Here is a 57,671-nt window from a genome sequence, read left to right as displayed (position 1 = left end):
GTGATCCTTATCGTGCCGATGACCATGCTCTCTGCGCTGTTTGGCGTCTGGCTGACCGGGGGTGATAACAACGTCTTCGTGCAGGTGGGGCTGGTGGTGCTGATGGGGCTGGCCTGTAAAAATGCCATTCTTATCGTGGAGTTTGCCCGCGAGCTGGAAATTCAGGGTAAAGGCATTATGGAAGCCGCGCTGGAGGCGTGCCGCCTGCGTTTACGCCCGATTGTGATGACCTCCATCGCCTTTATTGCCGGGACCATTCCGCTGATCCTCGGCCACGGCGCGGGTGCGGAAGTACGCGGCGTCACCGGGATCACGGTGTTCTCCGGTATGTTGGGGGTGACGCTGTTTGGTCTGTTCCTGACGCCGGTGTTCTACGTGACGCTGCGTAAGTTCGTCACGCGCGGCAAAAAAGAGGAAAGGGACGTGCTGCCCGCGTAGGGATGTTGCTGATAATAAAAAACCGCCTTCACAGTGAAGGCGGTTTTTTTCGCATCAGGAAAACGTTATGACGTTTTTTGATACTGGGCAATGAGATCGGGGAGCGGATCCCATCCGCTGCTGTCGGCGTTTTTCACCGCTTCCAGGGCGCTAGCCACGGTATGGCGCTCCAGTACCGCTAACGACGCCTGCTCGGCCTCTTCAGAAATCGATTTAAAGTACCAGCAGGCGTTAGCGCTGACCACGCAGCGGGCCGGTACGTCAGGGCGCGATGCCCACAGTTTTTTATCTTCGATGACCGAAAGGTAGATGTCGCGCAGGGTGATCTCTTCCGGCGGACGACCAAGATGAATGGAGCCGTTACGGCCAAGCGTTGAGACGATAATGCCGTCTCGCGTCAGCGGAACCATCAATTTGCGGATGAAGCTCGGGTTTGCTTCCAGACCGTAGGCCAGAATCGCGCTCGTCGAACGTTCACCCAATTGCTCCGCCATCGCTACGCTGAGAACCATCTGCAAAGCTGTCGGGAAGCGGTAATCTAACATTTCTCTGTCCTGGGTTGCGGTGAATCTTGTTCTTTTTGGCACCGCAGAGGTGAATAAGCAATAAACAACAATATAACAAATACGGTAATTATTTTGAAGCAATCTGCGGCATTTGCGATCAAACCCCCTGTTCTGCTTTAGCTAAACGTGCGGTTCGGGAAGTCAACCGTGACCAGGAGGCCACCTTCTGCAGATGAACCCAGATTTACGCTGCTGTTGTGTTGCTGCGCCACCGCTTTGACGATGGCAAGGCCCAGCCCGCTGCCGCTCTGCACCTGATTGGGATCGCGGAAAAAGCGGTCGAACACGCGCTCCCGCAGTTCAGGCGGAATACCCGGGCCCGCATCGGAGACGCGCAGCTGAACGACGCGATCGCAGGCGCTCACGTCGACCTGAATCCGCCCGCCCTCGGGGCTGTATTTCACGGCGTTCTCAATGAGATTATCAATCAGCGACACCAGGCGTTCCCTGACGCCGTGGATCCAGACGTCATCCTCGGCAAAGAATTCCAGCTCAATTTTGCGCGCAGACGCTAGCGGTTCCAGCTCGGCCATTCGTTCCTGAATAAGCGTTGTCAGCGGCACGGGTTCCATCGCCGTATCAATGCGCGATTCACTGTGCATCATCAGCAGCAGCTGATTGACGAGGCGCGCGGCGCGGCTGTTGCTGCGAATCACGCCCGCAAGCAGCTCCTTCTGGCTCTCGCTGATGACCCAGGACTGCAGCGCCTCCACGTTGATGCGCATCGCCGCGAGGGGGGTACGCAGCTCGTGCGCGGCATCCGCGATGAAAACTCGCTCCCTTTCCGCGCTTTCACGCACCCTGGCAAGGAAGTCGTTGATCGCGTCCACCATCTGTCGAAGCTCCCGGTGCTTCGGTACGGCTCTTAAAGGAGAGAGGTCGTCCGGCGTGCGTAACGTAATTTCATTGACCACCTTATTCCATGGACGCATCGCAATGCGGATTGAGAGCCACGCGGGAAACAGCAGAAACGGGAAGCAGACCAGCAGCGGCAGGATGTAGTACCCGCGAGAGTTCAGATAGATAAAGAAGTTCCAGCCGCTGGCTGGCGTGAAGAGGGTGACCTCCACGTCAGAGTGAGGGGATTTAAGGGTGCGGCTGGTCCAGGTACGATCTTCACTCTGGACGTGCTCCAGTTCTCCGAATCGGGTGTTTGTTATCCCCGCAGGTGCACCGTCGGAGGCAAAAATAACGGCATTATTCTTGCGAACGATGAGGTTAATCGACAGCACGGGATCTTCCCCTCCGCCGTAACCTTCCCGCAGGGCCTGGCTAAAGGCTTCCAGCACGGCGGTACGATCCTGCGGACGACCGTCCATACGCTCAACCAGGGTAAAAACGGTTTCGTATGTTTTACTGCCCGTGAGGATGGGAGGGCTGCGCAGGTCCTCCCACAGAATGAAGGTTAGAAAAAGACACCACAGCAGGGTCAGCAGCAGCATCTGGGCGATGATAATTCGGCGCACCAGCGTCGGGCGCCTCAGGTGATACCAGACGTTTTGCATTAACCGCTCACCTTTTGAATGGAGACGGTATCAATGACGTACCCGACGCCCCGGACCGTTCGCACATAGCCGTCGCCGATTTTCCGCCGCAAATTTCCCATATGCACGTCGAGCGCGTTGCTGAGGTTCTCTTTGTTGCCGAATATCCTTTCCTCCAGAAACCGCCGGGTCAGCACGCGGTCCGCGCGCAGCATCAACGTTTCCAGCAGCGCGTATTCACTGGCCGTTAAATCGATATGGCGCGCACTCACCGTCACGCGGCGCGTCGGGACATGAAGGGATAGCCCGCGAATTTCTATCACCTCATTCTCAAAACCGTAGCTGCGCCGCGCAAGGGCTCGCACTCGCGCCAGCAGCTCGGCGAGAATAAAGGGTTTGACGAGATAGTCGTCTGCACCGGCATCCAGGCCGCACAGGCGATCCTGCAATGTCCCTCGCGCCGTCAGGATGATGACGGGGATCCCCTTGAGCTGCTGGCGCAAACGCGTCATCAGGCTCATGCCATCGCCGTCGGGCAGCCCCAGGTCGAGCAAAATAAGTTCCGGCACGCAGACGTCAAGCTGATGCAACGCATCCTCTTTACGGCGAACCCATATGACGTCAAATCCTTGATCTGAGAGGGCGATACGTACGCCATTGCCGAGATCCAGGTCGTCTTCGATAAGTAGAATTTTCACATTGGTAACGGTATCAACCGTGAATGAAGAATAACTTAAGAAAAAAACGGTAGCAGGAAATCTGTCCGGATGACAGCACCTGCCCGCGCTTCAGTGTTTCTTCATTTTCGGCTCATAAGAACCTTAGGGTCACTCTTCTAAATGGGCGTTCCGGCGTTTAACCGCCTGCATCGTCATCATTTGAATCCATAAGGACTTCCTTAATGAGAAATATCGAACTGCGTCATACGTTCCCTCATTTACTTTCGGACCGCTGCCTGAAAAACCTCGTGCCGGGCGTCGTTCTGGCGTTACTGGCTACGCCTGTACTGGCGGAAGAACAGCGCCAGGGTAACGTCTTAACCCTGGGGGGCGGCGTGGATGTGGGGCCGCGCTACTCGGGTTCAGATAAAACCCGCGTCTCAGCGGCTCAGGTAGTGGATTATTCCATGGCAAATGGCTTCTTTATCGGCACCACGCGAGGGCTCGGTTACGGTAACAACATTGGCAACCTGGATTACAGCGCAGCGCTGAGCTATCGAACGGGCCGTAAAGATAAAGACGTGAGCAGCGATTCCATCAGCTCCGGCAGCGACGAGCTTCGGGGGATGGGTGAGATTAAAGGCTCGGCTATCGTGGTGCCCGGGCTGGGGTACAAGGTGACCGACTGGCTGAATCTGCAGCTGCAGGCTGAGGTTCCGGTGTCTGAGAGAGACAACGGAGAGGCAGTGCATTTCGGCTTGAGCAGCCCGCTCTATACCTCACCAACAAATGCGGTGACGCTGGCGCTGACCGGCAGTTGGGGATCCGATAAGTATATGCAGACGTACTATGGGGTCAGCGCCGCCCAGTCGGCCGCATCGGGCTTTGCACGACATGACGCCGGGGCCGGGATTTATGCCTGGTCGATGAACCTTGACTGGACCCACAAGCTCACCTCGCGCTGGAGCGTGCTTGCCTCAGCGGGCGTGACGCAGCTGACGGGGGATGCGGGCGATAGCCCGATTGTGCATCGAAAAACGTCGCCGACGGGGAGTTTGAAGGTGACATACAGTTTTTGAGCATGTGATAACGACGTATATAAGCCGCTCCGGTTAAGATGGCGGGGCGGTACTGCTGGGTGACGGGAAGAGTGATGGACTGTCTCAATCTCAGGGTGTGTAACAACCTGCTATCTATGCCAAAATGATTCAACATTAGCGATTAACGAGACTTACTGATAATGACCATTGTATTTATTCCATCACTTGCTTTCATCACGGTATCCGGCACGGCCAACCCCGGTTAAGCCTCAGTATCTGAACTACGTTTAACATCAGTCAGAATAATAAAAAAGTTAACGTTTTATTAGATTCGCAACAGTGTCGGCCTCCGTCCGGAGCATTTGAAAACCAGAACCTCACTAAGAAATGTGCCAACATGACGCGAGTAATATCTCTGTCCGGAGAATAACGTGTTCGGAAAACTGTTGTTAAACTACATGCCCGGTTTACAAAATTTGTTGGCCTACGATAAAAGCTGGCTAAAACATGATGTTAAAGCGGGGTTATCCGTTGCGGCCGTAGCGCTACCTGTTGCGATTGCTTACGCTGAGCTGGCGGGGGTGGGGGCAATTGTAGGGCTCTATTCCTGCGTTTTACCGATGATAGCTTACGCACTGTTTGGCTCTTCACGCCAGCTTATTGTGGGCCCAGATGCCACAACCTGCGCGGTGATTGCGGCCGTCGTATTTCCGCTTTCTGCAGGAAACCCCGAACTGCACTGGCAGCTGACGATCATCATGACATTGATGATGGGCGGGTGGTGTTTGCTTGCCAGTAAATTTCGGCTGGGCGCGCTCGCCGATCTGCTTTCTCATCCCATTCTTACCGGTTTACTTAATGGCGTAGCCGTGACGATTATTGTCGGGCAATTAGGCAAGGTGTTGGGGATTAAGCTTGATGAAGCGCAGGTTATTGAAAAAATAATCGCCTTGCCAGGTCGACTTTCAGATAGCCATTTATTAACCGTAGGAATATCCCTTTTTACGTTAATTATTTTAATGGTGATCAAAACGTATCGCAGCCAGTGGCCAGCACCTTTAATCGCCATTGTAATAACAACGGCACTGGTATGGGTGACCTCTGCACAACAGTATGGGATTGCCACGATTGGGGGAGAAGGCTTCCAGCCTGGTTTACCCATCGTTCACTGGGGGGCGTTCCAGCCGGGGCCGATGCGTGATTTGGTGATCCCGGCGCTGAACCTGGCGTTGGTCAGTTTTGTCAGTCTGATGCTGACCGCCCGCAGTTTCGCCGCAAAAAATGGCTACGAAATTAATGCTGATGCAGAGTTCCGGGCTCTGGGTATTGCGAACATTATGTCGGGGTTATCTCAGGGGTTTGCTATCAGTGGCGCCGATTCCCGGACCGCGGTGAATGATTCGGTTGGGGGAAAAAGCCAACTGGTTTCCGTGGTCGCCGCCTTGATCATCGGTATCGTCGTGGTGTTTTTCACTCAGCCATTACAATACATCCCGGTATCTGCGTTAGGGATTGTTCTAATGTACGCATCGTGGTCATTGATTGATTTACGTGGGCTATGGAACCTGAGGCGCAGAAATAAACAGGCCTTTCGCCTGGCCTTCTTCACGTTTGGCTGTGTTTTAATTATCGGCGTTATCCAGGGGATCGGCCTTGCGGTGTTGCTTGGCCTGTTGCAGTTCCTTCGTACGGTGTTTCGTCCCTCTGAGCACCTGCTGGGCACTGATGAAGAGGGAATGATTCACTCGTTAGGGAATACAACCGATATTAAAATGGTCCCGGGCGTGCTGATGTATCGATTTAACTCACCGTTGACCTATTTTAATGTGGCTTATTTTAAACGTCGGGTATTGAACCTGGTTGATGGGGCAGCCATACAACCTAAATGGGTGGTCATTGATGCCGTTGCCTGCTTCACGTATTCAGACATCAGCGTCCTGGCAACCATTAATGAGTTAAAGCGTGACCTGAAAGGCCGACAGATTAAATTAATCCTTGCGGGCAGGAAAACGGAGTTAACACGTTGGTTTAAAGACAGTCGGCCAACAATGAATGATGATGACATGATTCTGGCGCCAGACCTCTACCTGGCACTTCGGTTCATTCAAAGCAAAGAGAGTGCGAGTGAGGGGGAATCAGTCGGTGATACATAACCAAATAGTGGTGAAAGGCTTGTAACGCATGCTACTGGCAGGCAGGGAACACTCACAATTTCTACCACCGAGGCTCAGCTACTGTTGGCCTGGACAGTGAGATGTTCCTTGCCTGCCTTACTTTCTTCTGCCATCTATCTCAGTAAAACCTGAATCAGCTGAACAAAGATATACACTGCCGCCGCCACTCGTATTGCCTGCCAGCCCCATCTGAGATAGCGCCATTCATAGCGTTCTCTGGCATTAGCCTCTGCTATAGCGGAGTCATAACGCTTTTTTTTCTTTCTCCTGACTCCGTCTATTACCCACAGGATGAGAATAAAGATAATGATGGTTTTCTGAAATATGGGATTATCCACTAAAAATGACTCCGGCTTGCTCGCTGAAAAAGCAGAATAGAGGAACAGTCGTCACGTATCCACCACTAAATGTGGGGGTATGAATGAAATTTACCCTGATTCGATTTTGAGATGACCCTGCCCGTAGCCGGTTTCTCCGCTGTGAATGCGCAATCTCTGGTGCGACGTATCAGGCTGACGGCTATAAGCAAGGAGCGGGCCTTGAGCGCCATTCATTTTCACCGGAACGAAAATAGATAGGGTCGTGCCTACAAATAAATAAACTCATAATTCACAATGTAACTTCCAATATTATTCACACGGGCCGTTACCCACACCCCAGTCATTCCCTGCTTACGGTGGCTGTGCAGATATTCTTTGTTTGTACAAAGCTGAATCCATCTGTTGGTGTTCTGATCTTTTAACCAGAGACCCGCTTCACAATGGCCATGCTTACCTCTCGAAGGCCCCGGAAAGACGACTTCATATTCAGATTCATAGCCAATTATTTTGTCCGGGAAGAGATAGACATAAATATCATAACCATTTACGCTCAATACAAACCCAAGGCAAAAACCGCAAAAGAAAGTATTGGCAAAGTATTTTAAAGTTTGGTTAAAGGCGTGCACAAAAAAAGCACGTATAACCAAAAGCGCGCCAATCACGACTCCAACAGAAATATACGTGGTCAATTCAGGAATCGATTTTTGCAAAATGGTATAATTGGAGATGCTTGTTGTCCATGACATATACCAGATCCATGCACCTAAAATGGTAAATGTTATGGCTGTTGTAAGTAGTCTTTTAAACTTATTTTCGGAAGGGTGTTTTCCAGTCATTTTTTTATTTTGTATGTATCAACAGATAGCATCATTTTTTTAGGAAAGGCCATTATATATCATCAATCTTAACATGACTCATGTTTCGATATGAATTTTTAAACGCTATCTTCTGAGTGCTGCTTGCCCGCTACCCGCGAGCAAGCCACACCCCTTAGCGATACAGCGTCTTTTCCGCAACCGGAATAAGGAGCCCGGATCGCCATTCCGCGAGCGTCAGCTGCGCAAGGTTACCCAGCGCGGTATAAAACGGATGTCCGGCGTTGTCGACAAACACGGACAGGAAGCGGGTGCTCCACGGCAGCAGGTGCCACGCCAGAAGTTGAGCGCACTCCGCCTCGCGGCCGTTCTCGGCCAGCCATGCCGCCAGCAGCAGCAAAGTCCCGAAGTGATCTTCCGGTTCATTCTGCTGCATTTCAAATGCGATAGCGTTCTCCCGCATCCACTGGCGCAGCGCGAGGGTCGAGTCGCCAAACAGCACGGATTCGCGGTCCAGCCAGACGGAACCCCACGGTGGCGCGGGCAGGGCGTAAGGGCCAATAAACAGCCGTTGCCAGGCGTCCCTCAGCGGCTCATCGGCAGACGCGGCAAAGGTGTCAGCTACAGGCTGCAGCGTTTCCGGGGGCAGGGGCCAGTCCTGAACCCAATCCCCTGCGGTGAGGGCCTGCACCAGCGGCGCGGCCTGCTCACTGTCTGGCGAGAAATAAAACAGCGCGCCCAGCACCCGGGCGCTGAACGCGAACGATTCACGATGTGAGACATCTTTCATTACATCTTCCTTGTTCGCGCGGAGAGTGTCCGCGCGACTGTGTTAACCGATAATACAAATCATAGAATAAACCACGGCCACGCCATTCACTTGCTACACCTTCTCGATCTGCACCAGATTGGTGTGTTGCGGGTTGCCTTTTGCCAGTGGTGAAGGGCGGTGCGTGGTCAGGGTGTTGATGCGATCGCCACTCATATTGGCGTCGTGCCAGGCACCCTGGCCCATAGCGCTCACGCCGGGCATGATGCGCGGCGTCACTTTTGCTTCAATTCGCACCTCGCCGCGTTCGTTAAAGACGCGCACCGTATCGCCGTTCTTAATGCCGCGTTTTTCGGCATCGACAGGATTAAGCCAGACCTCCTGGCGACAGGCGGCTTTCAGCACGTCAACGTTACCGTAGCTCGAGTGGGTACGGGCCTTAAAGTGGAAACCAAACAGCTGCAGCGGGAACTGCGCGCGCTCGGGCGCATCCCAGCCGTCGAAGGTTGATGCGTAGACGGGCAGCGGACTGATGGTCTCATCTTTTTCCAGCTCCCAGGTGGCCGCAATCTCCGCCAGCTTGCTGGAGTATATTTCAATCTTACCCGATGGCGTTTTCAGCGGGTTGGCTTCCGGGTTTTCGCGGAATTTTTTATAGGCCACAAAATGGCCGTTCGGATCTTTACGCTTGTAAATACCCATTTTTTTCAGCTCGTCATAGGACGGCAGTTGAGGGTCTTTTTCGAGCATTTTGGCATACAGATACTGCAGCCACTGTTCCTGCGTCCGTCCTTCGGTGAATTTCTGATGGATATCCGGCCCGAGGCGTTTCGCCACTTCGCTCATGATCCAGTAGATGGGCTTGCGTTCAAATTTCGGCGCGGTCACGGGTTGAAGGAATATCAGGTAGCCCATGTTACCCGCATAATCGTTAGGAATGATGTCTTCCTGTTCGACGGTCATCAGGTCTGGCAACACGATATCGGCATACTTCGCTGACGACGTCATGAAGTTATCGATGACCACAATCATCTCGCACTTGCTTTCATCCTGCAGGATATCGTGGGTTTTATTGATATCGGAGTGCTGGTTGATGAGGGTATTGCCCGCGTAGTTCCAGATGAACTTAATCGGCACGTCCAGCTTATCCTTGCCGCGCACGCCGTCGCGCAGGGCGGTCATCTCCGGACCGCGGGTGATAGCGTCCGTCCAGCTGAAGCAGGAAATTTGCGTTTTGATCGGGTTATCCGGCAGCGGCATACGTTCGATGGTGATGGTGTAGGTGGACTCACGCGCGCCGCTGTTCCCGCCGTTGATCCCCACGTTTCCGGTGAGGATCGGCAGCATCGCGATGGCGCGGGACGTCAGCTCGCCGTTTGCCTGGCGCTGTGGTCCCCAGCCCTGACAGATGTAGGCCGGCTTCGCGGAGCCGATTTCGCGGGCAAGCTTAACGATGCGATCCGCCGGAATGCCGGTGATGCGTGAGGCCCACTCCGGCGTTTTCGCCGTGTGGTCATCACCCTGGCCGAGAATATACGCTTTGTAGTGACCGTTAGCGGGCGCGCCTTCCGGCAGCGTTTTTTCGTCATAGCCGACGCAGTATTTGTCGAGGAACGGCTGGTCGACCAGGTTTTCGTCGATTAATACCCAGGCAATACCCGCTACCAGCGCGGCATCGGTACCCGGACGGATTGGGATCCACTCATCTTCACGTCCGGCTGCCGTGTCGGTGTAGCGCGGATCGATAACAATCATGCGCGCGTTGGACCGCTCGCGAGCCTTTTCCAGATAGTACGTAATCCCGCCGCCGCTCATGCGCGTTTCTGCCGGGTTATTGCCGAACATGATTACCAGTTTGGTGTTTTCGATGTCCGAGGTGCTGTTGCCGTCGTTGCTGCCGTAGGTGTAGGGCATCGCGCAGGCAATTTGCGCCGTGCTGTAAGTGCCGTAGTGGCTCAGGAAACCGCCGTAGCAGTTCATCAGACGCGCCACCAGCGAAGCGTAAGGGGAGGAGCGGGTGATATTGCCCCCGACAATTCCGGAGGAGTAGTTGATATACACCGCTTCGTTGCCGTAGTCGGCCACCACGTCTTTCAGGCTGGCGGCGATCGTGTCGAGCGCTTCATCCCAGGTGATGCGTTCGAACTTACCTTCGCCGCGTTTGCCCACGCGCTTCATCGGGTAGTTCAGACGGTCAGGGTGATTGATTCGGCGGCGAATTGAACGTCCGCGCAGGCAGGCGCGCACCTGGTGATCGCCATACACATCCTCACCAGTGTTGTCCGTTTCGACCCAGTACACTTCGTTGTCACGCACGTGCAGACGCAGCGCACAGCGGCTGCCGCAGTTGACCGAGCAGGCGCCCCACACCACGGTATCTTCAGGCGGCTGGACGGCGTGCTTCACCGCCGCGGCGGCGTTTTTTAAACCAAAAGGCAGCGAGATCCCACCAGCGGCAAGCGCCAGAGAACCTATCGCCGTAGATTTCACGAGAGTTCGACGGCTAATTCCGCCGTGATGTTCAATATCGGACATGGCTCACCCCATCATTATAATTGCGTATTATTTTTCCCGAAATGATATCCGGGCTAATGATGGGGTGAGTGTTACTTATTTGGGGGTATTAAATCTTAATCCTCATCAAATCAAAGGGGATTGAGGGGTAATTACTGAGCTTCAGCTGCCGCACCACTGCCTGTGCGGGTGTATAAAATTTTGAAGGTGTCGTTGGCGCAGTGGCCCACCACCTGCGTGCCCGCCTGGTCGGCCTGGTCGTTCGGCACAATGCTCAGCGTAAACCCTGATTCAGGCACGCCGTTGTTGATAATCTTCTGCTGAATGTCGCTTTTCACGCGCTCGCAGGAATCCGGTGCCGCCAGCGCGGCTGTTGAGGCACTCATTAACACTAGGGCGGTAATCCAGGGTAACCGTTTCATCTGTAGCTCCTTTTCTCTGTGTAGAGATTAATTTTAGCAGGCTTCGTGTAAACAACTGTATTTGCTAATATGATTGAGAATAATCTCCCTGTACGGAAATGAATGTGAAGAAATATGCAGCGATAACGCTCCTGGCAGCAACACTGATGGGGTGCGACAACAGCTCCGCGCCGCTGTCGTTTACGCCCGAGATGGCGAGTTTTTCAAACGAGTTTGATTTTGATCCGCTGCGCGGACCGGTCAAAGACTTTACCCAGACGCTGTTCAACGAGAAGGGCGAAGTGTCAAAACGGGTCACTGGCACCGTCTCGACGGAAGGGTGTTTCGATACGCTTGAGTTGCACGACCTGGAGGCCAACACCGGCGTGGCGCTGGTGCTGGATGCCAATTACTATCTCGACGCAGAAACCCAGCAGCGCAAAGTGAAGCTGCAGGGGAAATGCCAGCTGGCCGAACTGCCGTCAGCCGGGGTGACGTGGGATACCGACGACAACGGTTTTGTGGTGGCGGCTCACGGCAAAGAGATGGAAGTGAAGTATCGCTACGACGCGGATGGCTACCCGCTGGGCAAAACCACCGTCTCCGGGGATCAGCATCTGTCCGTCCAGTCGACGCCGTCTAAAGATCTTCGCAAAAGAATGGATTACTCGGCAGTGAGCATGTTGAATGATAAGCCGCTGGGCAACGTGAAGCAGAGCTGCGATTACGACCGCCACAATAACCCGGTGAGCTGCGATCTGACGATCACGGACGACAGCGTCAAACCTGCCGTTGAGCGCAAGTACACCATCAAGAACACGATTGAATATTACTGAGAGTAACGTGCATTTTGTACGTTTCGCCCGGCGGCGCTACGCTTGCACGGGCCTACAATGAAGCACCCTGTAGGCCGGGTAAGCACAGCGCCACCCGGCAAGAAAGACAGCGCAATGGTTCATGACAAGGTTTGTCATCAATCTCACTGCGCGGTAGGTTTCAGCAGGCTGGCGCCTGACGGTTTGTGTCCGGCCAGGTGCTGATGCTGGAAAATGCACATGCGGATGGTGTTGCGGTATTCACCGTTAATAAAGAACTCGTGAATCAGCTCGCCTTCCACCATGAAGCCCAGCTTGCGGTAGATATGGATCGCTTTCTCGTTCTCTTTGTCCACAATCAGGTAAAGCTTGTAGAGATTCAGAACGTTGAATCCGTAATCCATTGCCAGCTTAGCCGCCCGTGACGCAAGGCCTTTTCCCTGATGCTCAGGGGAGATGATGATCTGAAACTCCGCCCGGCGGTGAACGTGGTTGATCTCAACCAGCTCAACAAGACCCGCTTTTTCACCTTCACACTCCACCACAAACCGACGTTCACTCTGATCGTGAATGTGCTTATCGTAGAGATCGGACAGCTCGACAAATGCCTCGTAAGGCTCTTCGAACCAGTAGCGCATCACACTGGCATTGTTGTCGAGCTGGTGGACAAAGCGCAGGTCCTCACGCTCCAGCGGACGGAGTTTAACGTCGCAGGACACCGACATTATGGGGCTACCGTGCGGCCAGTACGGCGATCCAGGCAGCGCAGGGTGTTTGGCTCCCAGTAGGCATTGACGTTTGCACTTTGCTGACACTTATCGCGCGCGTCAAAAGCGACATCTTCTTTGTCCCACTCTTTTTCAGCACGTTTGTTGACCTTCTGACGAAGGTTACGGGTGTCATTCCATTGTTCTTTGTCCATGGCGGCGTTCTGACGGCTTTGCGCGCTGTCACCAGACTCAATAATGAGCTTGCTGGTTTCCGCTGTCGCAGAGGCGGCAAAGGCGAACGATGACAGCGCCAGCAGGGCTGTCAGACAAAGGCGTTTGCTTAATGTGGTCATAGCGTTTCCTTTTAAATGGGTGCAGATAATCAAGTTACCCCGTACAGATTCTACACTAAAGCGAAATGACGGCATACCCGCGGAGCAAGTATGGAAAAGTAAAGGGCATCATCAGGTATGATGGTTAAATAAACCCTCACCTGACGTGAAAAATGCTTAAAACAACGCTGCTTTTTTTTGCCACCGCGCTATGTGAAATCATCGGTTGCTTCCTCCCCTGGCTCTGGCTGAAGAAGGGAGGATCCGCACTGTTGCTCATTCCTGCAAGCGTCGCGCTGGCCCTGTTTGTCTGGCTGTTAACGCTGCATCCGGCGGCCAGTGGGCGCGTTTACGCGGCCTACGGTGGCGTCTATGTCTGCACGGCGCTGCTGTGGTTACGCGTAGTGGACGGCGTCAAACTCAGCGCATACGACTGGGCCGGGGCGCTGATTGCCCTGTGCGGTATGCTGATTATTGTGGCGGGATGGGGGCGCGCGTGAGCCCCGGGTTTTGTGATCGTTAGCTTATTTTACGATCATTATACTTGTATGGTAGTAGGGTTGGCGGGTAAATTTCCAGCATCACAACGAACGATGTAAGGAAAGGAATTATGAAGATTGTCGCGGCTGACGTGTTTGTTACCTGCCCGGGGCGGAACTTTGTCACCCTTAAAATCACCACCGATGAGGGGATTGTCGGTCTCGGTGACGCTACGCTAAACGGACGCGAGCTCTCCGTGGCCTCTTACCTGAAGGATCACCTTTGCCCCCAGCTGATTGGCCGCGATGCGCACCGCATCGAAGACATCTGGCAGTTCTTTTATAAAGGCGCCTACTGGCGTCGCGGCCCGGTTACCATGTCGGCCATCTCCGCCGTGGATATGGCGCTGTGGGATATCAAAGCCAAAGCGGCCAACATGCCGCTCTACCAGCTGTTGGGCGGCGCCTCCCGGGAAGGGGTGATGGTCTACTGCCATACTACCGGCCACACCATTGACGACGTGCTGGAAGATTACGCCCGTCATAAAGAGATGGGCTTCAAGGCGATCCGCGTGCAGTGCGGCGTGCCGGGCATGAAAACCACCTACGGTATGGCCAAAGGGAAGGGGCTGGCCTATGAGCCTGCGACCAAAGGCGACTGGCCGGAAGAGCAGCTCTGGTCCACCGAAAAATACCTCGATTTCACGCCGAAGCTGTTCGACGCGGTGCGCAGTAAATTCGGCTTCAATGAGCACCTCCTGCACGACATGCACCACCGCCTGACGCCAATTGAAGCGGCGCGCTTCGGCAAGAGCATCGAAGCATTCCGCATGTTCTGGATGGAGGATCCAACGCCTGCGGAAAACCAGGCCTGCTTCCGCCTGATCCGCCAGCACACCGTCACCCCCATTGCGGTAGGCGAAGTGTTTAACAGCATCTGGGACTGCAAGCAGCTTATCGAAGAGCAGCTTATCGACTATATCCGCACCACCATTACCCACGCGGGCGGCATTACCGGGATGCGTCGCATCGCCGATTTTGCCTCGCTCTATCAGGTGCGTACCGGTTCACACGGTCCGTCGGATCTATCGCCCGTTTGCCATGCCGCCGCGCTGCATTTCGACCTGTGGGTACCGAACTTTGGTGTGCAGGAATACATGGGCTACTCCGAACAGATGCTGGAGGTTTTCCCGCACAGCTGGCGCTTTGATAACGGCTATATGCATCCGGGCGACAAGCCGGGGCTGGGCATCGAGTTTGATGAAAAACTGGCGGCGAAATACCCCTACGATCCGGCCTATCTGCCGGTGGCCCGTCTTGAAGACGGCACGCTGTGGAACTGGTAAGCGAGGAGCGAACGATGAAAAGCGTAGTGATTCAGCAGCCAAACCAACTGGTGATTGAAGAGCGGCCACGCCCGGAACCAGGCGCAGGCGAAGTCCGCGTGAAAATCACGCTGGCGGGTATCTGCGGGTCGGACAGCCACATCTATCGCGGCCATAATCCTTTTGCGAAATACCCACGCACGATCGGCCACGAGTTCTTTGGCGTGATTGACGCCACAGGCGAAGGGGTTGACGCTGCCCGCCTGGGCCAGCGCGTCGCGGTTGACCCGGTGATCAGCTGCGGACACTGCTACCCGTGCTCCGTGGGAAAACCGAACGTCTGCACCTCGCTGGTCGTGCTGGGGGTGCACCGTGACGGCGGCTTCAGTGAATATGCGGCAGTGCCCGTTCAAAATGCCTGGGCCATTCCGGATGACATTCCCGATCGACACGCCGTCATGGTTGAGCCCTTTACCATCGCCGCCAACGTAACGGGACAGGCGAAACCGACGGAACAGGACGTCGCGCTGATTTACGGCGCTGGCCCGATGGGGCTGGTCACCGTGCAGGCGCTGAAAAGCGTCTATCAGGTGAAGCAGGTTATCGTGGTTGACCGCATAGACGAGCGCCTGGCGATGGCCCGGCGCAGCGGCGCGGATTGGGTCTTTAATAACGGCGAGCAGTCGCTGCAGGCCGCGCTGGAGGAAAAAGGCATCAAACCGACGTTAATCATTGATGCCGCCTGCCATCCATCTATTTTGCAGGAAGCGATAACCCTGGCCTCGCCAGCGGCGCGCATCGTGCTGATGGGCTTTTCCAGCGAGCAGAGCCAGATTGTTCAGCAGGGCATTACCGGCAAAGAGCTGGCGATCTTCTCCTCGCGCCTGAATGCCAACAAATTCCCGCTCGTCATCGACTGGCTGAAGAGGGGGCTGATCGACCCGGAAAAACTGATCACCCATACTTTTGACTATCACCACGTAACAGACGCCATCGAACTGTTTGAGAAAGATCAGCGGCAGTGCTGCAAAGTCTTACTCACGTTCGGCCAATAATCATTTACGCGATTAAGAGCCTGCGCAGACAGGCTCTATGTGGTTCGCATCTTACCTTTCAGAGATAGCCATCATGACACAAGTACAACCGCAACGATCCACCGCCGATCTGGTGAAAGCCGCCGTTTCCGGCTGGCTTGGCACCGCTCTGGAGTTCATGGACTTTCAGCTTTATTCGCTGGGGGCCGCTCTGGTCTTCCATGAGATCTTCTTTCCCGAACAGTCTGCCGCGATGGCGCTGATCCTGGCGATGGGGACCTACGGCGCAGGCTATATTGCGCGCATTGTTGGGGCCTTTATCTTCGGCAGAATGGGCGACAGCATTGGCCGTAAGAAGGTGCTGTTTATCACCATCACCATGATGGGGATCTGCACCACGCTGATTGGCGTCCTGCCGACCTACGCGCAGATCGGGATTTTTGCCCCGGTTCTGCTGGTGACGCTGCGCATCATTCAGGGCCTGGGCGCCGGGGCTGAGATCTCCGGGGCCGGAACCATGCTGGCGGAGTACGCGCCGAAAGGAAAACGCGGCATCATCTCCTCGCTGGTGGCGATGGGCACGAACTGCGGGACGCTGAGCGCAACGGCGATCTGGGCCATCATGTTCTTTGCCCTCGATCGTGAACAGCTGCTCGCCTGGGGCTGGCGCGTGCCTTTCCTCGCCAGCGTCGTGGTGATGATCTTCGCCATCTGGCTGCGTATGAACCTCAAGGAGAGCCCGGTCTTTGAGAAAGTGAACGATGTGCAAGCTGCGCAGCCGGACACCTCACTGGGTTCCATGGTGAAAAGCAAATCCTTCTGGCTGGCTACCGGCCTGCGTTTCGGCCAGGCGGGCAACTCGGGGCTGATCCAGACCTTCCTTGCGGGCTATCTGGTCCAGACGCTGCTGTTCGATAAAGCCATCCCTACCGATGCGCTGATGATAAGCTCCATTCTCGGGTTTATCTCCATCCCGCTGCTGGGCTGGCTTTCCGATAAAGTGGGGCGCCGTCTGCCGTACATTATTCTCAATATCTCCGCCATTCTGCTCGCCTACCCGATGCTGTCGATCATCGTCGATAAGAGCTATGCGCCGGGGACGATCATGCTCTCTATCATCGTTATCCATAACTTCGCCGTTCTGGGGCTCTTCGCGCTGGAAAATATCACCATGGCGGAGATGTTTGGCTCGCGAAATCGCTTTACACGTATGGCCATCTCCAAAGAGGCGGGCGGTCTGGTGGCGGTGGGTTTTGGTCCGGTGCTGGCAGGGATTTTCTGCAATATGACCGGTTCCTGGTGGCCGATTGTTGCCATGCTGGTGGCCTATTCCGTGATTGGACTGGTCTCGGCGATCCTGATGCCGGAAGTGCGCGATCGTGATTTGAGCGCGGCGCATGACGCAGCTGAGTCTGCGCCAAAAGAGACGGTCGGTTACGGCGCTGTCTCCTCGCGACGCTAGTGGTTTATAGCTTGCGTGACTTATCACACAACTTTGTTTTTATGTCACACCACATGACCAAAAGTTAATATAAATCAAAATCTCAAACGGCAGTATCAGTATGGTTGATGGCAGTAATTTTTTACCCCAACTGCCATTCTAGTTGGTGTAGTCAGCAGGCGCTGCCGCTTCAGAAAGAGCGGCAGCGATCCACTGCTTTCTAATTAACGAGTCTTAATCATGGAAAATACCTTATTACAGGCCAATGCGACGCTGCCTCAGTACGATCGCGACAGCCTTAAAGCTCGCATCGTTCATTTAGGCTTTGGCGCATTTCACCGGGCGCATCAGGCAGTGTATGCCGATATCCTCGCCGCTGAGCACGGCAGCGACTGGGGCTACTGTGAGGTTAACCTGATTGGCGGTGAGCAGCAGATTGCCGATCTGAACGCGCAGGATAACCTCTATACCGTGGCGGAAATGTCTGCCGATGCGTGGACCTCCCGCGTAGTTGGCGTGGTCAAAAAGGCCCTTCATGCGCAGGTTGACGGGCTGGAGACGGTGCTGGCGGCGATGTGTGACCCGCAGGTGGCGATTGTCTCTCTGACCATCACCGAGAAAGGGTACTGCCACTCGCCGGCGACCGGGCAACTGATGCTCGATCATCCGTTTATCGTCGCCGACCTGCAAAACCCGCACCAGCCAAAATCTGCGCCGGGTGTGGTCGTGGAAGCGCTGGCGCGGCGTAAGGCGGCAGGTCTGCCTGCGTTTAGCGTGATGTCCTGCGATAACATGCCGGAGAACGGTCACGTGATGCGCAATGTCACCTGCGCGTACGCCCGTGCGGTAGACGGTGAGCTGGCGGACTGGATCGAATCCCACGTTACCTTCCCGTCAACGATGGTGGATCGCATCGTGCCTGCGGTCACCCCCGACACGCTGGATAAAATTGAACAGCTTACCGGCGTGCGCGATCCGGCGGCGGTGGCCTGTGAACCGTTCCGTCAGTGGGTGATCGAAGATAACTTTGTGGCCGGCCGTCCAGCGTGGGACAAAGCCGGAGCCGAGCTGGTGTCAGACGTGATCCCGTTTGAAGAGATGAAGCTGCGCATGCTTAACGGCAGCCACTCATTCCTGGCGTACCTGGGCTATCTGGCGGGCTATCAGCATATTAACGACTGTATGGAAGATGAAAACTACCGCGTCGCCGCGCACGCGCTGATGCTTAACGAGCAGGCGCCTACGCTGAAGGTCAAAGGCGTCGATTTAGGACGCTATGCCGATCTCCTGATTGCCCGCTACAGCAACCCGGCCCTGCGCCATCGGACCTGGCAAATTGCGATGGACGGCAGCCAGAAGCTTCCGCAGCGCATGCTGGATTCCGTGCGCTGGCACCTGGTGCATCAGAAGCCTTTCCCGCTGCTGGCGCTGGGCGTGGCAGGGTGGATGCGCTATGTCGGCGGCGTGGACGAGCAGGGTAACGCGATTGACGTGAGCGATCCGCAGCTGGCGGTGATTCAGGCGGCGGTGAAGGGCAGTGCGGAAGGGGAAAACCGGGTCAGGGCGCTGCTCGGCATCGAGGCCATCTTTGGCAAGGAGCTACCGCGTGAAGCCGTCTTTGTTGATGCGGTGATGAAGGCATACCAGACGCTGCTGCAAAAGGGCGCGAAAGCGACCGTGGCGCAGTACGTGTCTCAACGGTAATTCAGCACATGCCGCCGTTCGCGGCGGCATGTCTGCGCACCGTTTAGTGCATGCCCAGGCGAATCAGCTCAATCGGTTCGAATTTACCTTCGCATCCTTCCACTTCAACCGTTTTGCTGCGGCGCACCTGCGCGGCATCCAGCCCGTCGCTGTGGATCGCTTTAATCACGCCAGTTTTGCCTGTGCCGCTAATCATGACGCGGCTGCCGGTGGTGATCGCATTGCGGTTACGGTCGTATGTCATCATGGTATTTTCTCCTCTCTAACCTGTTCGTTACGGCGTTATTTCAGGGTTGCCGTTCACGGGGCATATAAATACGCCTGTCTGCATCAGATGTTTTTGTTTTTGATCAAACTCACACTTTTTTCTTTATTGCCTCGGTCGCTGACCGTTCACGACAGCAATTGACAAAGCAGACCGTTATTTTCATTACCTGATAGTTTCAGCAGGGAAGCGTTGAGGGTTGGTTTATATTCCCGATGCCATTCTGGGTACTGGAAATAACCCTTTCATCGGAATAAGGAGCCAGGCTTATGTATAAGAAGATTTTGATGCCTGTTGATGTATTTGAAATGGATTTGAGTGACAAAGCGGTTCGCCACGCGGCTAACCTGGCGAAGGCCGAGGGCGCGTCGATTACCCTGGTCAATATTCTGCCGACCAGCAGCCGATCCCTGCTGCGCGGTTTTAACGCCGATATTAAAAAGTTCGAAGAATATATGACTGAGGAATCCGGGAAGAAAATGAACGCCTTAAAACGACTGTTCGATATCTCGCCGGAGAAAATTGACTGTCTGGTTCGCTTTGGCAACGTCCGCGATGAAATTATCAGGCTGAGCAAAGAGGGGGAATATGACGCGATCGTCATCGGGTCGAAAAACCCGGGCATCACCACCCATCTGCTGGGATCAAATGCGGAATCTATCCTGCGCTACGCAACCATTCCGGTGTTAGTCGTTCGCTAACCCTTTCGCCGCACCCGAAAGGGCGCGGCGAAATATTATTCTTCGCTAAACCACTCGCTATTTTCCTGACGAATCAGCTGCACGGATTCGCTAATTTCCTGCAGATGCAGCGTCATCGCTTTTTCCACGCCGTCCGGGTCGCGTTTTTCCAGCGCGCTGAAAATATCATGGTGCTGTCGGAGCAGCATTTCCGGCGGAGAGACGTGATCGAGACTCATATAACGCACGCGGTCGATGGTGGCCTTGATGTTTTCGATGGTGTCCCAGGCCAGCTGGCAATCCGCAATCTGCGCCAGCTTCTGGTGGAATTCATCATCAAGCTGGAAGAAATCATTCAGCTGCTTACGGTCAATCGCAATCCGCTGCTGATGAAGGTTTTGCTCCAGCAGGTAACACTGCTTGTCGTTGATGAGCGTTGCGGCACGGCGCGCCACCGCGCATTCAATGGCCTGGCGAACAAAACAGCCGTTGCGCACCTGAGAGAGTGAAATTTTGTTCACGTAGCTGCCGCGCTGCGGGCGGATCTGAATCAGACCGTTTTCCGCAAGCTTAATAAACGCTTCACGCACCGGCTGACGGGAAACGTCAAAACGCACGGACACCTCTTTTTCAGAAAGCGGCGTTCCCGGTGGGATCAGGCAATGGACAATATCACGTCGCAAAATGCGATAGATTTGCTGGTTTACGGGCTGGGTGGGATTGAGTTGCGATTCAGCGGCCATGAGTTGTCATTTCTCAGAGAGTTAGCCTGAACATACTACCATTCTTTTATAACCCGAAACAGACCCGGCCCGCAGGCCGGGAAGGGCAGCGTTAGCCACGATGCACGCTAAGCCCGGCAAAACTCTGGCTGACCGGCATCATTTCTACGGTATTGATGTTGACGTGTTTTGGCAGCGTCGCCACCCACCAGACCGTTTCGGTGACATCTTCCGGCGTCAGGGCGTTCGCGTTTTCGTAGGTCTTGTCTGCTTTCGCGTCGTCGCCCTTGAAACGCACGTTGGAAAACTCGGTGCCGCCCACCAGGCCCGGCTCGATGTCGGTGACGCGAATGGCGGTGCCGTGCAGATCGGTACGCAGGTTAAGGCTGAACTGGCGCACAAACGCTTTTGTTGCGCCGTAGACGTTGCCGCCTGCATAAGGCCAGCTTCCGGCGGTGGAGCCGACATTGATAATGTGGCCACGATTGCGCTCAACCATGCCCGGCAGCACCGCGCGGGTCATATAGACCAGCCCTTTGTTGTTGGTGTCGATCATGTTTTCCCAGTCTTCCACGCTGGCTTTGTGTGCCGGCTCCATGCCCAGCGCAAGACCGGCATTGTTGACCAGCACGTCGATGGCGCGCCACTCGGCGGGCAGGTTGGCAATCATCTCTTCAATCGCCGCGCGGTTACGCACGTCCAGCTGCGCGGTCAGGATGCTGTCGCCTAATTCGTCCTTCAGCTCCTGCAGACGTTCCTGACGGCGGCCCGTTGCAATAACCTTGTGCCCGTTGGCGACGAAGCGACGCGTGATGCTTTCACCAAAACCTGCCGTTGCCCCGGTAACTAAAATAATCATCTCACTGTTCCTCAACGCTTTTTGTGTTTAACTAACATAGCACGGCCGCAGAGGGTGCGTTAAGGCAACATTTGTATGACAGCGTTGCAGGGGATGGCGGCCTGGCCTACTCTGGGAGGATACCCGTACTCAGGAGTGAAAGATGACGGCCACGAATCCCTTTTTTGACATCAGCCTGCTGCCTTACCAGGCCCCCCATTTTGATCAGATCAACGACAGCCACTATCGTCCGGCCTTCGATGAAGCCCTTCGCCAGAAGCGTGCGGACATTGACGCGATTGTCTCTCAGGCCGCTGCGCCTGACTTCACGAACACCGTGCTGGCGCTGGAGAAGAGCGGCGCCATGCTCTCGCGTGTCAGCAGCGTGTTCTTCGCCATGACTTCCGCGCACACCAATCCGTTTTTACAGGAGCTGGAAGAACAGTTCTCCACCGAGCTTGCCGCGCTGGCAAACGATATCTGGCTGAATGACGCGCTGTTCGCCCGCGTGGAGAGCGTCTGGCAGGACCGTGCCGCGCTGGACGCCGAATGCCGTCGTCTGGTCGAGGAGTTGTATCAGCGGTTTATTCTGGCCGGTGCGCGACTGAATGAGACAGAAAAGGCCGAGCTGAAGGCGCTGAATACCGAGGCGGCCTCCCTGACCAGCCAGTTTAACCAGCGTCTGCTGGCTGCCGATAAGACCGGTGGGCTGGTGGTGGATTATGCGCACCAGCTTGACGGGCTCAGCGCAACGGAGATCGCTGACGCGGCGCAGGCTGCCGCGGAGCGAGGGCTAAACGATCGCTGGCTGATCCCGCTTTTGAACACCACCCAGCAGCCCGCGCTTTCCGCGCTGCGCAATCGTCAGACCCGCGAAAACCTCTTCAACGCAGGCTGGACGCGTACCCAGAAAGGGGACGAAAACGACACCCGCGCGCTGATTCTTCGTCTGACGGCGCTGCGCGCGCGGCAGGCCCGTCTGCTGGGCTTTGAGGATTACGCTAGCTGGAGCATCGCTGACCAGATGGCGAAAACCCCGGCCGCCGCGCTGGAATTTATGCGCGGCATTGTGCCTGCCGCCCGCGCCCGCGCGGAACGCGAGCAGGCCGATATTCAGAAAGTCATCGACGACGAGCAGGGCGGTTTCACCGTGGAGGCCTGGGACTGGGCCTTTTATGCGGAGCGCGTGCGCCAGGCAAAATATGCCCTCGATGAGTCGCAGAACAGGCCCTACTTTGCGCTCAATACCGTGCTGCAGGATGGCGTATTCTGGGCTGCCAGCCAGCTGTTTGGCATTCGCTTCGTCGAACGCTTCGATATCCCGGTGTATCACCCGGACGTCCGCGTATGGGAAATTTTCGACCACACCGGCGAGGGCATGGCGCTGTTTTACGGCGACTTCTTTGCCCGCGATTCCAAACAGGGCGGGGCATGGATGGGGAATTTCGTCGAGCAATCCTTCGAGTTTGCTGCCCGTCCGGTGATCTACAACGTCTGTAACTACCAGAAACCGGCGAATGGCGGTATCGCGCTTCTCTCCTGGGATGACGTAATAACCCTGTTCCACGAGTTTGGCCATACGCTGCACGGTCTCTTTGCCAGCCAGCGGTTCGCCACGCTTTCCGGCACCAATACGCCGCGTGATTTTGTTGAGTTCCCGTCGCAAATCAACGAGCACTGGGCCAGCCATCCACAGGTGTTTACCCATTATGCGCGCCATTACGAAACCGGCGAACCGATGCCGGACGCGCTGCGGGAAAGCATGCTCAACGCGACCCATTTCAACAAGGGTTATGACATGACCGAACTGCTGGGTGCCGCGCTGCTGGACATGAACTGGCACGGCATCAGCGAGGCCGTTTCGGGCGTGGAGGATTTTGAAGCGGCAGCGTTGAAAAAAGAGGGGCTGGATCTGCCCGCCGTTCCGCCGCGCTACCGCAGCAGCTATTTTGCCCATATCTTCGGCGGCGGCTACGCGGTGGGGTATTACGCCTACCTGTGGACGCAGATGCTGGCAGACGATGGCTATCAGTGGTTTGTCGAGCAGGGCGGGTTGACGCGCGAAAATGGACAGACATTCCGCGAGGCGATTTTGTCCCGCGGGAACAGTACTGATTTAGCTGAACTTTACCGGAACTGGCGCGGGCACGATCCGAAGATTGGGCCGATGCTGGAGAATCGCGGATTGAGCGAATAGAGTCAATGCCGTATGAAAAAAGAACCGGGCTTTACGCCCGGTTTTTTATACGCCTGTAACCGTTTCAGCATAAAAACTAAGATTATGTTCTTTATAAATAAAACCGGCGAGGTTAAAGGTCACTCCAACCGGGAGATGTATTTAAGCGAATTCAGGCTGTAAGAGAGATAATAATTTGATCTGGATTGTAAAAATCAAATGTTCTTTAAGCTTAAGGGTTTTAACTATAAATTTTTATTATTCTTTGCCGATAAATAAAGGTGGCATAAAAATTGACGTATTAGCAGTATAAGAAGGCGAATGATGACCCTACCTCTGAACAATCCCGGTTTTACGGATGCCGAGCCTTCTAAGGGGCTGATAAATAAAACCTTTACCTATATAGTGACATTGTTGATAAGTATTTTCATTGCGGCAATAATTTCCCTGCTATTAATAAAAAATAATGTTAATAAAATCAGCGATAAGCACGATGAGTTTTTGTTAAGGAAAGCCCTGGATTCCCGCCAGGAAAGCATGCGAAGTCACTTGAAAGATAATGCTGAATGGGGAGATGCCTACAAACATCTTCATTTGAACACTGACGTTCACTGGGCATGGGATAAGCAGAACCTGGGTAAGTCCCTGTATGACAACTTTGGCTACGAAGGGGTGTTTATTCTCTCCCCGGAAGGAACCACGCGATACAGCGTGCTTGACGGGAAACTGAAGCTTCAGGATCTCGGGCGCTGGTTAGATAAATCAACCAAGGAGCGATTACTCCGTGAGGTGAGCGTTAACAATGGATTGCCGGTTTCTATACTCATGCTTATCGATTCCGTTCCAGCCATTGTTTCTGCTGAATGGATAACAACGGGCGATGACGCGAGCGTACAACCCTTGCCGGGGAAACCGTCGGTAATGGTGTTTGTAGACAAGTTAACGGCTAAAAAACTCCTCGCGATTGGGCAGGATGCCGGTATTAAAAATGTTCGTACGTCACCTGATGCAGTCACTTCTCAAATAAACAATCAAACAGAATTTACCTTAAACACCCAGAATGGTGATGTGCAAATTATCTGGGACGGTGAAAACCCCGGCCAGGCGTTGATTATTTATTTTTTACCATTACTCATTCTTTCAGTTATTCTGACGGTATCGATGACGGTTATTCTCATGCGCCATATTATGCAGAAGGCGAGAATGCTTGACGAAAATACCTTTCTCCTCGAGCAGGCGCGGTTGAATCTTATCACCAGTGAAAAACGATTCCGGGACGTCAGTGAAACAACCAGCGACTGGTTCTGGGAAACAGATTTATCGTTAAAGATAACCTGGCTTTCAGGTCGTTTTTCTACAGTAACGGGATATGAAAATAGCAAATGGATAGGCCGCAGGCTGGATGAACTCTTTCCTGCGTCACGCGGATTATTACAAAACTGTGTGAGGCTCAGGGAATTAACTGAACGCTTTGAATTTAAGAACTGTCCTTATATTCATGCGCAACAATCTACGGCCTATTGCACGCTTCTGGCAAAGCTTTCTGCTCAGCCTGATGGAACGGTGGTTTTGCGAGGTGCGGCAACCGACGTTTCTCTGGAAGTTGAAGCAACTAAACGGGTGGAGTTCCTGTCACGTCATGATGAATTAACCGGTCTGCCGAACCGCTATCATATTAAGGAATTTCTGGCAGGCCAGTTGGCTAAAGAAGACCTTAACCATTATCCCTTTGCCATGATTTGCCTCGATTTAGACAAGTTTAAACCCGTCAATGATATTTTTGGGCACTCCACGGGGGATGCGCTGCTTGGCGAGGTCGCTCTACGTCTTAAAAATTGCGTTCGTCGAGGTGATTTTGTCGCACGGCAGGGAGGGGATGAATTTATGCTTCTTCTCGGCAATACCAGCCAAAAAGACCAGATTGATGAGGTGTGTCACCGCATCGTACAGGAACTCAACCGTCCTTTCTCCATTGAGGGTAATGATGTCGCAATAGGCGTAAGCATGGGGATTGCGCTGGCTCCCCTGGATAGCAGCAGCGCAAACGATCTTTTACGCTATGCCGATATTTCGCTTTACCAGGCTAAGCAATCCGGCAGAAACCGATGGGTCTATTATCGCCCGGATATGTCGGAAAAGTTAACTGAACGGAGAAAACTGGAACTCGAACTGAAAACCGCGATTCGCGAAGAACAACTCTATCTGGTGTACCAGCCCCGTTATAACCTCCGATATTCTAAGATAGAGGCCGTCGAAGCGCTGGTACGTTGGCAGCACCCGCACCGAGGGACGATGATGCCCGATCAGTTCATCCCGCTGGCTGAAGAAACAGGTCTGATTATTAACCTCAGCAACTGGGTCATACGCAAAGCGTGTGCGGAGACAAAAGATAAATTGCCGGGGCTATCGGTATCCGTAAATATTTCCGCTATCGAATTCCAGGCAAGCGATCTTGCTGAAAGGATAAAAGAGATCCTGCACGAAACAGGGCTAGAACCTGACCGACTGGAAATAGAAGTGACGGAAAATGTCACGCTTTCCGATCCTGAAAAGACCTTGCTGACCATGAAGGCTCTCAAAAAAATGGGCGTCCGTATTTTGATTGACGATTTCGGTACCGGCTATGCCTCTCTGAGCTATCTCCGGAAGTTTCAGTTTGATGGACTCAAGCTCGACAAGAGTTTTATTTTTACCCTGGCCGATTCGCCGCAGAACCAATCAGTCGTAGAAAAAATTATCGATCTGGGTAAGGCCTATTCAATGGCGGTCACCGCAGAAGGGGTGGAGACCACCGAACAGCTCTCTTTTCTTAAAAAAAATAGATGTGATGAAGTTCAGGGCTACTTGCTTGGAAAACCGGCCGCCATTACGGAATTAAATTTAAACGCAAACAGAATAGATCTTTAAAGTGTGCTTCCATCAGCTTCGCACGCTTTACGCCGGGAAGCGAAAATGAAAAACCGGGCTTCTCGCCCGGTTTTTTGTCATCTGCTATCTGACCGTATACAGAGGCGCAAGCGCGTTCTATCTAACGACCAGCACAGGACATTTCGCATGCCGCACCACTGCCGCAGCGTTCGAACCCAACAGATAGGTCGAGATGTCCGGCTTATGAGAGGCAATGATGATCAGGTCGGCGTCGATTGTGTCAGCGAGCTTAAGGATTTGATCCTTAGGCGATCCCGTCACGGCGTGAGTCTGTATCTTATCTGCAGGAATTTTGAATTGCTTAACAATCTCATCCAGTTTCGCTAAAGCAGCGTGCTGGAATTCTTTTATCTTCGGCATTTCCACGGAGTAGGCCAAACCTAACGATGAATAATAGGGAAGCGATGGAATAACAGTAAGAAAGTGAACCTTGGCCGTGTTAAGTGCGGTGTGTGCCTGAACGAACGGGATAACCATGTGCGTCAGGCTATCCTCGGAAATGTCAATAGGAACCAAAATTGAGTTGTACATGTGTCCCTCCTGAGTGTTTTTCACACAACTCAAGGTAGATCGTTAATTTCAGCAAAACAGAGAGAAGGGTGTCATAACGGGTACAAATTTCTGTTCTGTGGTATTCGTACAATCGACCTTGCCTGTCATTGCGTCGTGACTATGTCCATTCTCGCGTCCTGGGCGAGCTGGCGTACAGCCTTAATCGGCGCATGTCCCATTTTATGGGCAGCGAGCAGATTAGCTTTACGACGGAATGATGAAACGTCTGGCTAAAACCAGCACCTCTTTATGAAATGCGCCGCATTAGCGGAGCAGCTATTCGCCCATATTTGGGGCGGGAGCTGCGCGGCAGGGAGTGACTCCTGTCTGTGGACGAAGATGCCAGGGATGATGGTTGGCTGGGGTTTGTCGAACGGGGCGGCTTTGTATTACACCTGGCGCGGGCACGTTCCAAAGTTTGAACCGATGCTGGAGAATTGCGGATTCAGTACATAAAGTCACCGTAGCAAATAACACAACCGGGCCCAGAGCCCGGTTTTTGCAAAGGCTATTCGAATTCAGAATGAATAAATTGCCTGACCTGAAGTATCGAATTCAGGTTAAGTTTTTGCCCAATATTATTGGTGTAGGTATAGACAGTTTTGGGGGACAGGTAAATTTTTCTTGCAGCAGCCACCGTGTCATCAGTATCCAGAAGGGCGAAAAGTGTCTTTTTCTCCTGTTCTGAAAGCATGCTCAGACTTCTGCAGCGCGCGATGTGGTTCAACGCATATTCTGATGAATACGTCCGACCGCCCGTAAGCTGCTTTCGAAACTCCATAAAGCATGATTTCCTGTAGATTGTCACAAGCGGTTCGAGAACTCTTGAACTGACATCCTTGCCACCGATGAAGATCATTTCATGCTTTTCAGTGAGTTTCTTTCTTTTCAGTAGGTTGAAAATGGCGCCCAGGCTTCTGAATGATTCAATATCTACGACGCAAACCTTTCTGCCGGGGGACGCTTGCTGAAGGATGACAGACAGCGCTTTATTCAAAAAAACATCTTTCGTCAAAATCATGTGAGGCATAAACATAACCAGAACATTTCAGAACACAGTGAAAAGGGGCCCTAAGGCCCCTGTGGAACATCAGAATCCGATACGGATACCTGCCACACCCTGGATCGGTGTTTCGATTTGGCTGCCCTGACGATAATTAGCCTCACCGTACAAGGTTACGTCTTTACCAACGTTGACCGATGCACCCAGACCGTATTTACCTGATGTGCCTTTGACGTTGTTATCAAAGCGATTGCGCTCATTGATCGTGACTTCGTTTGAGTTAGCAAATTCCTGCACCACCGCAGCTGACAGATAAGGTTTCAATTCAGTCGAACCCAGACTGAACTTACCGGAAAGCTTCGCACCGGATTCACCCGTAACAGAACGTGGAGTGCCCGTGTTGCCTTTCATGCCGTTGCTGAGTTTCACCTCCTCACTGGTCATCTGAACAAAGGCCAGGCGCGCATAAGGCGTGATGCTTACATCGTTTTTGAGATCGAACTGATAACCACCTTCAACGGCTGTGCTGAGCGCATACTGCTTCCAGTCACCGCCGGTTCTCCCCCCGTTGGTCATAACCGCTCTCAGTTTGTTGTTGAGACGGTTACCTTTCACCACGCCGTCAGCGTAGAATCCACTTGCGTCGTACCAGGTGGCATACAGGCCGAGGCCGTAGCTGTCGATTTTGCTTGTGCCGCCGCGGGCATGCTTCACTTTGTTATCGCTAAAGGACATGAATGCGCCAGTGACGAGGCTGCCGCGCGCAAAGTCATTCCGGGTGTCAGCTCCGATCTCAAGTCCGTTCTGGCTCAGCTTATAGGCTGCGCCATTGCTTGTATCAATGTCACTTTTACTGCCGAGGTAGTGTCCCCATACGTTGCTTTCTGGTCCGGTTTTATCCAGACTCGCGCGATACGTGCGCAGGCCATCCAGCTCAGAATGGATAACGTTCAGACCGGCATTAGACATGGCCAGAATGGCATCAGTTGCAGGTGTGGTCATTGGCTTCTTACCGCCATTTCCGTTACCTCCTGCGTTGCCGTTGTCACCACCGCCCGGATTCTCGCCGCCCGGATTCTCACCGCCAGGGTTCTCACCGCCCGGGTTCTCACCGCCCGGGTTCTCGCCGCCACTCCCCATGGCCCCCAGATACCAGACGTTACCGCCGGTGAGGCCGTCCTTATCCTGCTGGCTGTACAGGGTGTACATGTACGTACCGCCGTCCACGAATCTGGTATTTCGGCCGGACGCCGTGACCATTTCAAAGTCTATGTCACCGCCTTTCTCATGGATGAGGTTCAGCGTCAGATCAGTGTGGTCTGATATCTCCTTACCGGAGTCAGCCACGGCAATACCAAAATGACCCGTGCCCTGTTCGATAGTGACGAAGTTGGCTTTACGATCGGCGAGAGATGTGTTCAGGAAGAAGTTCCCGGTGCCGGTCAGCTCCGTAATCGTTAGCTTCGCAAATTCGCCGTCGCTGTTGCGCAGGAAGTTGACGTTACCGCTGTTCATGGTGAGATTACCGACCTGAGCCGTGTTCAGGCCGGACGCTGTATCGGAAAGGTCATTGACAGAGAGGGTGCCTCCCTGAATGTTTACGTCCGTTGCGAGAGAGCCTGCGTTCATCAGCAGTTCGCCTCCCGCGCTCACTATGGTTTTGCCGTCGGCCAGAGCCCCAGTCATCAGCCAGGACTGGCCACCGTTGATGGTAGTACCGGTGGTTGTGCTGCCACTTCGGACTTTCTGAAGACCGCCATTGATGGTTGTAGAGATAGCCGAGCCGCTCCAGAGGTCCTGAGTACCACCGTTAATGGTTGTAGATGAGGCCGCGCCGCCTTCGTAGACGCGCAATATACCACCTTCGATGGTGCTGTGATTGGCGGTACCACCTTCGACGTTCTGTTGACCACCACTGCTTATGGTAGTCGAGATGGCCGTGCCGAAGACCTTCTGTTGCCCATCACTGTTGATTGTAGTAGAGGTGGCAATGCCTCCAGCGGAGACATACTGAGCACCGCCGCTGTTGATTGTGGTAAAGGTAGCCGAGCCACCACTGGAAACGTACTGCCAGCCGAGGCTGTTGAGAGTGGTATTGGTTGCCGTACCGCCACTCTCAACGTTTTGTCTTCCATACATATAGATGGTAGTGCTGTTAGCAGTACCGCCACTGGATATGAGTTGATTACCGCCGCTGCTGATGATAGCTAAGTTGGCCGAGCCACCACTCAAGATGTGCTGTTTACCGCCACTGCTTATAGTGGTACTCGAGGCAGCACCACCACTGGAAACGTGTTGAGCACCACCATTGTTGATGATAGTAGAAGTGGCTCTGCCGCCATCTGATACGTCCTGTCTGCCAGCGCTGTTGATTGTGGTGGAGGTAGCAGCGCCACCACTGGAGACGTACTGCCGGGCACCACTGTTGAGAATGGTAGAGGTAGCCACACCGCCAGCGAAGACGGTCTGATAGCCCCAGTCATCAATGGTGGTGTCAGTGGCCGAACCGCCACTGGAAACATGTTGATAACCACCATCGAGAGTGGTACTGGTAACTAAGCCACCTTCGACGTGCTGATAACCTCCACGGCCGATGGTGGTGTGCGTTGCTGAACCACCATTTGAGACGTGCTGCCTGCCTCCACTATTAATGTCAGTAGAGGTGACCAGCCCACCACTGGAGACATACTGATACCCACCACTGTTTATAGTCGTAAAGCTAGCCTGGCCGCCAGCATAAACGCGCTGTCTGCCACCATTGTTGATGGTAGTGGAGTTGGCCATACCTCCACTGGAAACACGCTGTTCGCCGCCGCTGTTGATGGTAGTGGCATCGGCTGAACCGCTGACATAAATGTGCTGAGAGCCGCCATGATTGATAGTAGTCGAAGTGACCGAACCACCGAAAATGCCCTGTAAACCGCCACTGTTAATTTTAGTGTCGGTGACTAAACCATCAAAGACGACCTGCGCACCGTCACTGTATATGGTGGTATCACTAGCAATGCCGCCACTGGAGACGCGCTGTTCGCCCCCGCTGGTGATGGTGGTAGCGGTGGCCGTACCGCCACTAGATACATCCTGAAAACCACCATTGATGGTGGTAGTGGTGGCTGTGCCACCACTAGATACATACTGAGCACCACCACTAATGATTGTTTCGGAAGCTGAGCCACCACCGGAAACGTACTGATACCCGCCGCTGTTGATGGTAGTGGATTTGACCTCCCCGAAGACGTTCTGAGAGCCACCATTGTTGATAGTAGTGGCGGTGGCTGAACCGCCACTGGAAACGTTCTGATAACCACTATTTATAGTGGTAGAAGTGGCTGAGGCACCACTATAGACGAGCTGAGAGCCACCTTCGATGGTAGTAAAGATTGTCGAACCGCCCATGGAGACAAGTTGCCTGCCACCGATAGTAGTAAATACGGCTGAACCACCGCTAAAGATGTTCTGGAATCCGGCATTGTGGATGGTAGTGGAGGTGGCTTCGCTGCCAGCATAGACGGACTGCCTGCCACCACTGTGGATAGTAGTATTGTTTGCAATGCCACCGGAGAGGTGCTGGCTACTGAAGGAACCACTGATAATTGTGGAGGTAGCTGTAGCTCCATTGTAGACGTACTGATTACCTCCATTGTTGATAGTCGTAGAGGTGACCGAACCGCCACTTGAGACGTTCTGAGCACCGCCACTGTTGATAGTAGTACTTGTGGCCGAGCCTCCATGAAGAACGTTTTGAACACCACTGATGTTGAGGATAGTGGAAGCCGCTGTGGCGCCGCTTGAGACTCGCTGGGAGCCGCCGTTGATGGTGGTGTAAGTGGCCGATCCGCCACTGTAGACGTATTGCGCACCACCATTTCTAATGGTTGTAGAGTTGGCCAGGCCACCATTGGAGATGTGCTGAACACCACCATTTCTGATGTCTGTGGATTTGGCCAAGCCACCATTGGAGATGTGTTGAACACCACTGCTGTTGATGGTAGTGGAAGTCGCTGTGCCGCTGCTTGAGACTCGTTGGGAGCCGCCGCTGTTGATGGTAGTAATGGTGGCCGTTCCACCACTGGTGACTTCCTGATATGCACCACTGTTGATGGTAGTTGAGGTAGCCGATCCTCCACTTATGCGCTGGGAGCCGCCGTTGATGGTAGTAATGGTGGCCTTGCCGCCACTACTGATACGCTGATAACTACCTGTAGTGATTGTCGTGTCGGTGGCTGTATCGCCTGAATAAAGAATCTGTGGACCCGTAGTATTCACATCTACCGTCACGCCGACATAATCTACCGACATGGCTGGGCCTGAAGGCAGCAGCACGGCACCCAGCAGTAACGCCAGTGCGCTTTTCTTCGGCGTCAGCTTCGGACGACCGGACCCGGTCGCGAGTTCAGAGGTTACCATCCATTGCTGGCGCGACTCGCACCAGACTGTGGTGTATATCTTGTTCATATTTACGTCCCTTACTTATCAACTAATCCTGAATGCAGACGGTCCACCATGCCGATAACCTGCCGACCGGTTATCAGACTCGTGCACTCGTATTGTCGGGGGGTGTTCTTGTGATGCGGACACCACAAATAATCCACATGGTCAAAATCAACGGACGTATCATCCCAGCAGCCGTTACAGCCATGGCTGCTGAACACCCGCCAGGGGGTGTAAAATTCGCTGTTGGGGAGACTGAATCCGCTGATTAACACCACAGGGATACCGGACGCCCAGGCTAGCCATGACAGCCCACTGCCAAGTCCGATAAAGAAGCTCGCATGCTTTAACAGGTCCACACGCTCCTGGAGCGGAATATTCCCTGTAAAGTCTTCAGCGCCCTGGGGGATGTGGTTCCAGACGAAGCCCTGGCCGTAATGCGCATGGCGGTCAATGCACAGCACCCGGTATCCCAGAGATTTAAGGTGGGCAACCACTTCTGCCCAGCCATGGCCGTTGTTCCAGTACTTCGCCTGGTTGGTGGACTGCGCGGCGATGCAGACATATGGCTCAGCAATTTTCCGTTCTGCATCCAGCTTCAGGCGGGGAGGGCATTCACGCGGGTCAACTCCCAGGATGTAGCCAGCATTACGGTGGAAGCCGACCTTCCTGAAATCTATAGGCTGATGTGTGGTATCACCCTTAAAGAAAAGGCCTACATACCAGGACGCGTAGGGATTTACCGTCTGAAGATTGTCCTTAGTGGAGAATGTGATCTCGGGATACTGCGCGCTGAGCAGTTCAATGATTTCCTGCCCCATGACGCACTCAAGCTGACAGCGGTGCAGCTGGCGAAAACGCTCTGCATAATGGAACCACCCAAGCATGTCGCCCAGCGTCCCCGTCGGGAAAAAGATGACGACGGGCTTGTCCTTCATATCCAGCGTTTCATCCAGGATCGGGCTCGCCGATCCCTGGTGGAATACCTGAATGCGGAAGCGGACGTAATATTTTTTAATACTGGTGACCCAGCCGCCTTCTGAATCACAGCTGAAAAGAATATTACCGCTGTCGTCGTCCATTAAAATGACGTGCCATTTTCCTTCCGGAAGCAAAACGCGCGCGCCATAGTTAAAGTCATAAAGAATTCCTTCCGGTCCTGTGCAGGACGGAAACTCTGGCGGATTTGGGAAGTTAGCTGACATATATAATTTGTCCTCGGTGGTAATTTAAATCTGTAACAAATAGGTCGAGTGCACTACTGTTATTTAAGTAATGCTTTCCATGATAGGTTGCGAATTGTTGTGTTTATGCTTTTGAAAAACGTTATATGTGCGTGCAAAACTCGTGCATGCTTACAGGTTTTGAAAATAGATAACCCTGAAAAATATCCACCCCTCTATCTTTCAAAAGCGATAGTTGTTCTTTATTTTCTATACCTTCAGCAATGACATGAATTTGCAGCCGCTCTGCGAGAGTGATAATTGAATCAATCACCGCGGAATAGATTAATGATCCATTGCTGGCAATTGTGAGGCATTTATCAATCTTGATAGTTGAGAAACCTGCATGTTCAATATATTTAAGGCATGAACTCCCGCTGCCGAAATCATCAATCGCAAATCGCACACCTGACTCAGTAAGTTGCTGCATAGCCTCGAGTGCAAAGTCGTCCAGGTTCATTGTTCCGCGTTCGACAATTTCCAGCGTGACAGAAATGCGTCCGTCGAATGTTTTCTTAAAGTCCGTCACTGCTTCAATAACTCTTGAAGAGTTCAACTGTCTCGCACAGATGTTGAAGGAGAGATAAAAGTCATCAGGTAGAGTACCTTCATAGCCTTCGAAAAATGTTTTAACATCAGACATCAGACTGCAAGTGACATCATTAATCACCTCACATGATTCTATTGCCGAAAGGTATTTTTCGGGAGATTGGTAAATCCCATCTTTGAGAACTCTGAGTAATACCTCTCCGCCTACGATCTTATCTCCCTTACATACGGGCTGGATAAACGGTACAAATTCAGCATTGGTCAGTTCCGCTGATAAGATTGTTTCTCTAATCACTGTACGGGCTTTGATGAAGAAACGTTCTGCCTTCATGAGCATTTTGGTGCTTATCATAATGTCGCTCCTTATCTACTGGATTCGCTACCCGAGGTGTCTCTTCGTACCCGAGGCTGTGAATGGCGGTAGGTCGGATTGCTGCTCCTGAAGAATAAGAACCTGCTCATTCACTTCTGCGAACAATCCTATCAACCCAAAACGGCGTGTAGATACATGTATTGCGAATTTATTAAAATACAAACTTATATTCTGCTTGGTATTTCATTTACAAGTGATAAGTCTGCAGAAGAGGTTGTTGCGTCTTGCTGTGCTAAGATGCGAGAAAGAAGTTAATGGGCTTTCGCAGGCTGGATAAATGTGAAGATCCATTCAATTACCATCATGGATAAGGAGTCAGAGATGGTTTTTGTGATTGATAATAGGGTTTTTTATCGCTCTGAAGATGGTGCCATATGGCCATCCGGAGACGAGGGCTCTACTGTCATTCTGACCCTGACAATGAACAGGCTACTCACATGCCTTCTCGAAAGGCATGGTCAAGTCCTGACACGGAATGAACTCCTGGATAACGTCTGGGATGCTCATGGGTTGCGCTCATCGAGTCACACATTAAATAAATACATCTCAGAACTGAGAAAACACTTCGTCCAGTTTGGTATTACGGATGAATGTATTACCACAGTGCCTCGGGTCGGCTTTATGTTTAACAGTGATATTGATGTCAGGGATATAACTGAATCTACGATTGCTGATGGACGACTCAAAGAAGATGAAGAGTCGGAGATAATAAAGGTAGTACACCGTACGGCGGTAGCGGGTAAGAACAAGGTTCTTCATTATACGCTGGCACTGATTGTACTTTTAATCAGCGCTACCTTAGTTGTGTCAGGTCTCGTAATTCCGTCGAAAGACGTAAAGGAAATAAAACAGATTAAGCCTCATTTTTTGTTTAACTACGACACCTGTCCTGTCTATACAGTCCAGAGCAACTCTGCATCCCTGTCAGAGCAAAAAAAAGAACTGTTTTTAGAACTGGCTAACTCAAATCATATTCAGTGTCTGGAAGGCACTTCTTTTCTCTATCAGGTTTCAGAGTCCTATCTGTACGGCAATAAGGGGAGGGCGTTTATCAGTCGATGCACGCAAAAGAATAATAATTACATCTCCTGTCTGAATAACTACTGGAGTGGTTATGAACGCAATCAATAAAAAAACAGGAATATCGGCCGTAATTTTACTCCTCATCCTGGCGTTATCGGTGTGGTTCTACGTTCACATGCGTCATAAACAGAGTGCGTTGAGTGTTAACTGTTCCACAATTGTACGTTACAACCATCACGAACCTGATTTCGTCGCTACGCTGGAGTTTATTTTCCGTTTAGATAAAAACCACGATGGCCAGGCTGTCCTGTCTGGGAATATCCAGTCAGCGCGAGGTGTTAATGTCATCTCACGCACAATTCTCTTTAGCTATGAGATGAACAGGCCGGGTGAGATTGCCCTAACCGATACGCGCTACGTTAAAAATCCGCGTGATACAGCTGATGATGACAGTTTTAAAAGCAGCTTCTTTTATGTTCCCGAGGGAACCGTTCGCCAGCTGAAGATTGAACCTACAGGTAATGGCTGGCTGATTGGAAATCTGCAGTCGCCATTTGCGCTTTGCGTGAACAGGTAAGGCTGGCCAGGGATTGTAAACCTGCTCATATTCCTGTGTAGCTGTCTGTTGGGAGCGGTTCATGGTGTTGGCTTAAAAAACCGGGCGTTACGCCCGGTTTTTTTATCTTACAACCAGCACAGGGCATTTCGCATGCCGCACCACTGCCGCAGCGTTCGAACCCAACAGATAGGTCGAGATGTCAGGTTTGTGGGAGGCAATGATGATCAGGTCGGCGCCGATCGTGTCAGCGAGCTTAAGGATCTGATCCTTCGGAGACCCCGTCACGGCGTGGGTCTGTATCTTGTCTGCAGGGATTTTGAATTGCTTAACAATCTCATCCAGTTTCGCTAAAGCAGCGTGCTGGAATTCTTTTATCTTCGGCACTTCCACGGAGTAGGCCAAACCTAACGATGAATAATAGGGAAGCGATGGAATAACAGTAAGAAAGTGGACCTTGGCCGTGTTAAGTGCGGTGTGTGCCTGAACGAACGGGATAACCATGTGCGTCAGGCTATCCTCGGAAATGTCAATGGGAACCAAAATGGTGTTGTACATGTGCCCCTCCTGAGTGTTTTTTGCACAACTCAGAGTAGGCCGTTAATTCCTGTAAAACAGAGAGCAGGCTGTCATAACGAGGACAAATTTTGGTTATGTGATATTCGCCCGGTCGAACATGCCTCTGAATTCGTCAAGTAGTGTGACAAAGAACGTTTGTTGAACGGGGCATCCTGGGATTCATCGGCCCATGTCACTGCCCATTTCTGCAAAACGGGAAGCCTCAACCGGGCGCAATGCCCGGTATCGTGTTCATATTGCGTGGCAGCTTACGGAAGCCATAATTTTATTCCCGCCGATATTACCCATAATTAGCTCGAGTAATTTCCGGTATTCCTCACGGGTCATTACCTCGGCCCGTATTTCAGTTTTTCCTTCTGCTTGCGCCGTATCGCAATAAATGGCTTTCAGACTCAACGTCAACTCTTTCGCCATGTTGACCACACTCTGCCGCACCGCATCTTCATGCTCGTCATCACAGGTGATTTTCAGGACATAGCATTTTTCGCCTTCATGGAGCGCGGGCAGTTGATTAATCCGCTGCGCAGCTTCGCGAAGCAGGATGTTGGCGCACAGAATAATCACGCTGGCCATACCAGCATTCCAGAATTGACCTAATCCACATAGCACGCCAATTCCGGCCGAACACCACAGTGTCGCGGCGGTATTAAGACCGCGAATATTCATTCCCTCACGCATAATAACGCCAGCGCCAAGAAAACCTATTCCGGAGACAATCTGCGCTGCAATACGCCCCGGGCTATCGGGTGACGTCGAGAGGGAACTTAAAATAAACACGGCCGCACCCGTTGCAACCAGAGCATTGGTACGAAGCCCGGCCATACGCTGGCGCCACTGTCTTTCCGCGCCAATAATTGCGCCCAGCAGCATCGCTGCGAGCAGATGAGAGATATAAGGGAACATCAGCCTGTCGCCTGTTAACATGGTTACACGATAAGCGTCAGCGCTTCACAAAGCACAATATGACGCCGTTAAAACGCAAAGCATGTCAGCGCGAGGGCGGTGGAAAGAGTGAATGATGAAACATGAACATCGCGATGCCCCAAAAATTTGGTCGTTCTTAATGTATTGGGATGCAATCACGTCAAGAGGATTGCTGCCCACCGTTAAGGCAAGCAGCGAGAAAATCGCGTCAGCTTACCTTCGTATCGACAATAAAATAACTTTCCAACGAAGGACTCCTGTGAAAATTTATTGCCAGTATAGTCAGGGCCGATTATGAGTAAAGTGAAAAAACAACGTCCGTTATGAATTGTTTAAGTTCGCAAGGCATGTTTTTTAAGACGTCATCTGATTTTCAAAAATACCCGGTATACTACATTTTCTTTTTCTCAGGCGATAACAGGCAAGGCAGGAAGTATGTCTCTTCGTTCGCTGCGGGCGTTATGCCTGACAAGTTTTTTCATTGCTGATGTTCGTGATGGCCTGGGGCCTTTCCTCGGTATTTTCCTGACCGAACGCCGCTGGACCCCTGATGATATCGGCATCCTGATGACGGCCGGCGGGCTTGCGGGGTTACTGGCCACGCTGCCGGCGGGATTCATCACCGACACCTCCCGCAACAAGCGCGCTGTGCTCGCGCTGCTGTGCATTCTGATCACGCTCAGCACGCTTCTGCTCTGGTTTAGCCAGCAGAGCAGCGTTGTCGCCGTGTCGCAAGTCGTCACCGGTATCTGTGCGGCATTTGTCGGGCCGTTAATCGCCGGGATTACGCTGGGGTTGACCGGGCAGGGCGGGTTCAGCGCGCAGATGGGCAGAAACGAGGCGTTCAATCACGGCGGCAACTTTGTTACTGCACTGATCGCGGGCGGCATTGCGTGGTACTGGGGCGTGGGCGGGATTTTCCTGCTGATGACCAGCACCACGCTGCTAACGCTGTGTGCGCTGCTTGCCATTCGCAACAGCGATATCGATAACGACGCGGCGCGCGGGCTGTCCTCTTCAGCGAGCCTGCCGGTCCCCGGTTTTGCGGTGCTGATGAAAAACCGGGCGCTGTTTGTGACCGGGTTGACGCTGCTGCTGTTCCACCTGGCGAACGCCGCGCTGCTGCCGATGCTGAGCATGAGGGTTGCCGCGGCCCCTGCCGCGATCAACCCCGGTTTGTATGCAGCAGGTACCGTCATCATTTCTCAGGCCGTGATGATCCCCGTCGCCATCTGGGCCTCGCGCCGGATCGAACACTATGGCTACTGGCGCTTGATTATGTTGGCGCTGCTGGTTATGCCGGTGCGTGCGGCGCTGGCGGCATCCACGGATGCGCCGTTAATGATGATCCCGGTACAAATTCTCGACGGCCTGGCCGCCGGGATCCTGGGGGTCGTCGTACCGTCGTTTATTGTGGTGCTGCTGCGCGGAAGCGGGCACGTCAATGCCGGGCAGAGCGTGGTGATGTTGATGCAGGGAGTAGGGGCATCCATGAGTCCGGCATTAACCGGGACGATCGCCGGTCATTACTCGTTTGCGACGGCATTCAGTGTCCTGAGCGCGATTGCGCTGGCTGCCGTCCTGCTCTGGTGGCGCGTTGCGCACCGGAGCTGGGAAACAAACGCGCCGGGTGAGGCTTAGCCGCCCACCCGGCGTAGCACTTAAGCCAGCTCGTTAGGGCACGCTTCGCCCTTTTCCAGCTGCTGCAGGTTCCCCAGCGTGGTTTCAGAAATGCTGATCAGCGCTTCGGCCGTCAGAAACGCCTGGTGACCGGTAAACAGCACGTTATGGCAGGCAGAGAGGCGACGGAACACGTCGTCCTGGATGACGTCATTAGACTTGTCTTCAAAGAACAGATCGCGTTCGTTCTCATACACGTCCATCCCCAGCGCGCCAATCTTCTGGGTCTTCAGGGCTTCGATAGCAGCCTGAGAATCAACCAGCCCGCCGCGGCTGGTGTTGATGATCATCACGCCATCCTTCATCTGGTCAAACGCCGCCTGGTTAAGCAGGTGATAGTTTTCCGGGGTCAGCGGACAGTGCAGAGAAATCACGTCGGACTGCGAGAACAGGGTCGGTAGGTCGACGTACTCCACGCCCAGATCCAGCGCTGCGGCGCTTGGGTACGGATCGAATGCCAGCAGACGCATGCCAAAGCCTTTCAGAATGCGCAGGGCAGCCACGCCAATTTTACCGGTGCCGATTACGCCAGCGGTTTTGCCGTACATGGTAAAGCCGGTCAGCCCTTCCAGCGAGAAGTTGGCGTCACGGGTGCGCTGATAAGCGCGGTGAATACGACGGTTGAGGGACATCATCATGCCAATCGCATGTTCAGCCACCGCTTCCGGGGAGTACGCCGGAACGCGCACCACCTTCAGACCCAGCTCTTTTGCCGCGTCGAGGTCCACATTGTTGAAGCCCGCACAGCGCAGGGCGATGTACTTCACCCCCTGTTTTTTCAACTCTTCCAGCACCGGGCGACTGCCGTCATCGTTTACGAAAATGCAGACGCCTTCACAGCCGTGCGCCGTTTTGGCGGTTTTTTCGGACAGCAGAAAGTCGAAAAATTCAAGCTCAAACCCGTAAGCCTCGTTAACATGTTGCAGATACTTTTTGTCGTACTGCTTTGTGCTATATACTGCGAGTTTCATAAGACTTTCTCCAGTGATTTTGCATTCACGTTAGCATGATTAAAATTATCTTACAATTTCTAAAATATTATTGAATTCAATAAGTTCTATCAATTATTCTAGAGCATATGTGCACCCTAACTCCATGATATTCATATCCACCGATTTCTTAAGCGGGACTGACACCAGCGACATGTCTGCTTGTTTTACTCTAAGGGGGCTATGGGGGAGACTAAAGTCACAACAAGTGCGTATGTTTGGGTAAGTGGTTTCCCAATGCTTGAAAATGTGACTACCTTTAGCTGTTAAAATGACGTAGCTCTTTGAATGTCCTAACATCGAAGGTAGTATTATTACTATCATTTTAAAATGACAGGGAGACCGAATGTACAACCATAATCGGGATAAAAGTCATTTCGAAGAGAAAGTCTTAGAGATTGAAAATCTTGCGCAGCGAATTGCCACAAAGCATTTGCTTTATGGTACCGCTGGTATGTTTTTTGAAACTCAACAACTTGTTGCTCACCTGAGAAGGGAGATCGAGTCGCATTGCTTGACCTGGTCAGGCGGGATTCAATTACTTGATGAACAGATACATCATCTTAAGGAACAGGATGATTTACTCACCTTCAATAAAGCTAAGTTATTTATTGTTGTTGAAAAAAACCGAACAACAACGACGACTTTAGCGCTTAAACAGATCGGTTTCGTTGCCGGTGGGGCGCAAGTGTATGGGGGCGCTAGTTTATGCGTCGGTTCGCTGGGTCTGGCCTGTGCTGCGTATGGTGCACCTATGATTACTCATGGGCTAAACAACATGTATGAAAATGGATACTATCTTCTTTATCGTGAAGATCGGTCTGGCACGCTAAGAGATGCTTATCGTTACGTAGCAGCGAAACTCGGCTATGGGAATAATGAAGCTGATATTGTCTATGGAGTTGTTGATATCTCTTTATCAGCCTATGGCGCGGGCAGGAGAGTACTGGCTCCCCGAGAAAAATCCTGGAGTCTGTTTCGCAACATTGAATCTGATTATATCAGAGGATGGCAAGAGGCTTCTAAAACAGCGATGGCTCTGGATTTAACCAGTGGAAGCGTCACAGGTTGGCAGATGTACCAGATAGCTAAAGAGAATTAATTATGTCGGAACAATTCGAGTTGTCATTAACCCCACCGATTCTACCTGCCGTATGCTATTTTATTGTATCTATTGTCGTTTTTTTCTTGTTGTACCTCGGGAAACTCAAGGTCAACAGGCTTCATAAATATCCTCTGTTCATTGCCTATACGCTATTTGTGATAGCCATCGCAGCCATTCAAATTAACGTTTTTGCCAACGGCTATGAGTTTGTTAGCGGTTTTTTACATATTGATTTTGATCCCTGGCGGTACGACTCGGTGTATTGGGGGTCATTGATATTCGCCATGCTTTACCTGCTGGCAATGCCACGGAATAGGTATTAATGTCGCAAATCTGCTCTGCGATTATTCTTGAACTTATGCGTAACCAATTGAACCGAAACTTTATTCTTTAGGTTACGCATAGCAAAAAAATTACCGCTTACTATTACAGCATCTATTCTTAACTTGGCGTCAACTTCAACTCAACCGCTAAACATGCGACAATGATCGGCACTGCCGGCTTAATTCTTTCGCTAAATCAGGATATTAACTGCCCATGAAGGGTAAATACAAAGCCGCTCTTGCGCTTTTACTGCTGTTCATATTGTTGCCGCTGACGCTGCTGATGACGCTCGCTCAGTGGGTACCGACGCTCGCCGGGATCTGGCTTCCCGTCGGGACGCGCATCGCGTTCGAAGAGAGTCCGAAACTGACTCTCCGCGCGCTGGTGATCCCCGATCTTCGCTATCTGGTGGAAGACTGCGAAATTGCCCGCATCGATAACGTGACGCTGTCACACCCCAGCCGCTGGAAGCTGGATATCGGCGCGCTGGATCTTAACACCGTCTGCCTGAGCAAAATTCCCCAGTCGGCGCCCTCAACGGTCGCCCCGAAAACGCTGGCGCAATGGCAGGCAGTGTTACCCAATACCTGGCTCACGATTCACCGTCTGACGCTGTCGCCCTGGCAACAGTGGGAGGGCGAGCTGCAGGCGTCGCTAACCCCGTCCAGCCAGGAGATCGCCTATAAAGGCGAGCAGGTCAGCATTAAAGGCACGCTTCGCGGTCAGACGCTCTCGGTCAGCCAGTTCGATGTTCAGCTCCCGGATCAGCCGCAGCCGATTAAGCTGGTGGGCGAGTTTACCCTGCCGCTGGTGCCGGACGGCGTGCCGGTGAAAGGCCACGCGGTGGCGACCTTTAACGTGCCACAGTTAACGTCTCTGGTCGATGCCGATCTCGACTGGGAAGACAATCAGGGACAGCTGGTGGTGATGGCGAGAGACAACCCCGATCCGCTTCTCGACCTGCCGTGGCAGATCACGGCGGAACAGCTCAACATCAGCGACGGGCGCTGGAACTGGGATCTCTCCGGTATGCCGCTGAGCGGGCGGGTGTCCCTTCGCGCCGACAACTGGCAGCAGGGGCTGGAGAAAGCCACCCTGACCGGACGACTGAACGTCTTGACGCAAGGCGATGCGGGTAAAGGCAACGCGGTACTGAATATTGGGCCCGGCAGGCTCAGCATAGAAAACAGCGACATGCCCCTGCACCTGAGCGGCGAGGCGAAGCAAAACGATCTCATTCTTTACGCCAAGTTACCGGCAAAACTGACCGGCAGCCTGTATGAACCGCAGCTCGCCTTTGAGCCGGGCGCGCTGCTTCGCTCGCGCGGGCGCATCATTGACTCGCTCGATATCGATGAAATCCGCTGGCCGCTGGCGGGCGTGAAGCTCACCCGGAAGGGGGTGGACGGTCGTTTACAGGCGATTCTGCGCGCCCATGAAAACGAGATGGGCGATTTTGAACTCCACCTGGACGGTCAGGCAAACGACTTTTTACCCGATAACGGCCTGTGGCAGTGGCGCTACTGGGGCAAAGGCGGCTTTACGCCGATGCATGCCCGCTGGGATGTCGCCGGGAAAGGCGAGTGGCGCGACAACCTTATTGAGCTGACGGCGCTCTCCACCGGCTTTGACAAGCTTCAGTACGGCACGATGGAGGTCAGCACGCCGCGTCTGGTGCTGGATCGGCCTGTACGCTGGCTGCGCGATGCCGAAAAACCAACCTTCCGTGGGGCGTTATCGCTCAACGCAGGGCAAACCCGTTTCTCCGGCGGCAGCGTGTTGCCGCCCTCGGTCCTGACCTTCAGCGTCGACGGCACCGACCCGACGATTTTTCAGTTTAAGGGTGACCTCCATGCGGACAACATCGGCCCGGTACAGGTGAACGGACGCTGGGATGGCGTGCGCCTTCGCGGGCAGGCCTGGTGGCCGAAACAGTCCCTCACCGTATTCCAGCCGCTTATTCCGCCGGACTGGAAAATGACGCTGCGCGACGGGGCGCTTTATGCGCAGGTCGCCTTCTCGGCGGCGGCCGATCAGGGCTTTGAAGCGGGCGGGCACGGGGTGCTGAAATCCGGCAGCGCCTGGATGCCCGATAACCAGATTAACGGCGTCGATTTTGTGCTGCCGTTCCGCTTCAGCGAGGGCACCTGGTCTCTGGGCACGCGCGGTCCGGTCACGTTGCGCATCGGTGAAGTGGTAAACCTGGTGACCGCGCGCAACATTACCGCGGATTTACAGGGCGATTATCCCTGGACGGAGGACAATCCGCTGCTGCTCACCAACGTGAAGGTGGAAACCCTCGGCGGGAAGATCACCATGCAGCAGCTGCGAATGCCGCAGCACGATCCGGCTCTGCTGCGGGTGGACAATATCTCCTCGAGCGAGCTGATTAGCGCCGTCAATCCGAAACAGTTCGCCATGTCGGGGCCGGTCAGCGGGGCGCTGCCGTTCTGGCTGGACAATGAAAAATGGATCATTAAGGATGGCTGGCTGACCAACCCGTGGCCAATGACGCTGCGCATCGACAAAGATACGGCCGACGCCATCGTGAAAGACAATATGGTCGCGGGCGCCGCGATTAACTGGCTCCGCTATATGGAAATTTCGCGTTCGTGGACGAGAATCAATTTAGATAACCTGGGTGAATTAACCATGCAGGCGACCATCAAGGGGACCAGCCGGGTCGATGGCAAAAGCAGCTCCGTCAACCTGAACTATACCCATGACGAGAATGTCTTTACCCTCTGGCGCAGCCTGCGTTTTGGAGACAACCTGCAAACCTGGTTTGAGCAACACGCGGCGATACCCGGTCTCCGCAGTTCGACTGGCAAGGAAAGTGAGGAATAACAATGAAAAAGATGGCTGGTGCGCTCACCGTTGCCGCGCTACTGTCCGGCTGTACGCCGCGCATTGAAGTCGCTGCGCCAAAGGAGCCGATTACCATCAACATGAATGTCAAAATCGAACATGAGATCCACATTAAGGTCGATAAAGACGTTGAAACCCTGCTGAAATCGCGCAGCGATCTGTTCTGAGGATGCCATGAAACGAGTAGCTCTGATTTTGCTGGCGCTGGGGATGAACGTGCAGGCGGCTACGCTCACCCTCAACGATGCCCGGGCCCAGGGGCGCGTGGGGGAAACCCTCAGCGGTTATCTGGCCCCGATTCAACAGGATGCCGAAACGCTGGCGCTGGTCAATCGCATCAACGCGGCGCGCACGGAAAGCTACCAGAAGCTGGCTGACAGCAATAATTTGCCGGTCGATGAAGTGGCCAAAATGGCAGGGCAAAAACTGGTTGCCCGCGCCCAGCCGGGCGAGTATGTGAAGGGCATTAACGGAAAATGGCTGAAAAAATAGCTAGCGGTAGCGCTTGCGGTATTCACCCGGCGAAACGCCAAAGCGCTGCTTAAACGCCGTTGAAAAATGGCTATGGTCGGTGAACCCCCAGCTGTAGCCAATGCCCGCCAGTTTTTCGTCATCACCGGCTGCGCGCAGCACCTCCGCGCAGCGATCCAGGCGGCGGTTTTTAATGTACTGCGCAACCACCAGCCCCTTCTCGGCAAACATACGGTAAAGGCTGCGCACGGACATTCCGCTCTCGGCGGCAATCCACTCCGGACGCAGCGATTCAGACTGAATGTGGTCGTCAATCAGCGCCACCACATGCTGGAACTGGCGCTCCTTACGCGGCTGAATGATTTCGCGCTGCTGGAAAGCGGGGCGCAGCAGGCAGATCATCGCTTCGAGCGCCGCTTCACTCTCCCGGTCACTCAGGCTGGCATTGCTCATGCTCTCCATCAACAGGCGATGGCTCAGCTGCACCGTGGGCAGCGTGCGGGAAAGGGCGGTGGCGCAGCTTATCTCCTGAAAACGGCACTGCTGCTCAATAATCTGACGGGGAACCAGGAGCGAAATCTGGCGGGATTTTTCCTGCCAGTTGATCGAGCAGGGGCGTGAGGCGTCAATCAGCGTGATATCCCCGGTTCTGAGTACCGCGCGACGGTCATCCTGCTCAATCTCCGCGCTGCCTTCGAGCTGAAACACGGTATAGAACCAGGCATCGTTACTCTGTTTGATCTCCTCACGGGAGCGGAACAGGTTGACACCACCGGCGGTGACGGTGCTGAGCTTCAGGCTGCGCGCATAGCTGGTCTCCAGCTCGCCGTAGAATCTGCCCCCGGTGGGCTGCGCGTTAAAACGCCCGCAAACCTGGTTAATTTGCGCCAGCCACTGCTGATACTGTTCCTGCTCGCTTGCACACGCCATCGTTTCTCTCACTGCACCGTCAACGTTTTCGCATTGTTGCATTTGTGTTGCATTTTGTCAGAGCTATGAGGCTGACTATAGGAAAGAACACTCACCGGTAACAGCGATATAAGCGGCAATTATCGCGATTTGCGGCGCCTGTCACAGGTGGCAAAGCGAATGTCACAGAGACAAAAGCGAGAATGCAAAACCCCTCTTAGACTGGATGAACACCCTGCGAAGAATAACGAAGGAGTATCCTATGTCTGAATCACTGGTGGCTATTCAGCCTGCCGTGCAACAATTTTTAGACCGACAGCATGGCCTGTGGATTGAAGGGCGTCAGGCCGCGTCGGACAGTGAAAAGCGGCTTAATGTCTACAACCCGGCCACGGGCGAGGTGATTGCCTCAACTGCCGATGCCAGCGTCGACGACGTTGATCGTGCCGTCATGTCCGGCTGGCGCGCCTTTGTGGCCCGTACCTGGGCCGGAAAGCTCCCGGCGGAGCGCGAGCGGATCCTGCTCCATTTCGCCGATCTCGTCGAACAGCACGGCGAGGAGCTGGCTCAGCTTGAAACGCTGGAGCAGGGCAAGTCCATCAACATCTCCCGTGCCTTTGAAGTCGGCTGCACCCTGAACTGGATGCGCTATACCGCCGGGCTGACCACCAAAATTGCGGGCAAAACCCTCGATCTCTCCATCCCGCTACCGCAGGGGGCACGCTATCAGGCGTGGACGCGTAAAGAGCCGGTTGGCGTGGTGGCCGGAATTGTGCCCTGGAACTTCCCGCTGATGATTGGCATGTGGAAAGTGATGCCAGCGCTGGCCGCGGGCTGCTCTATCGTCATTAAGCCGTCGGAAACCACGCCGCTGACCCTGCTGCGCGTGGCGGAACTCGCCAGTGAAGCGGGCATCCCGGACGGGGTGTTCAACGTGGTGACCGGCAGCGGCGCGGTGTGTGGCGCAGCGCTGACCTCGCACCCGCATATTGCGAAGGTGAGCTTTACCGGCTCAACGGCAACGGGTAAGCAAATTGCCCGCGCGGCGGCGGACACGCTCACCGGCGTGACCCTGGAGCTGGGCGGGAAAAACCCGGCAATTGTGCTCAAGGATGCGGACCCGGCGTGGGTGATCAAAGGCCTGATGACCGGCAGCTTCCTGAACCAGGGGCAGGTGTGCGCGGCCAGCTCGCGTATCTACATAGAGGCGCCGCTGTTTGACACGCTGGTCGGCGGGTTCGAACAGGCGGTGAAATCCCTGAGCGTCGGGCCGGGCATGTCGCCGGAGGCGTTTATCAACCCGCTGGTGTCGCGTGCGCACTGCGACAAGGTGCAGTCCTTCCTTGATGAGGCGACGTCGCGCAACGCGGAGCTGATCGTCGGTAACCGTGGTCCGGAGGGCAAAGGCTATTACGTGTCGCCGACGCTGGTGGTGAACCCGGATGCCTCGCTGCGGCTCACCCGCGAAGAAGTATTCGGTCCGGTGGTCAACCTGGTACGCGTCGCCGACGGGGAAGAGGCGCTCCAGCTGGCAAACGACACCGAATATGGCCTGACGGCCAGCGTCTGGACGCAGAATATCAGCAAGGCGCTGGAGTACACCGACAGGCTGCAGGCGGGCACCGTGTGGGTGAACAGCCATACGCTGATCGACGCCAACCTGCCGTTCGGCGGGATGAAGCAGTCCGGAACAGGGCGCGACTTTGGCCCGGACTGGCTGGACGGCTGGTGTGAAACCAAGTCGGTGTGCGTGCGGTATTAAAAAGCAAGCCGGGTGGCGGCTACGCCTTACCCGGCCTACAACGACTCGGACCGTAGGCCGGGTAAGCGCAGCGCCACCCGGCTTTTATCTACAGCGACCACCGATCCCGCCCGGCCTCTTTCGCCCGATACAGCGCCGCATCGGCGCGGGCGATAATCTCGGTGCCCGCGAGTCCCCCCGCCATCCCCGCAATCCCCATGCTCACGGTGACATGGTCGCTGACCGTCGAGGCGCCGTGCGGTATGGCCTCTGCGCGAAGGCCGTCCTGGATACGCAGGGCGACCTTTTCAGCGATGTTCTCCGGGCAATTAAACAGAATCACCAGAAACTCTTCGCCGCCGTAGCGTGACACCACATCCTCAGGTGTGCGCACCGACTGCTTAAGCACGCGCGCCACGCGCGTCAGACAGTCATCACCCGCCTGGTGCCCGTAGGTGTCGTTGTAGCGCTTGAAGTAGTCGATATCCAGCATAATCAGCGAGAAGGGCTTCTTCTGCTCAACCGCGTTCTCCAGCACCACCTCCATTTTCCGTCGATTGGCGGTTTTGGTTAACGGGTCCTGATGCGCCAGCGCATCCAGCCGCGAAATCAGCAGCTGATTCTGCTGGTTACGTCGCCAGGCTTCGTCAAACCAGCTCAACAGAATAAAACGCCCGCAGATCAGGATCAGCGTAAAGACGCTCCAGATAACAACGAAGTGAAGGTTGAGACCATCGTTTCGTATCCAGCTTGCTATCGGCAGGGTGATCCAGAGCGGGAGCACAAAGGCGAGCAGCCCTTCAGGGTAGAAATAGAGCGCCGTCAAACCGGCGAGTAACAGAATAACGCACAGCGGCCAGACGTGCGGGAGCAGCAGCTGGGTGATAAACCAGAAGCAGGAGACCGACCAGATGGCGCTGCAGATAAACAACACCACGCTGATGCCGGCGATGCGCCGCCAGGCCATAAGGATCAGCGCAGCCGAGAGGATGATAATACCGAGCATGGAGGCATCGACGATTCTCGTCAGCTGCGGCGAGTGGGGATAAAGGGGATCGCTGGCCTTAAGCAGAACGTGTCGCAGCAGAATCATCACCGCGAAGCTGATATTGACGAAGGCCAGCCACGGCAGGTTCATCGCCAGTCCATGCATGACCATGGCCTGGCGCGTTGGCCAGGTTGCCCGTTCCAGCGTCGGTTTTTTTCTTTTTTCCATAAAGCCCTTTCCCGTCCGGGGGATAAATCATGCAGGTGAGATATCAGTAACTATAAGCAAGCCAGGACGATCCTCAAACGCCAGGGCAAAAAAAACCGGGCAATTGCCCGGCGGATGGTTATTTTTCGTCTTTTTTCTTCCCGAGCGTTGGCGTCTCGTCGAAGAAATTCCACGGTTTAAGCAGGGTATGCACCCATTCCGTCGGCATAATCGGCCACTCCTCCGCGCGCGCCACGTGGGTGGTGCCGGTGGTCATCCAGACCACGTCATCCTGATCGTTCAGCGATTCGTTATCCTTGCTGTACTGCCCAAGGCCCGTGTCGTGGATGGAGCGGTTCGGGAATTTCCCTTCCGGGTAGAGCTCATCCGGATGGTAACGGGTCACCCACAGCTGTTTGTCCATAAAGCTCAGGCGATGGTAAATCCACTCGTCCGGGGCAAATTTCGCGCCGGTCGCCACCGGGTGCGTGCCGCCCGCGTAAGGGATGATCTGGTACGAGACCGGGTTGCCCATGCGGTTCTCTTTACTTGTGTTGCTCAGCAGTCGAATCGTGCCCGGGTCGAACTTCTGCGCCGCCTGCTGCTCGGTATCAATATCGTACTGATTAATCTGCATGGTGCTGGTGCGCGGGCCCCCGGCGGTATTCGGCTTCACTTCCGGATCCATCGCCACCAGCTTGTTGTTGATGCCGTCCACGTCCATATCAAGACGGAAGTTGTAGATGTGCTGGTGCGTGGTGCCCACGATGTTGTGGTCGATCAGCGTGCCGTATTTTGTATCGTCTTTGGCGGTGGCGTCGTGCATGGTTTTCGCCTGAACGCCTTTCACCGCCTCGATACCCGTCGCACCGGCGTCAATGCCGATGGTGCCATTTTCATGAAACACCCAGTCGAAGATGTAATCGTAGTTGCCCACGGTACTCACCCAGCGCACCACCAGTTCGCGGCGCTCGGTGCTGACGTTAGGCTGGCCCATCTCCTGATGCTTATATTCCGGCCCCGCGTAGCGTTCGAAAATCGCAATCGCGCGCGGGATCTCCATCGGCGCGCCGGTGTAATCCGGGATGGTTTCGTTGAGCATCACCGCGTTGGACGGCACGTCTTTCCCGCGCACCAGCGGCGAGGTCAGGGTGCCCATGCCGTAGTCGCCGGAATCAAGATAGGCCTTGAAGTACCAGCCCACGTCCGGATCGCCGTAAGGAACGATCATGCCGCCGAGCGACCCCTGATACATAATCTGGCGTTTTTTGCCGTTGTCGTTATACGTGACGGTTGAAATCATCGGGCCGACGCGGGAGTCCAGGCTCAGGTGGAAATCCCAGTTCTGCCAGTGCACCATATCGCCGGTAATGGTGTAGTTCTTGCCTTCCGGCTCAATGATGTCGAGCGGTTTTTTCGGCGTCTCTATACGGTCGCGGCCATCGTAGGGGCGCGGCGTCATCGGAACCGGAACAACGGCACCTTCCTCAATCTTCTGGATTTTCTTCTGCTCAAGATCGACCACGGCCACCAGGTTTTCAATCGGGTGCGCCCAGTAGTTGCCGTCGCCGACGTCGAGATAGCTCACCACCTTCAGCAGGCGATCTTCCTGCTTCAGGCCGTCTTTACCGTCGAAATAGCCCACGGTCAGCGGCGTGGTAATCACTTTTTTCGGGTCGGTGATGCCGTGTTTTTTAAGCACCTCGGCAAACTCCGTGCTCTCGTTAACGATCTGCTGCACCGCAGTGAAATCATCCAGCAGCACCATGCCGTGCGCGTCTTTCACCGGCTCCCAGCGCAGGATTTTTTTATCCTTCAGATCCACCAGGCTTTCGATAACGTGCTTCCCATCGAGCATCACAATCTTTGCCTGACGCGGGGCATCCACAGCCGTAACGTTAAGCACAAAGTCCCACACTTTGGCTTTCTCTGGCTCAGCAAGGGCAATCTGGGTAAAGCGGGTATTTGGTTTAAAATCCGCCGAGGCTTTGACAATCTCAACGGCTTGCTTAATTTCGTCCGCCGTCAGCGCGTTCAGCGGGTGAGGGCGTTTTTCAACCTGGAAAGTCTGGTCAAGAGCGGACTGGAAAACATCATTGATGAAGCTGTCAGAGATAAAGGCTTTCTTGCCTTTCATCACCACCGGCACCTCGAGCTTGAGGGTTTTCCCGTTGACGATGGCGGTTTTAGCGCCCGGTTTGACCTTCACAAAGGCGCCGTCTTTCGCAATGGTAAACATCTGTGCGTAATCATCCCACTGAACGTCGGCGCCAAAGTCCTGCAGCGTTTTGTCCATCGGGACCATATGCGCCTCGCTGCCGTGGGCGAAAACAGGGGATTGCCAGGCGCAACACAGCGCAACGGCCATAGCCAGCGCCGTTCTACGGGCAGAAAAAGAAGAATTGCTTCCCATCGTAGACCTCATCTTGTTGTGTTTATAGTGTTGTGACAGCCCTATCCTGACAGGCGCCTGAGAAAAGCGTTTGCCTGCATCTGCCAGATTATTTGCCAGTCTTGCCAGGTTAAAAAAAGAGCGGGGCGATGTCACACCCCGGCTGGTCGTCGTAGGCCGGGTAAGCATCGCGCCACCCGGCAGGAAAGGCGGTGAAGGGAAGGTGTCAGAAATCCCCCTGCTGGCGCGCCACCAGCGTCAGGATGGAGTAGAGCGCCACGGCCTGCTGGTGCTGGTTGAAGATCTCAACCGCCCATTCCACTACGCCGGTTGGTTTTTCCTCGGCGGTACGCTGTTTCTTCAGCGTTTTACGCTTGCAGGTCAGACGCACCTGAATGGTATCGCCCGGTTTAACCGGCTCGATAAAGCGCAGGTTCTCCATGCCGTAGTTGGCGATCACCGGCCCGACGCCCGCATCAACAAACAGCCCTGCTGCGGCGGAAATCAGGAAGTAGCCGTGCACCACGCGCTCGCCAAAGATCGACTCTGCCGCGCCGATCTTGTCCATATGGGCGTAAAAGTGGTCGCCGCTCAGGCAGGCAAAATTCACGATGTCCGCTTCCGTCAGGGTGCGGCGCGGCGTCAGCAGGCTGTCGCCCGGCTGCAGCTCCTCAAAGTATTTGCGGAACGGATGCACGCGATCTTCCTGCACCGCTGCGCCACGCACCCACTGCTTGCCGATAGCGGCCAGCATGGTTGGACTGCCCTGAATCGCGGTGCGCTGCAGGTAGTGCTTCACCGCGCGCAGGCCGCCCAGCTCTTCGCCACCGCCCGCACGTCCGGGACCGCCGTGCACTAGCTGTGGCAGCGGGGAACCGTGGCCGGTGGATTCTTTCGAGGCTTCCTCGTTGAGGATCTGAATACGCCCGTGGGCGCGCGCCGCGCCGAGAATAAACTGGCGGGCAATGTCCAGGTCTGCGGTGACCAGCGTGCCCGCCAGGCTGCCGCCGCCCGCGCGGGCAAGCTGCATTGCGTGCTGTGCGTTGCGATACGGCATCAGGGTCGCGACCGGCCCGAAAGCCTCCGTTGCGTGGACGGCAGGGGTTTCATCCGGCTGCGGGCAGAACAGCAGGGTCGGCGGGAAGAACGCGTCCGCGGTCTGCAAATCCGCTTTGCCTCCAAGACGGACCTGGCAGCCTGCGGCGATCAGCCGATCCACTTTCTCCTGTACGTCCGCGCGCTGTTCGGCGTTGACCAGCGCGCCCATCTTTACCCCTTCCTGCGCCGGATCGCCCACCGCCACCTTTTCCAGGCGGGCAATCAGCGCCTGGCTCACGGCGTCAATCTGGCTCTGCGGGACGATAATGCGGCGGATGGCCGTACATTTCTGCCCGGCTTTGGCGGTCATCTCGCGTACCACTTCCCGAATGAACAGGGCAAATTCCGGCTGATCTGGCGTGACGTCTTCCCCCAGCACGCAGCAGTTAAGGGAGTCGGCTTCCATCGTGAACGGAATGGCATTCGCCACAATATTCGGGTGCACGCGCAGGCTTTGCCCGGTGCTGGCGGAGCCGGTAAAGGTGACCACGTCCTGGCTGTCGAGCTGGTCGAGCAGATCGCCCGCGCCGCCGCAGATCAGGCTGATAGCGCCGTCCGGCACCAGCCCGCTGTCGACGATGGACTTCACCATCGCCTGCGTCACCTGCGCGGTAGCGGTGGCAGGTTTGATGATGGCGGGCATGCCCGCAAGCCAGGTCGGGGCCAGTTTTTCCAGCATTCCCCAGCAGGGGAAGTTAAAGGCGTTGATGTGCACCGCCACGCCGGACTTCGAGGTCAGGACGTGGCGCGCGGCAAAGCCGCCTTCTTTTGACAGCGGGATCGGCTCGTCTTCCGGCCACACGGTGTCATCCGGCAGCTCGCGGCTGCCCAGGCTGGCGTAAGTGAAGAGGGTGCCGATGCCGCCTTCGATATCGACCCAGCTGTCTGCTTTCGTCGCCCCGGTCTGGGCGGACAGGGCATAAAACGTCTCTTTCTCGCTAAGCAGGTGCTTTGCCACCGCCTTCAGCATGGCCGCGCGTTCGATAAAGGTCATCGCGTGAAGCGCTTCGCCGCCGCGCTCAATCGCATAGCGACGGGCGGCCGCCATGTCCAGCCCTTCGCTGGTCACGCTCCACAGCGCTTCGCCAGTGATGGCGTGATGAATAGTGCGTTCGCGGCCCCGGCCAGACTGCCAGGTGCCGGACAAGAAGCTGGCTAACTGCTGCATCGCTTATCTCCAAATGTTACGTAATTTACCCATTAATAGTTTGATCGTGAATCATAAAAATCAAGCCGAGTTTTTAATGAATTGTTAACGATGTGATCTGGATGGATGAATCACAGAATACCAAGGCCCGCTTATCAAGGCTTTCAGCAAAAGCCTTGCGAGCAGCATCACAAAACAAGCAAACAATTCTTGGGGTTATATTTAACCTTTGTGTAACTTTTAAAAAACAAAGTGATTCAACATTACGCTTTAATTTGCAAACTAACGAATCATAAAGGTGATGACGTGACGCAAGAACAACGGTTTGAGCAGCGCATAGCGCAGGAGACGGCGATTGAGCCTCAGGACTGGATGCCTGACGCCTACCGTAAGACGTTGATCCGCCAGATTGGCCAGCATGCGCACTCCGAAATTGTCGGCATGCTGCCGGAAGGGAACTGGATCGCCCGCGCCCCGACGCTGCGCCGCAAGGCGATCCTGCTGGCGAAGGTGCAGGACGAAGCCGGACACGGGCTTTACCTCTACAGCGCGGCGGAAACGCTGGGCTGCGCACGGGAAGACATCTACCAGAAAATGCTCGACGGCAAGATGAAATACTCCTCCATCTTCAACTATCCGACCCTGAGCTGGGCCGATATCGGCGTGATCGGCTGGCTGGTGGACGGCGCGGCCATCGTCAATCAGGTGGCGCTGTGCCGCACCTCCTACGGTCCGTATGCCCGCGCGATGGTGAAAATCTGTAAAGAAGAGAGCTTCCACCAGCGCCAGGGCTTTGAAGCCTGCATGGCGCTGGCGCAGGGCAGTGAAGCCCAGCGTCAGATGCTGCAGGACGCCATCAACCGCTTCTGGTGGCCGGCGCTGATGATGTTCGGGCCGAACGACGACAATTCGCCGAACAGCGCCCGCAGCCTGGCCTGGAAAATCAAACGCTTTGGCAACGACGAGCTGCGCCAGCGCTTTGTCGACAACACGGTGCCGCAGGTGGAGATGCTGGGCATGACGGTGCCCGATCCCGACCTGCATTTTGATGAAGAGCGCGGTCATTATCGCTTCGGCGAGATCGACTGGCAGGAGTTTGACGAGGTCATTAACGGGCGCGGCATCTGCAACCACGAACGCCTGGCCGCGAAACGTAAAGCCTGGGAAGAGGGCGCGTGGGTGCGGGAAGCCGCGCTGGCGCACGCCGAAAAACAACGCGCCCGTCAGGCCGCTTAAGAGGAAATAACCATGAGCAATGTCTACTGGCCGCTGTACGAAGTGTTCGTACGCAGCAAACAGGGGTTGTCCCACCGTCACGTGGGCAGTCTGCATGCCGCCGACGATCGCATGGCGCTGGAAAATGCGCGTGATGCCTATACCCGCCGCAGCGAAGGGTGTTCTATCTGGGTGGTGAAGGCGAGCGAGATTGTCGCCTCCCAGCCGGAAGAGCGCGGCGAGTTCTTCGACCCGGCGGAAAGCAAGGCTTACCGCCACCCGACGTTCTACACGATCCCTGACGGCATCGAGCATATGTGAGGCAAAGAATGAACTCAGTGACTGCCTATGCCCTGCGTCTGGGCGACAACGGTCTGGTGCTCTCCCAGCGTCTCGGCGCCTGGTGCGGCCACGCGCCGGAGCTGGAAATCGACCTCGCGCTCGCCAATATCGGGCTCGACCTGCTGGGCCAGGCGCGTAATTTCCTGACCTATGCCGCGGAGCGGGAAGGCCAGGGCGATGAGGACACGCTGGCGTTTGGCCGCGACGAGCGCCAGTTCCGCAACGTCCTGCTGGTGGAGCAGCCGAACGGCAGCTTCGCCGACACCATTGCCCGCCAGTACCTGATGGATGCCTGGAACGTGGCGCTGTACGAACGCCTGACCCAAAGCCGCGACGGCCAGCTTGCCGCCATTGCCGCCAAGGCGATTAAAGAGGCGCGCTACCACCTGCGCTTCAGCCACGGCTGGCTGGTGCGGCTGGGCGACGGGACAGAAACGTCTGCGCAAAAAATGCAGCAGGCCATCGACAGCCTGTGGCGTTTTACGGCGGAGCTGTTTGACGCCGATGACGTCGAGCGGGAGCTGATTGAGTCCGGCGTGGCGGTTGACCCGCGCCTCCTGCGCCAGCCGTGGGAAAGCGAAGTGTATGCCGGTCTGAATGAAGCCTGCCTGCAGGTGCCCGCTGAGGTGGCGTACCGCACCGGGGGCAAGCAGGGGCTGCATACCGAACATCTGGGCCCGATGCTGGCGGAAATGCAGTATCTCCAGCGCGCGTACCCCGGTCAGCAGTGGTAAAGGAGAACGCTATGCAACGCCTCGTCGACATCGCGCCTGCGCAAATCCCGCAGATCTGGGCGCTGTTAAGCCAGATCCCCGATCCGGAAGTGCCGGTGTTAACCATCACCGATTTAGGCATGGTGCGCAGCGTGAAGGCGCAGGGGGAAGGCTGGGTTATCGGCTTCACGCCCACCTACTCGGGCTGCCCGGCGACGGAACACCTGCTGGGGGCGATCCGCGAGGCGATGACCGCGCACGGCTTTACTCCGGTGCACATTGTGCTCCAGCTTGAACCCGCATGGACCACCGACTGGATGACCCCCGACGCGCGCGAGCGCCTGCGGGCGTATGGCATCAGTCCGCCCGTGGGGCATAGCTGTCACGCGCACGCCCCGGTGGAGGTGAGCTGCCCGCGCTGCGCCAGCACCGACACCGCGCTTATCAGTGAATTTGGCTCGACGGCCTGCAAAGCGCTCTACCGCTGCAATTCCTGCCGTGAGCCCTTCGACTATTTCAAATGTATTTGAGGCTGCCATGACAACGTTTCATTCATTAACAGTGGCAAAAGTGGAACCCGAAACCCGCGACGCGGTGACCATCACGTTCGCGGTGCCGCAGGCGCTGCAGGAGGCCTACCGCTTCCGCCCAGGCCAGCACCTGACGTTAAAAACGACGCTTGGCGGGGACGAGCTGCGCCGCTGCTACTCCATCTGCCGGAGTACCGCCCCGGGCGAAATCAGCGTGGCGGTCAAGGCGATTGAAGGCGGGCGCTTTTCCCGCTATGCCCGGGATGAGATCAAAGCGGGCATGGCGCTGGAGGTAATGGTTCCTCAGGGGCAGTTTGGCTACCAGCCGCGGGCCGAACGCGAAGGCCACTATCTGGCAATTGCGGCAGGCTCCGGGATCACCCCGATGCTGGCGATTATCTCCGCGACGCTTGAGACCGAACCCAACAGCCATTTCACCCTGATCTACGGCAACCGCAGCAGCCAGAGCATGATGTTCCGCCAGGCGCTGGCGGACCTGAAGGACAAATACCCGCAGCGGCTGCAGCTGCTCTCCATCTTCAGCCAGGAGCGGCTGGACAGCGACCTGCTCTATGGCCGCATCGACGGGGAAAAGCTGCAGGCGCTGGCGAAAAACCTGATCAACTTCCGCCAGTATGACGAGGCGTTTATCTGCGGCCCGTCTGCAATGATGGACGACGCGGAAGCCACGCTGAAGGCGCTGGGGATGCCGGACAAATCCATTCACCTTGAGCGCTTTAACACCTCCGGAATCACCGTTAAGCGCGCGGCGCACGTGCAGGCAGAAGGACAGAAAGTGACCGTTCGCCAGGACGGGCGCGACCGTGAAATCACCCTGACGGCGGAGGACGAAAGCATTCTGGATGCCGCCCTGCGTCAGGGAGCGGATCTGCCGTATGCCTGCAAGGGCGGCGTCTGCGCCACCTGTAAATGCAAAGTGCTGCGCGGGAAGGTGGACATGGCGACCAACTACAGCCTGGAGCCGGACGAGCTGGCCGCCGGGTATGTGCTGAGCTGCCAGTCGCTGCCGTTAACCGCGGACGTAATTGTCGACTTTGACGCGAAGGGGATGGCATGAGCGAACTGATTGTTACTCGTCATGGCCGCGTG

General features: G+C 54.7%; 53 protein-coding genes (2 of these 53 only partly in view). 28 read left to right on the top strand and 25 right to left on the bottom strand.

Features of this window, described 5'->3' with window-relative positions; all coding sequences use genetic code 11:
• On the top strand, positions 1-438 hold the 3' end of the coding sequence (oqxB, locus tag ACOTXI_RS09535; protein WP_021241210.1) for a multidrug efflux RND transporter permease subunit OqxB. Its footprint begins 2,718 nt before the window's first position; the window shows 438 of its 3,156 coding nt (coding positions 2,719-3,156); the start codon falls outside the window, past its left edge; it ends in the stop codon at positions 436-438.
• 65 nt (positions 439-503) lie between these two features.
• Here the strand turns inward: oqxB and ACOTXI_RS09530 are convergent, their stop codons facing one another.
• The 3 genes from ACOTXI_RS09530 to ACOTXI_RS09520 all read right to left on the bottom strand — a co-directional run bounded on the left by ACOTXI_RS09530 (position 504) and on the right by ACOTXI_RS09520 (position 3,186).
• Positions 504-983, bottom strand: coding sequence for an RrF2 family transcriptional regulator (locus ACOTXI_RS09530; RefSeq protein ID WP_008502426.1), 480 nt, complete (start codon positions 981-983; stop codon positions 504-506).
• Positions 984-1,120: 137 nt separating this feature from the next.
• Entirely contained in the window at positions 1,121-2,509 is a 1,389-nt protein-coding gene (locus tag ACOTXI_RS09525; protein ID WP_058653636.1) for a sensor histidine kinase, read from the bottom strand.
• On the bottom strand, positions 2,509-3,186 hold the full coding sequence (locus ACOTXI_RS09520; protein WP_058653634.1) for a response regulator: 678 nt from the start codon (positions 3,184-3,186) through the stop codon (positions 2,509-2,511). Before ACOTXI_RS09520 ends, ACOTXI_RS09525 begins: the two co-directional genes overlap by 1 nt.
• Positions 3,187-3,389: 203 nt before the next feature.
• On the opposite strand from ACOTXI_RS09520, the gene ACOTXI_RS09515 reads away from it, so the two are divergent.
• Both ACOTXI_RS09515 and ACOTXI_RS09510 read left to right on the top strand, forming a co-directional pair.
• Entirely contained in the window at positions 3,390-4,226 is an 837-nt protein-coding gene (locus ACOTXI_RS09515; protein ID WP_058653632.1) for a MipA/OmpV family protein, read from the top strand.
• A 392-nt stretch (positions 4,227-4,618) separates the two neighbouring features.
• Positions 4,619-6,340 (top strand): SulP family inorganic anion transporter, encoded by a 1,722-nt coding sequence (locus ACOTXI_RS09510; protein ID WP_058653631.1) that lies wholly within the window; start codon positions 4,619-4,621, stop codon positions 6,338-6,340.
• Between the two features lie 134 nt (positions 6,341-6,474).
• Here the strand turns inward: ACOTXI_RS09510 and ACOTXI_RS09505 are convergent, their stop codons facing one another.
• From ACOTXI_RS09505 to ACOTXI_RS09485, 5 genes are all read right to left on the bottom strand, one after another.
• The gene (locus ACOTXI_RS09505; RefSeq protein WP_058653629.1) at positions 6,475-6,699 is read right to left on the bottom strand and encodes a hypothetical protein; all 225 of its coding nucleotides are present in this window, start codon (positions 6,697-6,699) and stop codon (positions 6,475-6,477) included.
• Positions 6,700-6,947: 248 nt separating this feature from the next.
• A complete protein-coding gene (locus ACOTXI_RS09500) occupies positions 6,948-7,517 on the bottom strand; it encodes a hypothetical protein (protein WP_058653628.1) in 570 nt (189 codons plus the stop codon).
• Positions 7,518-7,671: 154 nt separating this feature from the next.
• A complete protein-coding gene (gene dmsD / locus ACOTXI_RS09495; protein ID WP_058653626.1) occupies positions 7,672-8,286 on the bottom strand; it encodes a Tat proofreading chaperone DmsD in 615 nt (204 codons plus the stop codon).
• Positions 8,287-8,379: 93 nt separating this feature from the next.
• Positions 8,380-10,800 (bottom strand): selenate/tellurate reductase subunit YnfE, encoded by a 2,421-nt coding sequence (gene ynfE / locus ACOTXI_RS09490; protein WP_103786904.1) that lies wholly within the window; start codon positions 10,798-10,800, stop codon positions 8,380-8,382.
• Between the two features lie 131 nt (positions 10,801-10,931).
• On the bottom strand, positions 10,932-11,201 hold the full coding sequence (locus ACOTXI_RS09485; RefSeq protein WP_045910412.1) for a DUF1161 domain-containing protein: 270 nt from the start codon (positions 11,199-11,201) through the stop codon (positions 10,932-10,934).
• 104 nt (positions 11,202-11,305) lie between these two features.
• Between ACOTXI_RS09485 and ACOTXI_RS09480 the strand changes: the two genes are divergently transcribed.
• Positions 11,306-12,016, top strand: coding sequence for a YnfC family lipoprotein (locus tag ACOTXI_RS09480; RefSeq protein ID WP_072052294.1), 711 nt, complete (start codon positions 11,306-11,308; stop codon positions 12,014-12,016).
• Positions 12,017-12,159: 143 nt separating this feature from the next.
• On the opposite strand, the gene speG is transcribed toward ACOTXI_RS09480, so the two are convergent.
• Together speG and ACOTXI_RS09470 are read right to left on the bottom strand one after the other, a co-directional pair.
• On the bottom strand, positions 12,160-12,720 hold the full coding sequence (speG, locus tag ACOTXI_RS09475; protein WP_048030664.1) for a spermidine N1-acetyltransferase: 561 nt from the start codon (positions 12,718-12,720) through the stop codon (positions 12,160-12,162).
• On the bottom strand, positions 12,720-13,058 hold the full coding sequence (locus ACOTXI_RS09470) for a DUF1283 family protein (RefSeq protein WP_023335541.1): 339 nt from the start codon (positions 13,056-13,058) through the stop codon (positions 12,720-12,722). The genes speG and ACOTXI_RS09470 overlap by 1 nt, the downstream gene beginning before the upstream one ends.
• A 152-nt stretch (positions 13,059-13,210) precedes the next feature.
• Between ACOTXI_RS09470 and ACOTXI_RS09465 the strand changes: the two genes are divergently transcribed.
• From ACOTXI_RS09465 to ACOTXI_RS09445, 5 genes are all read left to right on the top strand, one after another.
• Complete coding sequence (locus tag ACOTXI_RS09465; protein ID WP_058653621.1) at positions 13,211-13,537, top strand: YnfA family protein; 327 nt, start codon at positions 13,211-13,213, stop codon at positions 13,535-13,537.
• A gap of 110 nt (positions 13,538-13,647) precedes the next feature.
• Positions 13,648-14,862, top strand: coding sequence for a D-mannonate dehydratase ManD (gene manD / locus ACOTXI_RS09460; RefSeq protein ID WP_023292552.1), 1,215 nt, complete (start codon positions 13,648-13,650; stop codon positions 14,860-14,862).
• A 14-nt stretch (positions 14,863-14,876) separates the two neighbouring features.
• Positions 14,877-15,896 (top strand): Zn-dependent oxidoreductase, encoded by a 1,020-nt coding sequence (locus ACOTXI_RS09455; protein ID WP_058653620.1) that lies wholly within the window; start codon positions 14,877-14,879, stop codon positions 15,894-15,896.
• A gap of 73 nt (positions 15,897-15,969) precedes the next feature.
• A complete protein-coding gene (locus tag ACOTXI_RS09450) occupies positions 15,970-17,337 on the top strand; it encodes an MFS transporter (protein ID WP_103786905.1) in 1,368 nt (455 codons plus the stop codon).
• A 219-nt stretch (positions 17,338-17,556) separates the two neighbouring features.
• Positions 17,557-19,020 (top strand): mannitol dehydrogenase family protein, encoded by a 1,464-nt coding sequence (locus ACOTXI_RS09445; RefSeq protein WP_058654532.1) that lies wholly within the window; start codon positions 17,557-17,559, stop codon positions 19,018-19,020.
• A 43-nt stretch (positions 19,021-19,063) separates the two neighbouring features.
• Here ACOTXI_RS09445 and ydfZ read toward each other — a convergent pair whose 3' ends face one another.
• Complete coding sequence (gene ydfZ / locus ACOTXI_RS09440) at positions 19,064-19,267, bottom strand: putative selenium delivery protein YdfZ (protein WP_014883679.1); 204 nt, start codon at positions 19,265-19,267, stop codon at positions 19,064-19,066.
• 287 nt (positions 19,268-19,554) lie between these two features.
• On the opposite strand from ydfZ, the gene ACOTXI_RS09435 reads away from it, so the two are divergent.
• On the top strand, positions 19,555-19,986 hold the full coding sequence (locus ACOTXI_RS09435) for a universal stress protein (RefSeq protein WP_044596338.1): 432 nt from the start codon (positions 19,555-19,557) through the stop codon (positions 19,984-19,986).
• Positions 19,987-20,021: 35 nt separating this feature from the next.
• Here ACOTXI_RS09435 and ACOTXI_RS09430 read toward each other — a convergent pair whose 3' ends face one another.
• Together ACOTXI_RS09430 and ydfG are read right to left on the bottom strand one after the other, a co-directional pair.
• Positions 20,022-20,708: a GntR family transcriptional regulator gene (locus tag ACOTXI_RS09430; protein WP_008502405.1), complete on the bottom strand. Its 687-nt coding sequence runs from the start codon at positions 20,706-20,708 to the stop codon at positions 20,022-20,024.
• A 91-nt stretch (positions 20,709-20,799) separates the two neighbouring features.
• Positions 20,800-21,546, bottom strand: coding sequence for a bifunctional NADP-dependent 3-hydroxy acid dehydrogenase/3-hydroxypropionate dehydrogenase YdfG (gene ydfG, locus ACOTXI_RS09425; protein ID WP_058654531.1), 747 nt, complete (start codon positions 21,544-21,546; stop codon positions 20,800-20,802).
• A 142-nt stretch (positions 21,547-21,688) separates the two neighbouring features.
• Between ydfG and dcp the strand changes: the two genes are divergently transcribed.
• Together dcp and ACOTXI_RS09415 are read left to right on the top strand one after the other, a co-directional pair.
• Positions 21,689-23,722: a peptidyl-dipeptidase Dcp gene (dcp, locus tag ACOTXI_RS09420; RefSeq protein WP_058654530.1), complete on the top strand. Its 2,034-nt coding sequence runs from the start codon at positions 21,689-21,691 to the stop codon at positions 23,720-23,722.
• Positions 23,723-24,025: 303 nt separating this feature from the next.
• A complete protein-coding gene (locus tag ACOTXI_RS09415) occupies positions 24,026-26,608 on the top strand; it encodes a bifunctional diguanylate cyclase/phosphodiesterase (protein ID WP_058654529.1) in 2,583 nt (860 codons plus the stop codon).
• 117 nt (positions 26,609-26,725) lie between these two features.
• On the opposite strand, the gene uspF (ACOTXI_RS09410) is transcribed toward ACOTXI_RS09415, so the two are convergent.
• The 5 genes from uspF (ACOTXI_RS09410) to ACOTXI_RS09390 all read right to left on the bottom strand — a co-directional run bounded on the left by uspF (ACOTXI_RS09410) (position 26,726) and on the right by ACOTXI_RS09390 (position 34,739).
• Positions 26,726-27,160, bottom strand: a complete 435-nt coding sequence (gene uspF / locus ACOTXI_RS09410) for a universal stress protein UspF (protein WP_021241311.1) — start codon at positions 27,158-27,160, stop codon at positions 26,726-26,728.
• Positions 27,161-27,689: 529 nt separating this feature from the next.
• Positions 27,690-28,211 (bottom strand): helix-turn-helix transcriptional regulator, encoded by a 522-nt coding sequence (locus tag ACOTXI_RS09405; protein ID WP_021241313.1) that lies wholly within the window; start codon positions 28,209-28,211, stop codon positions 27,690-27,692.
• Between the two features lie 60 nt (positions 28,212-28,271).
• Positions 28,272-32,639, bottom strand: coding sequence for an AIDA repeat-containing protein (locus ACOTXI_RS09400; RefSeq protein WP_072205898.1), 4,368 nt, complete (start codon positions 32,637-32,639; stop codon positions 28,272-28,274).
• 11 nt (positions 32,640-32,650) lie between these two features.
• The gene (locus ACOTXI_RS09395) at positions 32,651-33,820 is read right to left on the bottom strand and encodes an autotransporter strand-loop-strand O-heptosyltransferase (protein ID WP_008502399.1); all 1,170 of its coding nucleotides are present in this window, start codon (positions 33,818-33,820) and stop codon (positions 32,651-32,653) included.
• Between the two features lie 121 nt (positions 33,821-33,941).
• Complete coding sequence (locus tag ACOTXI_RS09390) at positions 33,942-34,739, bottom strand: EAL domain-containing protein (RefSeq protein WP_008502398.1); 798 nt, start codon at positions 34,737-34,739, stop codon at positions 33,942-33,944.
• Between the two features lie 342 nt (positions 34,740-35,081).
• Here ACOTXI_RS09390 and ACOTXI_RS09385 point away from each other — a divergent pair, with 342 nt between their 5' ends.
• Both ACOTXI_RS09385 and ACOTXI_RS09380 read left to right on the top strand, forming a co-directional pair.
• Positions 35,082-35,891, top strand: a complete 810-nt coding sequence (locus ACOTXI_RS09385; protein WP_008502397.1) for a winged helix-turn-helix domain-containing protein — start codon at positions 35,082-35,084, stop codon at positions 35,889-35,891.
• Positions 35,875-36,360 carry a hypothetical protein gene (locus tag ACOTXI_RS09380; protein ID WP_008502396.1) on the top strand — a complete coding sequence of 162 codons (486 nt, stop codon included), beginning with the start codon at positions 35,875-35,877 and terminating at the stop codon, positions 36,358-36,360. The genes ACOTXI_RS09385 and ACOTXI_RS09380 overlap by 17 nt, the downstream gene beginning before the upstream one ends.
• Before the next feature lie 102 nt (positions 36,361-36,462).
• On the opposite strand, the gene uspF (ACOTXI_RS09375) is transcribed toward ACOTXI_RS09380, so the two are convergent.
• Complete coding sequence (gene uspF, locus ACOTXI_RS09375; RefSeq protein WP_058654526.1) at positions 36,463-36,897, bottom strand: universal stress protein UspF; 435 nt, start codon at positions 36,895-36,897, stop codon at positions 36,463-36,465.
• 252 nt (positions 36,898-37,149) lie between these two features.
• On the bottom strand, positions 37,150-37,821 hold the full coding sequence (locus ACOTXI_RS09370) for an MgtC family protein (protein WP_025911395.1): 672 nt from the start codon (positions 37,819-37,821) through the stop codon (positions 37,150-37,152).
• 456 nt (positions 37,822-38,277) lie between these two features.
• Here ACOTXI_RS09370 and ACOTXI_RS09365 point away from each other — a divergent pair, with 456 nt between their 5' ends.
• Complete coding sequence (locus ACOTXI_RS09365) at positions 38,278-39,483, top strand: MFS transporter (RefSeq protein WP_087855462.1); 1,206 nt, start codon at positions 38,278-38,280, stop codon at positions 39,481-39,483.
• A gap of 20 nt (positions 39,484-39,503) precedes the next feature.
• On the opposite strand, the gene ACOTXI_RS09360 is transcribed toward ACOTXI_RS09365, so the two are convergent.
• Positions 39,504-40,493, bottom strand: a complete 990-nt coding sequence (locus tag ACOTXI_RS09360; protein WP_008502392.1) for a 2-hydroxyacid dehydrogenase — start codon at positions 40,491-40,493, stop codon at positions 39,504-39,506.
• A gap of 364 nt (positions 40,494-40,857) precedes the next feature.
• On the opposite strand from ACOTXI_RS09360, the gene ACOTXI_RS09355 reads away from it, so the two are divergent.
• From ACOTXI_RS09355 to ACOTXI_RS09335, 5 genes are all read left to right on the top strand, one after another.
• Positions 40,858-41,613, top strand: a complete 756-nt coding sequence (locus ACOTXI_RS09355; protein ID WP_023327356.1) for a DUF4225 domain-containing protein — start codon at positions 40,858-40,860, stop codon at positions 41,611-41,613.
• Between the two features lie 2 nt (positions 41,614-41,615).
• Positions 41,616-41,939 (top strand): hypothetical protein, encoded by a 324-nt coding sequence (locus ACOTXI_RS09350; protein ID WP_008502390.1) that lies wholly within the window; start codon positions 41,616-41,618, stop codon positions 41,937-41,939.
• A gap of 214 nt (positions 41,940-42,153) precedes the next feature.
• The gene (locus tag ACOTXI_RS09345; RefSeq protein ID WP_103786771.1) at positions 42,154-44,787 is read left to right on the top strand and encodes a YdbH family protein; all 2,634 of its coding nucleotides are present in this window, start codon (positions 42,154-42,156) and stop codon (positions 44,785-44,787) included.
• 2 nt (positions 44,788-44,789) lie between these two features.
• Positions 44,790-44,975: a YnbE family lipoprotein gene (locus ACOTXI_RS09340; protein ID WP_021241323.1), complete on the top strand. Its 186-nt coding sequence runs from the start codon at positions 44,790-44,792 to the stop codon at positions 44,973-44,975.
• A 7-nt stretch (positions 44,976-44,982) separates the two neighbouring features.
• Positions 44,983-45,300 carry a YdbL family protein gene (locus ACOTXI_RS09335; protein WP_008502387.1) on the top strand — a complete coding sequence of 106 codons (318 nt, stop codon included), beginning with the start codon at positions 44,983-44,985 and terminating at the stop codon, positions 45,298-45,300.
• Here the strand turns inward: ACOTXI_RS09335 and feaR are convergent, their stop codons facing one another.
• Positions 45,301-46,209: a transcriptional regulator FeaR gene (gene feaR, locus ACOTXI_RS09330; RefSeq protein ID WP_021241324.1), complete on the bottom strand. Its 909-nt coding sequence runs from the start codon at positions 46,207-46,209 to the stop codon at positions 45,301-45,303.
• A 241-nt stretch (positions 46,210-46,450) separates the two neighbouring features.
• Here feaR and ACOTXI_RS09325 point away from each other — a divergent pair, with 241 nt between their 5' ends.
• A complete protein-coding gene (locus ACOTXI_RS09325) occupies positions 46,451-47,950 on the top strand; it encodes an aldehyde dehydrogenase family protein (protein WP_087855465.1) in 1,500 nt (499 codons plus the stop codon).
• An 88-nt stretch (positions 47,951-48,038) separates the two neighbouring features.
• Here ACOTXI_RS09325 and ACOTXI_RS09320 read toward each other — a convergent pair whose 3' ends face one another.
• The 3 genes from ACOTXI_RS09320 to paaZ all read right to left on the bottom strand — a co-directional run bounded on the left by ACOTXI_RS09320 (position 48,039) and on the right by paaZ (position 53,782).
• Positions 48,039-49,145, bottom strand: coding sequence for a GGDEF domain-containing protein (locus tag ACOTXI_RS09320; protein ID WP_023344047.1), 1,107 nt, complete (start codon positions 49,143-49,145; stop codon positions 48,039-48,041).
• A 118-nt stretch (positions 49,146-49,263) separates the two neighbouring features.
• A complete protein-coding gene (tynA, locus tag ACOTXI_RS09315; RefSeq protein ID WP_058653785.1) occupies positions 49,264-51,537 on the bottom strand; it encodes a primary-amine oxidase in 2,274 nt (757 codons plus the stop codon).
• A gap of 205 nt (positions 51,538-51,742) precedes the next feature.
• Positions 51,743-53,782 (bottom strand): phenylacetic acid degradation bifunctional protein PaaZ, encoded by a 2,040-nt coding sequence (paaZ, locus tag ACOTXI_RS09310; RefSeq protein ID WP_058653784.1) that lies wholly within the window; start codon positions 53,780-53,782, stop codon positions 51,743-51,745.
• Positions 53,783-53,883: 101 nt separating this feature from the next.
• On the opposite strand from paaZ, the gene ACOTXI_RS09305 reads away from it, so the two are divergent.
• The 7 genes in view from ACOTXI_RS09305 to paaF are tightly spaced (at most 12 nt apart) and all read left to right on the top strand, a layout consistent with a single transcriptional unit that may run on beyond the window.
• Positions 53,884-54,057 (top strand): hypothetical protein, encoded by a 174-nt coding sequence (locus tag ACOTXI_RS09305; RefSeq protein ID WP_165472808.1) that lies wholly within the window; start codon positions 53,884-53,886, stop codon positions 54,055-54,057.
• A gap of 10 nt (positions 54,058-54,067) precedes the next feature.
• The gene (paaA, locus tag ACOTXI_RS09300; RefSeq protein WP_008502381.1) at positions 54,068-54,997 is read left to right on the top strand and encodes a 1,2-phenylacetyl-CoA epoxidase subunit PaaA; all 930 of its coding nucleotides are present in this window, start codon (positions 54,068-54,070) and stop codon (positions 54,995-54,997) included.
• Positions 54,998-55,009: 12 nt separating this feature from the next.
• The gene (paaB, locus tag ACOTXI_RS09295; RefSeq protein WP_058653783.1) at positions 55,010-55,297 is read left to right on the top strand and encodes a 1,2-phenylacetyl-CoA epoxidase subunit PaaB; all 288 of its coding nucleotides are present in this window, start codon (positions 55,010-55,012) and stop codon (positions 55,295-55,297) included.
• A gap of 8 nt (positions 55,298-55,305) precedes the next feature.
• Positions 55,306-56,052, top strand: coding sequence for a 1,2-phenylacetyl-CoA epoxidase subunit PaaC (gene paaC / locus ACOTXI_RS09290; protein WP_058653782.1), 747 nt, complete (start codon positions 55,306-55,308; stop codon positions 56,050-56,052).
• Positions 56,053-56,063: 11 nt separating this feature from the next.
• Positions 56,064-56,561 (top strand): 1,2-phenylacetyl-CoA epoxidase subunit PaaD, encoded by a 498-nt coding sequence (gene paaD, locus ACOTXI_RS09285; RefSeq protein WP_008502378.1) that lies wholly within the window; start codon positions 56,064-56,066, stop codon positions 56,559-56,561.
• Positions 56,562-56,568: 7 nt separating this feature from the next.
• Complete coding sequence (gene paaE / locus ACOTXI_RS09280; protein ID WP_039266324.1) at positions 56,569-57,639, top strand: 1,2-phenylacetyl-CoA epoxidase subunit PaaE; 1,071 nt, start codon at positions 56,569-56,571, stop codon at positions 57,637-57,639.
• Positions 57,636-57,671, top strand: the start of a protein-coding gene (gene paaF / locus ACOTXI_RS09275; protein WP_058653781.1) for a 2,3-dehydroadipyl-CoA hydratase PaaF. Its footprint extends 732 nt past the window's final position; the window shows 36 of its 768 coding nt (coding positions 1-36); its start codon is at positions 57,636-57,638; its stop codon lies off the right edge, out of view. Before paaE ends, paaF begins: the two co-directional genes overlap by 4 nt.

It is taken from the genome of Enterobacter cloacae complex sp. BZL2005 (assembly GCF_049238885.1).
GTDB lineage: Bacteria > Pseudomonadota > Gammaproteobacteria > Enterobacterales > Enterobacteriaceae > Enterobacter > Enterobacter roggenkampii.
This window is presented reverse-complemented; position numbering and strand designations above follow the sequence as displayed.

Coding starts and splice junctions, on each gene's coding strand:
- ACOTXI_RS09530 (WP_008502426.1), bottom strand. CDS start 983: ATGTTAGATTACCGCTTCCCGACAGCTTTGCAGATGGTTCTCAGCGTA.
- ACOTXI_RS09525 (WP_058653636.1), bottom strand. CDS start 2,509: ATGCAAAACGTCTGGTATCACCTGAGGCGCCCGACGCTGGTGCGCCGA.
- ACOTXI_RS09515 (WP_058653632.1), top strand. CDS start 3,390: ATGAGAAATATCGAACTGCGTCATACGTTCCCTCATTTACTTTCGGAC.
- ACOTXI_RS09500 (WP_058653628.1), bottom strand. CDS start 7,517: ATGACTGGAAAACACCCTTCCGAAAATAAGTTTAAAAGACTACTTACA.
- dmsD (WP_058653626.1), bottom strand. CDS start 8,286: ATGAAAGATGTCTCACATCGTGAATCGTTCGCGTTCAGCGCCCGGGTG.
- ynfE (WP_103786904.1), bottom strand. CDS start 10,800: ATGTCCGATATTGAACATCACGGCGGAATTAGCCGTCGAACTCTCGTG.
- ACOTXI_RS09485 (WP_045910412.1), bottom strand. CDS start 11,201: ATGAAACGGTTACCCTGGATTACCGCCCTAGTGTTAATGAGTGCCTCA.
- speG (WP_048030664.1), bottom strand. CDS start 12,720: ATGTCGGTGTCCTGCGACGTTAAACTCCGTCCGCTGGAGCGTGAGGAC.
- ACOTXI_RS09470 (WP_023335541.1), bottom strand. CDS start 13,058: ATGACCACATTAAGCAAACGCCTTTGTCTGACAGCCCTGCTGGCGCTG.
- ACOTXI_RS09465 (WP_058653621.1), top strand. CDS start 13,211: ATGCTTAAAACAACGCTGCTTTTTTTTGCCACCGCGCTATGTGAAATC.
- manD (WP_023292552.1), top strand. CDS start 13,648: ATGAAGATTGTCGCGGCTGACGTGTTTGTTACCTGCCCGGGGCGGAAC.
- ACOTXI_RS09455 (WP_058653620.1), top strand. CDS start 14,877: ATGAAAAGCGTAGTGATTCAGCAGCCAAACCAACTGGTGATTGAAGAG.
- ACOTXI_RS09450 (WP_103786905.1), top strand. CDS start 15,970: ATGACACAAGTACAACCGCAACGATCCACCGCCGATCTGGTGAAAGCC.
- ACOTXI_RS09445 (WP_058654532.1), top strand. CDS start 17,557: ATGGAAAATACCTTATTACAGGCCAATGCGACGCTGCCTCAGTACGAT.
- ydfZ (WP_014883679.1), bottom strand. CDS start 19,267: ATGATGACATACGACCGTAACCGCAATGCGATCACCACCGGCAGCCGC.
- ACOTXI_RS09435 (WP_044596338.1), top strand. CDS start 19,555: ATGTATAAGAAGATTTTGATGCCTGTTGATGTATTTGAAATGGATTTG.
- ACOTXI_RS09430 (WP_008502405.1), bottom strand. CDS start 20,708: ATGGCCGCTGAATCGCAACTCAATCCCACCCAGCCCGTAAACCAGCAA.
- ydfG (WP_058654531.1), bottom strand. CDS start 21,546: ATGATTATTTTAGTTACCGGGGCAACGGCAGGTTTTGGTGAAAGCATC.
- dcp (WP_058654530.1), top strand. CDS start 21,689: ATGACGGCCACGAATCCCTTTTTTGACATCAGCCTGCTGCCTTACCAG.
- ACOTXI_RS09415 (WP_058654529.1), top strand. CDS start 24,026: ATGACCCTACCTCTGAACAATCCCGGTTTTACGGATGCCGAGCCTTCT.
- uspF (WP_021241311.1), bottom strand. CDS start 27,160: ATGTACAACTCAATTTTGGTTCCTATTGACATTTCCGAGGATAGCCTG.
- ACOTXI_RS09405 (WP_021241313.1), bottom strand. CDS start 28,211: ATGCCTCACATGATTTTGACGAAAGATGTTTTTTTGAATAAAGCGCTG.
- ACOTXI_RS09400 (WP_072205898.1), bottom strand. CDS start 32,639: ATGAACAAGATATACACCACAGTCTGGTGCGAGTCGCGCCAGCAATGG.
- ACOTXI_RS09395 (WP_008502399.1), bottom strand. CDS start 33,820: ATGTCAGCTAACTTCCCAAATCCGCCAGAGTTTCCGTCCTGCACAGGA.
- ACOTXI_RS09390 (WP_008502398.1), bottom strand. CDS start 34,739: ATGATAAGCACCAAAATGCTCATGAAGGCAGAACGTTTCTTCATCAAA.
- ACOTXI_RS09385 (WP_008502397.1), top strand. CDS start 35,082: ATGGTTTTTGTGATTGATAATAGGGTTTTTTATCGCTCTGAAGATGGT.
- ACOTXI_RS09380 (WP_008502396.1), top strand. CDS start 35,875: ATGAACGCAATCAATAAAAAAACAGGAATATCGGCCGTAATTTTACTC.
- uspF (WP_058654526.1), bottom strand. CDS start 36,897: ATGTACAACACCATTTTGGTTCCCATTGACATTTCCGAGGATAGCCTG.
- ACOTXI_RS09370 (WP_025911395.1), bottom strand. CDS start 37,821: ATGTTCCCTTATATCTCTCATCTGCTCGCAGCGATGCTGCTGGGCGCA.
- ACOTXI_RS09365 (WP_087855462.1), top strand. CDS start 38,278: ATGTCTCTTCGTTCGCTGCGGGCGTTATGCCTGACAAGTTTTTTCATT.
- ACOTXI_RS09360 (WP_008502392.1), bottom strand. CDS start 40,493: ATGAAACTCGCAGTATATAGCACAAAGCAGTACGACAAAAAGTATCTG.
- ACOTXI_RS09355 (WP_023327356.1), top strand. CDS start 40,858: ATGTACAACCATAATCGGGATAAAAGTCATTTCGAAGAGAAAGTCTTA.
- ACOTXI_RS09350 (WP_008502390.1), top strand. CDS start 41,616: ATGTCGGAACAATTCGAGTTGTCATTAACCCCACCGATTCTACCTGCC.
- ACOTXI_RS09345 (WP_103786771.1), top strand. CDS start 42,154: ATGAAGGGTAAATACAAAGCCGCTCTTGCGCTTTTACTGCTGTTCATA.
- ACOTXI_RS09340 (WP_021241323.1), top strand. CDS start 44,790: ATGAAAAAGATGGCTGGTGCGCTCACCGTTGCCGCGCTACTGTCCGGC.
- ACOTXI_RS09335 (WP_008502387.1), top strand. CDS start 44,983: ATGAAACGAGTAGCTCTGATTTTGCTGGCGCTGGGGATGAACGTGCAG.
- feaR (WP_021241324.1), bottom strand. CDS start 46,209: ATGGCGTGTGCAAGCGAGCAGGAACAGTATCAGCAGTGGCTGGCGCAA.
- ACOTXI_RS09325 (WP_087855465.1), top strand. CDS start 46,451: ATGTCTGAATCACTGGTGGCTATTCAGCCTGCCGTGCAACAATTTTTA.
- ACOTXI_RS09320 (WP_023344047.1), bottom strand. CDS start 49,145: ATGGAAAAAAGAAAAAAACCGACGCTGGAACGGGCAACCTGGCCAACG.
- tynA (WP_058653785.1), bottom strand. CDS start 51,537: ATGGGAAGCAATTCTTCTTTTTCTGCCCGTAGAACGGCGCTGGCTATG.
- paaZ (WP_058653784.1), bottom strand. CDS start 53,782: ATGCAGCAGTTAGCCAGCTTCTTGTCCGGCACCTGGCAGTCTGGCCGG.
- ACOTXI_RS09305 (WP_165472808.1), top strand. CDS start 53,884: ATGGATGAATCACAGAATACCAAGGCCCGCTTATCAAGGCTTTCAGCA.
- paaB (WP_058653783.1), top strand. CDS start 55,010: ATGAGCAATGTCTACTGGCCGCTGTACGAAGTGTTCGTACGCAGCAAA.
- paaC (WP_058653782.1), top strand. CDS start 55,306: ATGAACTCAGTGACTGCCTATGCCCTGCGTCTGGGCGACAACGGTCTG.
- paaD (WP_008502378.1), top strand. CDS start 56,064: ATGCAACGCCTCGTCGACATCGCGCCTGCGCAAATCCCGCAGATCTGG.
- paaE (WP_039266324.1), top strand. CDS start 56,569: ATGACAACGTTTCATTCATTAACAGTGGCAAAAGTGGAACCCGAAACC.